The sequence below is a fragment of the Ferrimicrobium sp. genome, assembly GCF_027364955.1.
Lineage (GTDB): Bacteria > Actinomycetota > Acidimicrobiia > Acidimicrobiales > Acidimicrobiaceae > Ferrimicrobium.
This window is the reverse complement of record NZ_DAHXOI010000007.1, coordinates 57,672-115,342: the sequence shown is the minus strand read 5'-3', so window position 1 is coordinate 115,342 and position 57,671 is coordinate 57,672. Positions and strand designations below refer to the sequence as shown.

The following is a 57,671-nucleotide window of genomic DNA, read 5'->3' as shown; positions in this document are numbered from 1 at the left end:
ACCTGCCGTATAGGCATAGACCCCAAGGTTCTCGAGGCTCGCCGCTAAGGCAGCCACATGAAGATCGGTCAGCGTGGAGGCAGATAGCTCAGGAGCGCTCGAAGAGGAGGAGGCCTTCGTCGCCGAGGAACTCGAACCACAGGCCGCAAGCAGCGCGCCTGCGCCGACGGTAGCACCCACTCCGAGGAGGAAGGTACGTCGATTGAGACGAGAACGAGCCTCGACCTGTGATCGCTCTTGGGCGACTTCCTCGGCCCAATCTTTAGCACCCTCCTGGAGCGCTGGCAGGCTCACGTCGTGGTGAATCTCATCAAGTTCAACGATCTTTGCATTGAGTTCAGCCTCACTGATCTCCATGGTGGCTCCTTTTCTGTTCCTTTGATTCTCTCGATTGCGGTGTATCACTTCACTGCTCCTTCCATGAGAGGACGAGCGTTAACGGTTGGGAAGAAGGCGTCGGGGAAGCCAATGGAGCCCGCAGCAGCGGGTAGTGCAGCCGCGTTGGGTGGCAACGCAATCAGCTGTGGAGCATTCCCCTTTAGCAACGCCTGCACGGCAAGCAGGATCGAGGCGTGCTGTGCTTCAACACCCATCACCGATGCCGTCAAAGTGCGCGCACTCGACGACGTGATCACCCCTGTCGCCTTCACGTAGGTCTCTGCCGCGGCTTGCTCAAGCTCCAGTGCTAAGGCGACTACGCCCTCTGGACCGGTGATTTTGGCGACCGCCGCTTTTACAACAGGCACGAGCGCGGGATCCGCGCTGTTTTGTGGTGTTCCACCAAGCGACTTGACGGCTGCGTTGAAGGCACTCAGATGCTGCATGTGCTGGGCCATGGTGGTCTCGGCAAAGGCCTTGATCACGCCGTTGGCACTACTTCCACCGATGTAGGGGAGGGTGAGTGCGGTCTTGTAGGTATTGACGGCCAACACCTCAATCGAGGCGTTGCTCTGCAGAATCTGCACATCAGTCGGAGTCGAGGCAAAAGCTGGTGTCGATTCAAGGCTAAAGAGCGCTGCACCAAAGCCTGCCGCCGCAAGAGCCCCGGCACCAAAGAGTCCCGTACGCAACATACTGCGACGTTCCGCGGCAACAGCCTCGGCCTCATAGGGATCGAGCTCCCCGCGGCTGCGCAGCTCCTGTCCGAGCTCCACGGTCTCTGCGAGACCCTGGTGAGCCTGTGCCATGGTATCCGACTGCAGATCTGATGATTGTTCGATAAGTTCATTCAATGGACGTGGATCAAAGGCTTCTTTGGTCACTATTTTCTCCTTTTATAAGACGATATATAGAACGAATGGAGCTAAAATTGCTGCGTATCTAAGGCACCTCCCTACTTCACAACAACAAGAGTTCCGGTCATAAACTGATGAATCAGACATAGAAATGGATACGTACCTGGCTTGTTATGGATAATGAAATGCACGGTATGCCCCGGTGGGATCACCCCAGTATTGAAGCTACGATTGTCGGCAGTAAAAGTGTGTCCCACTGAATCCTCATTGTGGATGATGATCTCCTCACCTTGGTGGACGACCACTTCATCGGGGATAAATTGGAAATTACTGATCACAATGGTGGCCGACTTCCCCGATGCAGATGGACCAGGATGCAGATTCGATGCACCAACACTCGAACCACTCGACCCACAAGCCGCAAGGACTAACCCTCCCAAAAGTAGGACGATTGCACCGAAGATCATTACTCGAAGTTGTCTCATGCTAGAACTTCGAGACCATCACAATATCTGGATTGCAAGGAGGAGTAATTAATCGCTTAACGCGGTGACCTCAGTGAGCGAACCCCAGGGCGCAAGAGGTCAACCAAGCATGGTGCAAGCAGTGATCTACAAGAAGCAGTGATCTACAAGAAGCAGGACGCTATCAAGAACCAGCGATGATGGCAAGAGCGGTGACGAGTGCACTCCTCCAGAAGACCTGGCGAGCGAGCCGACTCGCCGTATGGAGCGCCCGAACATCAGGAGGGGATCCCCCACCCAATCGAGGGGTACTGACCGCTTGGCCTCGATAGTGATTCATGCCTCCGAGATTGACACCGAGTGCGCCGGCGAAGGCCGCCTCAATCAGCCCCGCGTTCAGCGAGGGGTGTTGGGGGGCCAGCGCGATCAGGTGGCCGATGCGCCGACGTTGTTCGGAACGGGCCCCGAGCCAGCTAACGATGACGCCAAGGATCGCGGCGGGCATCACGGCTAGGTCATCAACTTTTGCCGAGAAGTAGCCAAAGTTCTGGTACCGACGGTTCTGATGACCCACCATCGCATCGAGCGTGTTGCTACTGCGAAAAGCGAGGGCACCGCTTAATCCGCCAACCGCATACCACCACAGTGGACCAAGGACTGCGTCCGTGGTGTTCTCAGCGAGCGACTCGATCGCGGCTCGAACGATCTCCTCTGGGTCAAGCTCAGCGGTGTCGCGGCCGACAAGATTTCCTAGTCGTATGCGCGCACCGGGCAGATCTCCCGCCTCGAGCAACGCCGCAAGCACTTCAGCCTCGCGGACCAACGATCGTCCCCCGAAGGTCAGCCATAGCCCAAGCGTCTCGACAATGCGTCCTCCCGGCCGAAGCAGTGGAGGCAACACCACTGAAGGGACAAGCGCCAAGCTCCACAGCACCACTCCGCTAGCCCTTGAGTCCGCATAGACGCGTCCCTCGAGCCTATCGACACCAATCCCAAACCAGCGGACGGGGTGCCACCGATTTGTGGGGTCACCGAGGAGCTCGTCGAGCACCATCGCGCCGAGAACGACCAGCGCCGAGGGTCGCCGATAGTGGGATCTAGCCATGCACCCGCATCACCGCTGTCGCGAGAAGCATGCCCGATTCGGCGACCAGACCCACTGCACCGACCACATCACCGGTGATTCCTCCAAGGCGTCGAACAGCAAGGGCAAGAACACCGAACCCGCACCCCGCGCCGAACACGATCGCAATCGCCACCAGCGACGTGGCGAGTAGTGCTGTGACAACGATAGCGATGAGCGCCTCAGCGATGAGCGCCCAGATGATCCAACGCCGCCGTTGGCTCGCGAAGACCTGCGCCATAGAACTCTCCTTAGCGAGCGGGAACCACATCATGGCGAGCGCCATCAACGCGCGGCTGAGCACAAAGAATCCGATCACAAAGGCTGGAAAGGTGATCGATGACCAGGCGGCGACCCGCACCAACACCACCACCACGAGCGCTACCACGGCAAAAGCACCTACCGTCGGCTCATCCATAATGGCGAGGCGGCGTTCCCTCGTTACAAAACCGGCGAGGCCATCAGCGGTGTCGGCTACCGCATCGTAGTGCAACCCCCTCGTCAGCGCCGCATCGACGATGAGTGCCACCACTGCACCAACCAACGCTGAGCCCGATCGGTCACCGAGCCAGAACCCCACAAAGGCCACACTACCGACGATCAACCCCGTCAGCGGAATCACCACGAGGCTGACCGCGTTGAGCGAACCTCCGAGAGGCAACAGGGTCATGAAGGCGATAGCCCCCCGTGTTCCTTGGGACACACGACCCATCACAATCGACCTACAGCGAGGGAATTACTCATGCCCACGATACCCATCGAGCGCGAGAGGAATCCCGGCCACCACCAGGAAGACATGCGCCGCCTCGCGAGCGAGTGCCTGATTCAGGGTTCCTAACGCATCGACAAAGCAGCGGCCAGCTGCGGTCATGGGATGGACGGCCAACCCTACCTCCTCGGAGACGATCACCAGCGGCATACGTCGCACCCGCAGAGTGGCAACAAGTTGTTGCGTCAATGTTGCGAGTCCTTGTGCATCACAGACGTCCAGGCGTGATAACCAAGTTCCAATGGAATCGAGCAGCACTGGATGATCATCAAAGGCCAGCAGACGCACCAGATCACGAGGCTCCTCGAGCTCAAGCACAGAGAATCGGGGCCCTCGGCGCCGTTGATGAATCGCGACACGCTCGCTGAACTCGGGGTCCGAAGATGCCGCTAGGGTGGCGATGTAGTGGACCGCTGGCTTATCATCAAGGAGCGACTCGGCAAAGGCTGACTTGCCAGAACGCGTACCCCCGAGCACCAGAGTCGTTGGGCTCATCCTTGCCTCCTTTGGACGGGGACGATAATGGTTGCAAAGTACCCCACGACCTCTGGAGCTTCACTAAGCGCGAGAACCTGTACGCGCTCAGTGCCTAACTCCATCCCTACCATGGTTCCCTCCAGCCGGCCAGCTCGGATAATCATGGCCCGGATCGCCGCGAAGTTGGCGGACAGCTTGTAGAGGACAAGCACAGACTCCCGGTCCTCAAGCAAGCGTGCAACATGATCGAGTCCCCCAGTCGCTGGTACCAAATGGAGACGTTCGTCGTTGTCAACCAGGTTGGTCGTCGTCAGACTCGCCAACTGGCCAAAGGCGGGGATCCCCGGGATCACTTCCACTACGATTGGCACCTGCTCATGGTGAAGCGACGCCACAAAGAGCGAGAACGTCGAGTAGATTAGTGGATCACCAAGCGTAACAAAGGCAACCGTCGTATTCATGAGCCTTGGGCGCAAATCGCGGATCAATGTGCGCGTGGCATCCTCCCGCTGTGTGATGCCGGTGGTGCCACCCGTCATCGGCATTGGCACCGAGACCACCTCTCGGTCGGGCAACAGATCACGGACGATCCTTTCCGCACGGCCTATCGTTCGGGGCTGGCTCGAAGGAGCGAGAATGAGTTGGGCACTGGTGATGGCCCGCAGCGCCGCGAGCGTCACCAATCCAGGGTCACCCGGTCCGAGCCCCACCCCATAGATCTTCGTCATTCGTCCTGCGTCCACCACCGCAGTTTAGAACCTGCCCGAGACTTCACGGAGATGCAGTGTCGCTGACGTGCGAACCCAATCCGCTGCATCCCCACTCCGTCCATCCCTCCAGTCGGCAAGTGCGCGGGTGAGCAGAGCAAAATTCGGTGTTCCAAGCCCCGTCGCCAGGCTGAAGTGGCCACCCGCCAGGAATCGACCTGGGTGTAGATGACGAAAATCGTTACCTCCCCTGTGCACCGGCGTGAAAACCCAACCATGGTTGGAGAGGCGATAGAGCCAAGGGTTAATGAGTCCGAGTCTTGCGGAGGCATGGGCCTCGACCTCGGCGAGGCCAGCTGCGAAGACGGATGCCGCCAGGCTCGTACCCCCCAACAAGGTCCATCCGCCTCTCGGTACATCGATCTCTCCACCAACCGCTATCATCGCGACATCGGGCACAAGCCGACAACCCGCACTGAGATGACAGAGTTGATGGACTCCTCTTACACCAGCGTAGACACCGCGCTGGTAGGGGGGTTCAACAAAGACATGCGAGACTCCGCCACCGCTCGCGCCAGCGTAGGTCTGATCATTCCACACCCAAGGTCGAGCAGCGGGGCCTAGTGGGGTGGTGAACTGCTCGCCACCGACCGCAGTCACCATCGGCTGCGAGGCAGGATCGTCGACCGAGAGCCCATCTCCACCCCTCGTGGCGAGACAATCCGATGACCCATCATCACCGCTAGCCGCCACCACCGTCTGTCCCTGCAGTGTGGCCTGTGCAAAGGCCAGCTCTTCGATCGTGAGCTGTTGGGGAGGGGTATCGCTCTCGCAGGACCCCCACGTGGTCAAAAGAATACTGGCGCGATCCTGACTCACCATGCGCAGATACAACGCATCAGCATCACCAGCACTCGCGGTATAGACCAGCAGATGTGCCCCGGGAGCGTAGGCGATCAGCGTCTCGACGTCGAGTGCCACCTCCTCAAGGTGCGCATAGCTGGTGTTGTCTGAACCACCATCAACTGCAACGGTCGCCAGATGCACTGGTTCCCTCAGGCAACGTGCAAAGCGAATGATACTCTGATCCAACGAGGGTGTCACACTCCCAAACTCGGCGATCCCGACGGTGACCGGGTGTGGAAGACGTGACCGCGACAGGTGATAATACTTTGCAACTACCGCTGGCGAAAAGCCACCGCTCGGCGTGTTCTTTTGACTGAGTCCAGAACAGGTGAGCGATCTGTTCGCTCGCGCACCCTTGGGGGTCACCGGGAAGTAACCATTGGCAAAGAGGCCAGTGACCCCATCGACAAGGTCATCGATCGCTTCGGGCAGCTTGGGGTAGGCGTCGGCGACAACGACACTCCTACCTCCCGAAAGATGTACTTGGTCAAAGGCGACCCCAAGGGCAGCTGATGCATCGGCTACCGTACCCGCGACGGGCATCACCAAACCACCAGCCCAAGGAGCTCCCGTCACCAGGCCGTAGTCCTGGAAGTAGTCACTGACAAGGTCTTGCTTGGCCGGTGTCGGAGCATAGCGCTGACCAAATTGCGCAGGGGTAAGGTAGCTTCCTGGTGGCTGCTGCGAGCGGAGCCAGGCAGCGGCGAAGAGCTGACGTTGATCCCGCGGTTTGAGTACGACGTCGAACTGTACCGTCATCGTCCCAGAAGCTCCCCGTTGGTTGATCAATTCCATCGCAGGATGTGCATGGGGAAGGAGGATGAGGCCGATGCCGAGCAAGGAGGCAAGAAAGAACCGCCCGCAAGCCGTGACCGGTCCGCCCTTGGCCTGTTTCCTCTGCATCATCATCTAACTCGATGCCTTCCTTTGAGCCTCTGGGGCACAGCTCCGTCGGTGCCCGGCCATACACTACAGAGCAAGGAGGTTAGTATGGTCTACCTAGCGGTACTCCTGGCGGCTGTGGTCGGATTGCTTCTTGGCTACCTCATTGGTCGCCGAGGGAAGGGTGAGAGTTCCACCCTAATGGATGAGTGCCGAGATCTACGCGAGCAGATGTCGGTGAAATCCACCGAGCTTGGTGAAGCACAACAGACGATCGCACGGCTCGAAGAACGACTCAGCGCCACGGCCCTCGCGAAAGAAGAGCTTGACCGATCTATCGAGTACGCCCACAGCCTGCTGGCAGCGAGGGTCTCAACGACCATGCAGGGGTACACCGAGGAGCTTGCCACACGAGCAGAGAAGACCTTCTCCGCCACGGCAAAGACCTCTTTTGAGCACCTTGTTCAACCGGTCGATGAGGAACTCAAGCGACTCAATACCGAGCTGCGCGATCTCCAGGACAATCGGCGGGAACAGTTCGGGGCGCTTGGTAAGTCACTCGAGGATCTCATGACGATCCATCTCCCACAACTCAGGGCGCAGACCGACAGTTTGGTCAAGGCGCTACGCCAACCGACAGTACGCGGAGGATGGGGTGAGGTGCAGCTTCGTCGGGTCATCGAACTCGCCGGCATGACTCGATACTGTGACTTCGAAGAACAACCAACCCTCAGCGATGACACCGGACGCAGTCGTCCCGATGTGGTCATCCACCTACCAGGGAACCGGTCCATCGCGGTCGATGCGAAAGTACCCCTTGATGCGTTTCTCCGGATGACGGAGGCCGAAACCGACGAAGAACGTCTCACGCTACGGGCGGCGCATGCCCATCAACTCCAGGTGATGGTGCACGATCTTGCCTCCCGTCGCTACGGTGAGCGACTACATAACAGCCTTGACTTCGTCGTCCTCTTCCTCCCAGGTGAGGCCTTCCTCAGCGAAGCACTTGCCGCACAACCGTCCCTTCTTGAGGAGGCTTTTACGCAATCGGTGATCATCGCATCGCCGACCACCCTGCTGCCACTGCTGAAGGCCGTTGCTTTTGGCTGGCGATCGGAGGCACTCGAAGAAAATGCGGCACAGATCGCTGCGATCGGTCGTGATCTCTATCAACGCTTGGGTACCTTCCGAGATCACCTTGCCAGAATGGGTGGGGGGCTCGCCTCGGCCGTGAAGGCCTACAATGACGGCGTCGGCTCCCTCGATCGTCGGGTTCTACCCTCAGCGAGACGCTTTCTCGACCATGGGGTCGAGGGGAGAGAGGGTGAGCTCGAAGAGCTCGATACTGTTAGCGATTCTCTGCGCCTCGTCGACCCAGCCGTCATCCCTGTCGAGCATCCCAAGTCCTAGGGAATTCCTCATTACCAGGGCACCCAACTCGTGCTCACCGACGTCACAACCCTTCCTTTTCACTTTGAGATGTTCCTGCGACACCGCTAAAGTAGGTCTATGACTGACGAATTTTGGTTGACGTATCTGCGTGCACACTCGCGTCGGTCGACGCGAGTGCTCCACTATTTTGGTTCGGCACTAGCGATCGTCGTCCTCGCGCGGGCGCGGCGGCCACGCGACCTCGTCGCCGTGCCCATCGCCGGTTATGTCCCTGCCTGGTTTGCCCATTTCTTCATCGAACACAATAGACCAGAGACGTTTGCGCACCCTTTTGCGTCACTGCTGGCTGACTACCGGATGCTCGCTCTCGCGATGGCCGGACGCCTCGGTCCTCACCTTGCGCGAGCTCACAATGAGCTCACCCCCGACGAGTGAGCGCGACAAACGCGCCATCCATGGGAGGTGGTCTCCTCAACAGGGATCTCCTGGTCTCTGTCCTTGCGACCAGCATGGCATCGATCCCCGCATTCCTCGTCGGTGCTCTCGCGGTCGAGATCCGTCAGTCTTTTTCGGTGACCACCGCCGAGCTCGGCCTCGCCGTCACGAGTTACTATCTCGGCGCAGCCCTCTGGGCGGTACCCTCTGGTCGAGTAGCCGAACGCATGGGAGGGGTGCGGGTCCTGAAGCTCACCCCTGTCATTGGAGGCGTCCTCCTCGCTGCGATCGCACTCTTGTCCTCCTCCTGGTGGCTACTCGCCCTCCTCCTTTTCCCCTGCGGGATGGTCAGCGCCGCCACCGCCACCGCCTCGAACCTCTTCTTGGCGAGGCGAGGTAAACCCGGCAAGCAGGGTGCCACCTTTGGTATCAAGCAAGCAGCGGTTCCCTTTGCCTCCTTACTCGGTGGTCTCGCTGTTCCGGCACTTGCGCTTACCGTGGGTTGGCGCTGGGCCTTTGGACTCGCCGCCATCCTCTCCATCACCACGGCGATCTTGGTGCCACGGCCCCCGCAGCCACGATCCAAGGTTGCGAGGCATGGCACAAGAGCACTGCCAGCGATCGACAAACTGCCGATCACCTTGCTCGCCATTGGTATCGGACTTGGGGTTTTTAGCGCATCCGGCATGGCTGCCTTTCTGGTCTCTGGTACCGTCCATGCGGGTATCTCCAAAAGTGCCGCCGGCTTTATTGCCGCCCTCGCCGGAGCCACGACCGTAGTGGTGCGCATCACCAGCGGTTTTCTCGCTGATCGTCGCGACTCCTCCCATTTCTCGGTCATCGCCATCATGATGCTCATCGGTGCCGTTGGTTATGCAAGCCTCGCGCTTGGGCAACACCTAGGGCTGGCCGTGCTCCTCGTACCCGGTGCGGTCATTGCTCTTGGTGTCGGCTGGGGATGGAACGGACTCTTTAACTTCGCTGTGATCGACAAACATCGTGCAACCCCAGCCAGAGCGACGGGTATGACCCAGTTGGGAGGTCGACTCGGCGGAATGCTGGGTCCAACCATCATCGGCCTGTGTATCGATCACTTCAGCTACAGTGCGGGGTGGTTGCTTGCAGCGACCACCTGTGGCTTAGCCGCGGTAGCTGTCGTGGCCGGAAGTCACCTGCTGGAACAACGAACGGCCACGTGATAGCGAGTGGCCAAGCACCCCCTACGAGGCTAGGCCATCCAGTCGCGCCAACTGCTCAACTGTGAGCTCGATCTCCGCTGCGGCGATATTCTCCTCGACGTGGGCCACACTGGAGGTTCCAGGTATTGGAAGCATCACCGGTGATTTTGCGAGCAGCCAGGCCAATGCGACCCCCTTCATCGTCGACTTCGTGCTTCGACAGCATATTGAGAGCCCACCGACTACCCCAAGCCGTTCGCGAGACATCACGCCTAAAGCTGAGTGACCGATTTGCTCACTCCGAGCCAGACGGAAGATCACACTGTCGCCGAGGTCGTCGCTCGTTGCGCCATCAATCTTGCAAGGAAGGTGGACGGCGGTCACAAGAAACATCGCCATACTTGTACTCTCACAACTCGTTGCCTATCCCGCGCACACCTGGTTCGTGACATGCGCAAAGAAGTAGCCATGCACCAATCTTCAAGGGCGCTATCATGAGCAGCCAGGGAGGTAAGGGTGTCGGGCCCACCGATCGAGGACATCAACACGGGCCCACTCATACCTTGGCCCTAGAGCCAACCGCTGCTGCGTAGTTCCGGTGCAGAAAAGAGAGAAGCACCTGCGCGACGGGAGTGTCGTGTCGACCAACGACAATCGTACGCAGGCGAGCCGCCGATCTCGACAGCCACTCATCGCCATCACCTTACAAAGCACCGCTAGCGAGTTGGAACGCGTAGTCGATTGTAGTAGCATGTAGGTGTGGTGACAGTTGACTGGCGTAAGCGGGCCGACTACATCCGCTCGCGTCACGGCGTCATCCCTGTGTGGGCCGACGAGGCAGTGAATGAGGATCATGCGGTCTGGTTAACTCCGGATCCAGCGAGCCGGAGTGGTCGCTCGGTGCGGGTAATCGGATACTCAACGAGCGCTCGCAACATCCTCGTCATCATCTTGGTCGCCGCTAGGGCCGATGAGATTGAGCAACCTAGCGGGGAGTGGTGGGGCGCCAACGCCTGGGTTGCAAGCGCACGAGATCGCCATATCTACACAAAGGAGAACTAGTGAATAAAAAGATCGACGACATACTCGCCGAGGAGGGGACAGCGGCGGAGCACTACGATGGCGAAGACACCATGCCTCAGGGGGTCGCGATCACGAGGCCGAACATCGGTCGACCCACCGTGGTGTCGGTTCGACTGTCTGCCAACGAGCACGCACGCCTTCAGCAGGCTGCCGAAGAGGCGAACCTCTCCATCTCAACGCTGATCCGCATCTGGGCACTCGACCGGCTCCATGCTGAGGAAGAAGAGCACGACGGCTTAAGCGTGGTCGAGCGCCTTCGTCGACTCGAGCACGTTGTCTTCCAACAATCCATGTGATGCTACTCCGGTACGGAGATGCCGACGACACCATGTGTCGTCGGCACTGCCTAGTTCGCATCTGGTGCGACAACATCATTGACAAGCCGACGTAACGGCACAGAGCACGTTCCTTGGGTCAGGGTCAACACGGGCGGGGCCATCGGCCCGAGACCGCGCTCTCCTATTACGGGGTCTGATGCCGTTACAACCACAAATCCGCACCACACAAATTCGAACCATAGGAGCCATGGGCTTATCGGCGTCAATTGGGCCACCAAGACACGCGAGTCCGCCTCCTCAACTACCGAGTTGCGACTGGCTACATCAGCTACAAACCGCCTCTCCCAACCTGACCAGCAACGAGGACTCCAACTATTGCCTGTTCAGATCGCCACTGCAATGCCGGATCCTGTTCGATCACGAACACAGGTCCTCACCTACCCACTGCCGACACCAAGGTTGGATCCAAGTGAGCGAGCGACCGCTCTCATCCCCGCCTTACGTTATCGCGAGAAGTATCAGAGAGCCCAGCTCAACCCATATTACCATTCACGCTGCCTCCACCCTCGAGGTCATCGGCTGACCCTTCGGTATCAGGGGGTTCTAGCAACCGTTGCGTGCTGGGAGCCCAGATAATGAACTCATCGGTGCCGTTGGTTATGCAAGCCTCGCGCTTGGACAACACCTAGGGCTGGCCGTGCTCCTCGTACCCGGTGCGGTCATTGCTCTTGGTGTCGGCTGGGGATGGAACGGACTCTTTAACTTCGCTGTGATCGACAAACATCGTGCAACCCCAGCCAGAGCGACGGGTATGACCCAGTTGGGAGGTCGACTCGGCGGAATGCTGGGTCCAACCATCATCGGTCTTTGTATCGATCACTTCAGCTATAGTGCGGGATGGTTGCTTGCAGCAACCACCTGTGGCTTAGCCGCAGTGGCCGGAAGTCACCTACTGGAACAACGAACGGCCACGTGATAGCGAGTGGCCAAGCACCCCTACGAGGCTAGGCCATCCAGTCGCGCCAACTGCTCCACTGTGAGCTCGATCTCCGCTGCGGCGATATTCTCCTCGACGTGGGCCACACTGGAGGTTCCAGGTATTGGAAGCATCACCGGTGATTTTGCGAGCAGCCAGGCCAATGCGACCTGTGCTGGGCTTACACCGAGCTCGCGTGCCACCTCACCGAGCGCACCGTCACCTTGCGCAAGTGCCCCTGTCTGAATCGGGAACCAGGGGATGAACGCGATACCCGATGCTTCACAGTACTGAAGAACCTCCTCAGACTGGCGATTGGCCACGTTATAGAGGTTCTGAACCGAATCAATTGTGGCGTAGGTCCGCGCCTCCTCAATCTGGGATACCGTGACCTCCGATAGGCCAATCCTATCCACCTTGCCCTCTGCTTGAAGTTCCGCCAAGAGCCCGACCTGGTCTGCCAAGGGGACATCGGGGTCAACGCGATGGAGTTGGAAAAGATCCAACCGATCAACACCAAGTCGGCGAAGACTCATCTCCGCCTCCTGTCGAAGGTAGGCTGGACGACCCACCGGCACCCAGACACCCGGTCCAGTACGTACGAGACCCGCCTTCGTTGCGATCGCCAGCCCTGCGGGATACGGATGCAGTGCCTCATGGATGAGCTCTTCGCTGATATAGGGTCCATAAGAATCTGCCGTGTCGATCAGCGTCACCCCGAGTTCGACCGCTCGGCGCAGCACCCGCTTCGCCTCGTCTAGATCTCGAGGAGGTCCCCAGACTCCAGGACCTGTGATCTGCATCGCGCCGTAGCCAAGCCTTCCTACTCGCAATGTTTCACCGATCGCAAACTCTCCACCGATAAAATCTTTCATCAACACCTCTTCGTTTGCTATCATCAGGTTCCCCGCCAAGGACAATTCACTGCCGATGGCCTAGAAAACTATTTGCATCTACAACCATTATCCTAGTCGTGCATTCCCGATCCTCGGATGGGATACCTCCTTCACCTCAGCCCGGCGAAGATGTGCCCTCTCGGCAGCCCTTCCTCGTGGGCTTGATACCCTCGTTCCACACGCCCAGCCATCCAGAGAGGCAACGATCGCCCAACCAACTCCCACTGAATCCGACCAGCATCAAGGGAACCATTCTCACCGTCGGCCCCGTCGTGGAAGTGGCTTGCTACCGTACTGCACTGTGGGGGCTTGCTTGGCACCTCCGCTACCCATTTGTCGATCCGGCGGTAATCAAATACTCAAGCAAGTCCACCACGATCGACCGCCCAGAACGTTGCGGTACTATTAACCAGCGCAGTGACGTCGTTTATCACCCAAAAACATGAAGATCGATAGACCACAACATCTTTTTTGGGAACACGATAACCTCTACGCCATATCAGTGGCTATAATCGTGACGTGCATTCTTTCGCTGACAAACTCGAATCAAAATTCGTCAACATCTCATCCGACTTGCCAAACTTGCCGAAGGAGTTTGTTGCGTGGTTGATCCGCTGGGCTTGGTTGATCGTCGCAATCGTAGGGGTGCTTTACCTCTTCGACGCCCTGGGCTTCTTAACGCTGGCAAACGACTTTGGGTTTGTAGGGTTCTTTGATGGTGTGAGTTTCACCTTTTCGCTCTACCTTGCCGCAGCGCTCACCGCCGTTTATGGCGTGTGCTACCTAGTAGCCGTTCCCGGATTACGTGAGCATCGGCGTCGTGGGTGGCAGTTGTTATTTTATGCATCCATAATCCAAGTCGCGATGGTTATTATCGTCGTGATATTGACTGGCTTAGGTGGCATCTGGTCCCTCTTGGAGGTGCTTGTCATCTGGTATCTCCTCTTTCAGATTAGGCCAGCCTTTGTTACATCCAACGAAGCTGAATAGACAAACCTCCGAGATTCGCCACGGGAATTCCATCATAGATATCGATATCCCACCTGCATCATCACGACATGACGGCACAACCAAGTCTGAACCAGCTACGCTTGATCCTCTGGTAACTCATGTCGGAACGTCTGCAAGTCACCGAGTGGTGCGCGAATCCTTGAGACAAGCATGAGAAGGCAATAGAAGGAGGAGCCTGCGATGGGCGGATGGATGATTACCGATAATCGAGGTATCCGATCGGGAGATGGGAGCATGCAACACCAACTTCATGGGTCTAAGCATCTGGTTGCAGCTGTTAGCTTTTTGGGCATTATGTCTCTGTTGCTGGGTGCCTGCGGCTCCTCTTCTGGGGTCTCGGTATCAACCCCGAACGGTACCGTAAAGGTCAATACCAACTCAAGCGGATCGAAAGTGACATTCAAGACATCCAAGGGTAGCGAGGTGGTCGGGGCCTCCTCTAGCCTTCCCTCCGGCTTTCCTTCCGGAATCCCACTACCACCCCATATCAAGTTGGTTGGGAGCATCGCCACTACCGTCTCGGGGGGTCAACATTACGAGTTAACATACTCCTTTACAGGCAGTTTTCGGTCTGAACTATCGAACTATGCGGCCGAACTCCATGCCGCCAACTACTCTGACAAATCGAGCTACTCCTACAATGGCGGAGCTGTCCAAAATTGGTCTTCAGCAAGCTGGAACATTACGATCCTTGGATCAAGTGGGAGCAGCGGGACCAAGAACTCCTTGATCGTGACGGTTACCAAACCAAGTTAGCAGAGACAACAGCCCTCTCCAAAGGCATACCGGGGAACGAACCTCAACCCTTTACGTACGCGTTCCGGATCACTTTCCTAGAAAGTAATCATGTAAAACCCAACTACTCACCAAGTTCAGACCCATCGAATAGCGAGCACGCAATAGAGCTGCAACCCTTGCTCAAACAACGGGGTTATTTGGCACCACGGTGCCACGTGCACGCGATTATCAAGTCGGGTTAACGACGTGCACTCCGACACCCCAGTCATAATACAGAATCGTCTCATAGACCTGATAGGGGTGGCCCTCTTGAACACAATGCTCAGTGAGTTGAAGTTCCCGCGGGCGATGATCTGGATCCATCCAGAGACTGAAAGCGATCGAATCGATGATCTGTTGAGCCGGGCTAACGAGCGTCGTGGTGGCTTGTTGTTCCATCAATCGCACCCCTTGGCTGTCTAGAGTAGCACTCACCCCTATGGTGGCGTGACCACGGATAAACTTACCCGGCACTCCATGAATGTTGACCAGATAGGGAAGCAGCTTACTGAGCGGAAAGGGATCCCCAGGATGGACAGTACCCTCATGCCACCCACCACCTGGCGGATTAGACTCATCCCAGTAACGACTGCCGATGGCGATGAAGTGTCCCACCACCGTCACCGCGTTCGCACCGCTGAGGCCACTCACCGTTGAATGCGTCGTACCCACAAGCTCCCGGTTCAAAGGATCAGTAGCCATGGTCGTCACCGAGTCGATGTTGCCGAGAGAATCCGTGATGGTCATTTTCATGTGGACGGGCTCTGCTCCCACGACGACTCCAGCACGATCGAGCAAAGAGGTTCCTTGGCCAGTGCTGGTACTAGCACCCTTCGCTTCTGCCGTTTTCACTCCAGAGGTCGCTTTGGGCAGAGCAGCCTGCTTAACAGATGCAGCGTGTTCGACACCACACCCAGCAAGCAAGAAGGGCAGCAACCCAAGCACCAGCCAAACGGAGCGAAATCGCCGACGATGAAACTCCACTATGCCTCAATCAACACACTATGTCCAGAATACACCCAGAGCAGTATAACTTGTCAACAAGTGTTTGTGCTTGCATCGTCGAGACTATATGTTTGAGTCTTCAGATGTTTACACCTCGATGTCGTGACCGCTAACAGTGATCAGCGACAAACGAGCAACGTATCCTTGATCATCCCACGATGAGGAGTCTGGCGAGCACACAACCGCTCAAAATAGATGCGATCAGGCTCGACTCCCGATACGCCACCTGATCACCATACCTATCCGGCTCCATCCCATTTGTCCGATCCGGTGTCCTAACTCTCTCCAGTACAGAACTCTTGCGTCACTCCCCGAGATGGACAACCTCAACCGTCAATAACGATGCCAAACTCTTGAGCGAGATGAGACCGGCCAGATTGAGTCACCTTCACGACTCGGCGCTCGCCACGGACAATCCAGCCAAGATCAAGAAAACGTAGGAGCAGTGCACCTCCCAGTGCGCCGGCGAGGTGTGGACGCTGTTCACTCCAGTCCAGACAGTAGCGGGTTAATGGACGCCTCGAGGAACTAACGAGTTGGACTCCGAGTCCTAGCAGACGTGATCTGCCCTCATCGGTGAGAAGGTAGTCAAAAGATCGTCCCGCTCCGAGGATGGGATCCGACTCCCTGGCTCGCTTGCTCTGGCTAGCCACAAGAACTCCGTCACGAACAAGCGCCTCCAAGAGCGCCACACCCAGGCGCCCGGCGAGGTGGTCGTAGCAGGTTCGAGCCTCACGAATCGCCCTTGCGTGCGTGTCTTGGCGGAGGGATCGGATCGGGCGACAGGGGGCAAGACAGGCAAGTGCCTCAAGCGCCTGTGCGACCTCGCTGCGAGAGAGACGGAAGTAGCGATGACGCCCTGAGGCCTCGACGCTGATCAATCCCCCGTCGACGAGCCGAGCCAGGTGGGCCGATATCGTAGAGGCGCTCACGCCAGCCTCTGCGGCTAGCGTGCTCGCGGCCAAGGCCCTACCGTCGAGCAGCGCCATGAGCACCGCTGCACGAGCGGGTTCTCCCATCAAGGCAGCCACAACCCCTATGTCACTGTCGCCAAGCGCTGGTGTTTTTGTCGTCACCTGTCCACTCTATTCTCACGATACTTCGGGGTGTCGCTGAGGTTCCGATGGTAGTGCTGAGGGTGTGGCCAGAGGTCGACCGGAGCATGGGACCTTGGAGAGCGGCGCCATCCAGGGATTCGCCCTCGACCGTCGGCAGCTACCTGTGTTGGATACTTCATGGTCATCCTTGACACGATGGCGGTCCAGTTCGCGCGCGCACGACTATCGGCATACCTCCAGTCAACCACCAGTGGATCGCTAACTCCTACAACGCGGCCCCGGTGTCGTGCTGCGCTCGGGAGAATGCGAGGAATTCGACATGGTGCGAGCGGGTATGACGATCCTTGTTCTCGGACCTGCCCTTCTCAGACTTGTACCAGCCCTGGGTCTTCTAGTTACCGAGCAATGCATCCAGGGAATCGGTGCTGCCTTTGCTGTGCTATGGTGGCACCTCTTCTCAGGACTGTCCCCCACCACAAGCAGTCGAAGGCGGGCGCATCTTCGCTGTGGTCTCTTACCAGGGTACCGTGCCCCTGCCAGACAACCGAGCAAATGGCAGTGCCATGCTGCGACTGACACCGATAACACGCTACCACTACCTGTCGAGACATAGATGACCAGTAACTTGGCCTATCCCGACCTAGACGGGCAGGACAGGCACATCCCGAGCCTGCGTCGGGTGCAACAGTGACGGCCACCGAGCACACACCGATCAATATCCAGAGATCAATATCCAGAGAGAAGCGCTCTGAGCTCGGCTACTGCGTTTGGACCACCAGGAGCGCTCACGCGGCGTGGGTCGTTGGGCATTCTTCCCCACAGAAGGAGTAACCTTGCTGCCGTGTCGGCCACAATCGTCGGATCGGAGTCGTCGTCCCCAAAGACCAACTGACGGCCATTACTCTCCTGGCTGACCACAACGCTAGGTGCATCTAGTGTTCCAACGATGAGCGAACCCGCCGGTCTTGTCCATCTAGCGGTCTGATCAACGAGTACCGTCCCGAGTACCGTGACCGCATGTGCGGTGAGCTCCGGCTGTGAGAGGAGCGTAAAGCCAATCTCATCATCGCCCCGCAGATCCCATCGATGCAGCGCCAACTCGCTACGCAGATGGGTAACAAAGGTAGCGACTACCATTGATCGACCGTTCCAGGGGACCACTGCGTCGGGATCCTCTACGAGCATGGCATGAAGGACCCGAGAGACGCGTTCCAAAGAGGTGAGCAACTCGTTGCGCAAACGCTGATCTGCCATCTCCCGGTACGGTGCCTCACGCTCCTCAAAGGAACGGGTCACTGGGATCGGCAGGCCATCAAGTGCAGCCTCGAGATTCAATGAGATCTCAATGGCTCCCGCCGTTAAGTGAGCTACGAGTTCATGGGTTCGCCAAAGCTCACAGGCAGTAAGTGCATCCGGCGGTGTGTTCTCTAGAGTCTCCAAAAATGCTTCCTGTTCAGAGGAGAGATAGTGAGTCGTGATAGGGTCGAGGGGGCTGCGAGGGCCAGGAGAGTTTGTCATGCCCACGAGGCTAGCTTCGAGGTGTTTCGGGCTGCGACGAAGTATCAGTGCTTGCGTTGCAGATCCCTCTTGACCGGTCTACCGACGGTGAGGAACAGTGGTAGCGATAATGAACACCCATCCGGCCGTCCAACAAGTCACAATTGACCGTACCTCATCGCAGCGTCATGGTGCATCTTCGGCCGGTCAGGCTCCAAGTGGTGTGCCTCCACAATCCAGAACCGCTGGGCTGATGAACGGACAAATCTCGGCCCAGCTATGGTCGAGTCAAACGCTTAGGCGACGAGTACCGTCGCGGCCATCCCTCCACTGCGACGATGGCATGAGCGACCAAGGACGATGCGAGCATAGACCCGCCACCCACCGAGTCGATGCCCAATTCTTCATCCCCCCGACTGAGGACACACTCCTCAAGCCTTTCGGCAAAAGACCCAACCCCTCTAGCGGATGGACGGTCCAATAAGAAGATCCACGATCTCAGGGGGAGACAAGGCCCCAGTGACCACCTCCATCGGTGGTCCCAACGAATGCACTACAGCCGGAGTCGCAGCTAGTCGCTTGAAGCCAACCAGTCGTCGAGGAGACAAAAACCGCAACAAAGCCCCGGTGGAAGAAGGATGGGATCGGTACGCGCACCACCGAACCCGTCGCACGGCTCACCCGAACAAGAAACGAAAACGAAGGCGTGGCATAGGGACTGAGCGTCGCCCAAACGATCCTAGGTGAGGCGTAATCGATCGCATCGACATCGTTCGCACCAACACTGATATTTGTCCAGCTCCGCCCGCCGTTACCGCTATAGGCAAGATAATCACTCCTACCTGGCGAGCCAGCCCCTGTGCCGAACCCCACCCGCTGCGCTGCGCCAATCCAAAGGCTCTGCGCGGAAAGTGGGTACATGGCCAGCGGAATCGTGGAGTCTAGGTGCAAGTCAATCCCACGCGCACTGGCGGCGATCGACGAGAGATACACGGGACCAAGACCAGCGTTGGAACTCGCCTCCATGGCGAGTCCGCTGCCAGCCGCCACAACCGAGGAGACCGTCCTAGCGATAGTCAGGGGAAACGGGACGCTTCGTTCATCACCTGCTCGGTCGAGGGCAAAGAGTCGCAGAGAGCCGTCGGGCTTTTGCAAGGTAATGAGAAGGGAGCGTTTCGTCGTCATTCCGATCACTTGAGCATCCGGGGACCCCAGTAACGTCTGAAGGGTTGGAGAACTCCACTTCGTCGCACCAACCATCACCACGTGTTGACCCTGCTGGTTCACACCGACCGTACCAAGGCGACCCTGGGCATTGAAGATCGCGCTTGCCATGAGCGCGGGATAGGAGCGTCTCCACCCACTCTTATTGCTGTATTGGTAGATCCCCCGCCCAGAAACTGCGATGACCGTACCATCTGAGAGTCTCCGAAAGTTATTGAACTCGACCCGATGAGTTCCGAACCAAGCCGGCTGTCGTTCGACAAAGTTTGGCGTGGGTTTGGTGGCGAGAAGCGGCGGCGTCGGGCCAAAATTGGCTCCCGAGTTTGACTGGAACCCAACGACCGTACTCTGGCCAACGACTTGAAGGCTACTGGGCTGAAGACTGCCAGCGGGCGACTGAGGAGCAGCCAAGCCTCGATCCTCCCTCTGGAAGGTGGATGTTCCTTCCTTCTGGACAAAGTAGGCTGGCGCTCCTCCCCCGCCACTCTCTACCATGAGATAGGAGTCACCGCCAGCGAAGTCAAAGAGAGCCCGGTCCGGGTAAGAGATGGGGAGCGTCCCGATCGTATGCCAGCTATGTCCACCGTCTATCGTCTGATCGACAACGGTTGCTGTCGGTGTGCCGAGCACCACATAACCATGGGTGGAGGTCACCAAACCCAACCCCACGATGCTACCCTGGCGCGAGAAGTTATGGAGGAGCCGAAAGTGGTCTCCACCGTCGACCGCAGCGTACACACTACCGGTTGACTCGGAGGCCACCAAGCCGTCACGCCGATTGAGAAAATCGATGAGATCGACTGATCCCGGAAGGCGCGCGAGTTGAGAAAACTTGCCCCGTTGGTACCTTAAGAGGACCGGGTTACCTCCCTCACTCGACGCAGAGGAGAGATACACCGACCCCGACGGGGTGATCGAGCTCTGCAATATCTCTAGAGGAAAGGTCGCATTGGTCCCGGCCGCCTTGCTTCGGGTCGCTCCGGCAGTATGAGAATTGACAGACCCACAACCCGCCAAGAGCATCGTGGTCGCGATAAACGTTATTGCTCGTCGCATCAGCCATAGTGGAGCTTGACGGCCCATCAGTTACCTACTTCGCGAAACAGAGCACACGCATCCAACCTAGCTCAGCACCACGTCTCGCATGCTTGCAACCCGCTCGTTCAACACAGCTTCCCCAAGAACCTCCCCCACCTCGCAACAACTTTTGCCTTCACCAGCCAATCTGGCGCAACTCTTCGATCACTTGGCAACGCCTAAGGCAGCCTCCATTCTGAGCGACAATGCCACCATTGCAGCGGTTGGGATATCCACCATGCTCCTCACGAGTGCGCGCCAAGATACGCGACCGCATAATCTGCGCTTGTGATTCCGAACCTCCCACACCTAACACGTATGCGAAGATAACCCGGGTTGGCCCTCCATCGTTCTCACAACCCATCATGGATGTCAGTTCTCGACCGGGCCGGTGGCGCTTTCCTCACCAGGACCGATGACGGGCTGGCAGTGGCAACCCTTCCTCTTGACTTTGCTTGTCTTCCCAATACGAGACAGGGCCTAGCATTCGCACCGGACTATCAAGACCGCCAGCAATAGCTATTCTGCTAAATGTTTCCGATCAACAAACCGAACCCATGGGATGGGTTTGCATGCCGAACTGGGCTTCGTAGACTTTACGTTGGATGCTCGTCGATCGATGGCATCCGTCATCGAAGGGCGTACCGTTGGATTACACGCATAGACAGAGAAGGGTATGGCCGCGGTTCACGAGGATGGGCTGGACGGTGATCGCCGTTGGCGCCTCAGCCTCTGTCGCGACCTTTGCTCTCTCTGGCCAAGGTGCCTTTGCGACTCCGGCAAGTGCGTTTGTGCGTGCGTCCGTCGGTGTCGGTCTCACCAACGGGACGCTGCAGGCGACGAACCTGCTTCCCGGCATACCGACCAACACGATTCCTTTCACGCTGACCAACACCGGCACTACATCAGAGGATTTTGATCTCCAGTTCACCGGCGTCACCGATACGCTTGCCAGCTTCGGCGACCTCGGCCAGCTCGAATTTTTGGTGACCACCTCTAAGGGGACGATCACCTACCATCTCGATCCCTCCGCGCCCAACAGTCTTGATCCGTCCTCGTCGCTCACCTTGTCATCACTGAAAAGTATCACCCTGCCCATTGCGACTAGCGTCGCTCCAAACCAGCGGGTATCCATACCCGTTGCGGTCGAGTTAGCCAACGGAGAGGGTTTTGGCAACGCTTGGAATGGCCAATCGGCGACGATCAGTTATCGGATCGTCGCCAGCCAGAGCGCACCAGCACCTACTCGCCGACCCTCCACTACGCCGCTCGGCGTGATACCCCCCACAACGCTCCCGGTAGTTAGCCATGCCCCGACGACTAGCCACGTCCCGGTCTCTCGCGCCTCATCGACCACTCCCCGGGCCACCGCGCCGGTCTCTACATCTCACAACTCGGCACCAGCGCCAGTACGACTCGTCACCGGTCCACCCCAATCACCACGTAGTAGCAATTGGGAGATGGTGATCGGTGGGGGCCTTCTAGGGCTAGGCATCGCAGGTATCAGCGTCCTCGAGGCCAATCGACGCCGTAGGTCCCTCGCGTCGAACCCATAACTCCGCCCCATCACCACGGAACCTAGCAGCGTCATGGGCTCCGGTATTGACATGAGAGAAGGGCGAATCACTGGGAGCCACTACCCGTCGTGCTTCCCAACCCAACAAGGTAGCCAAAAGCACACCAGCAGCCATGCTCTATAGCGAGCAAGGCAGGTCAGTCGCCCTTGAGCTGGTTGTCTTCTTCCGGGTCCGTGTCAAAGACACGGCTTGCCAGGATATCGGGCGGCTCAATCGTCATGAGATCCACGCGGGTCACCAGGGCGCTACGTCGTTCAAAGAGCCGGTTGGCCTGGCGCAGACGAGTCCGATCGAGGGCATTGCGCACACTTCTTGCGTTGGCAAAGTTGGGCTGGGCCATCCGGAGTTCAAGATATCGCCGAAAGACCCCTTCGGCTTCGTCGGAGAGCCGATACTGCTGAGCAGCAAGCATGAGCTTGCCAATCGCGACCAGCTCATCGAGGGAGTAATCAGGAAAATCGATATGGTGCGCGATCCGTGACGACATCCCAGGGTTCGAGCTAAAGAAGGTATCCATGCGGTCCTTGTACCCCGCCAAGATCACCACAAGATCGTTACGCTGGTTCTCCATCACCTGCAGGAGTATCTCAATCGACTCGGCGCCATAATCTCGCTCGTTCTCGGGCTTAAACAGATAGTACGCCTCATCGATGAAGAGCACACCCCCCATAGCTCGTTTAAGGACCTCCTTGGTCTTTGGAGCAGTGTGTCCAATATATTGGCCAACCAGGTCATCGCGGGTGACCGCCACGAGCTGGCCTTGGCGAACGTAGCCAAGTTTGGCAAGCAGTTCAGCCATGCGCATCGCCACCGTTGTTTTTCCAGTGCCTGGGTTACCGGTGAAACTCATGTGCAGACTGGGATTACCCCCCGCGAGATCAAGCTGCGCTCGCGCACGATCGACAAGGAGCAGCGCAGCAATCTCACGAATACGGGTCTTGACCGGTCGTAGACCGACAAGCTCAGCGTCGAGTTCGTCGAGCGTCTCTTGGATCTTTGTCTCGAGAAACAGAGCTCCAAGATCTACACCATCGGACAAGGTTCCGGCTTCCTCTCGATCAGCCATGATGAGCGGCCAGCTCCGTTGCGTACCTGTTAAAACCGTTGATGCTCAATAGCGTTCCCCGGGTGGCTGTTCCGTGGCATAGCTGTGCGTGGTGTAGGTGATGTGTCGACCCTCGCTCTCCTGGCGAACAAGTCCAAATCCAGGCTCCTCCGCCGGCCGATTCACCAGGTAGGACATCCGGGGCGCCTCCCACCCTCTCGTTGAATCAAAGGCAGTCACCCGAATATAGCGGTTCGGATACGCCCGACGACACTCATTGATCTCATAGAGAATGGCCGCCGGATCGCGCAGGTCAAACATCGGCATGCCCCACATATCCCAGTAGGTATTGCGCGGATGTGGGTCATCGGTGAACTCGATGCCGATCGCCCAATCGTGATCGAGAGCCCAACGAATCTGGGCGGAGATCTGCTCGTCGGTCAGTGGTGGCAGAAATGAAAATTGGCCCTGGGTGAGATGCATGAGAGTCTCCTCTTTCTGGTGTTAGTAGGTTTCGCTGACGGTAGGAACAAAGTCGGGGGTATCCGTAGAGGCATAGTTGAAGGTGATGTCACGCCAGGTATCGAGTGCACCTTGCAGCGCCGGCGACGACTTTGCCGCCTGGTTGAGAATCTCTGGCCCTTTGTTCCAGATATCTTGGCCCTCATTGCGCGCAAGCACCATCGCCTCAAGAGCGACTCTATTCGCCGTGGCGCCTGCCGCGATGCCCATCGGGTGACCGATGGTGCCGCCACCGAACTGCAAGATCACATCATCACCCAGATAGGTGAGGAGTTGATGCATCTGTCCCGCATGGATGCCACCGGAGGCGACGGGCATCACCTTACGAAGACCCGCCCAATCCTGGTCGAAGAAGATCCCCTTGGGAAGATCGACCGGGTTGTGCGACTCGCGAAGGACGTTATAGATACCTTGCACGGTGTTGGGATCTCCCTCGAGTTTACCGACCACGGTACCAGCGTGGATGTGATCGACTCCTGCGAGTCGCATCCACTTTCCAATCACGCGGAAAGAGATCCCGTGATTCTTCTGGCGGGTGTAGGTGCCATGACCGGCGCGGTGGAGGTGCAGAACCATATCGTTCTTACGCGCCCACTTGGACATCGATTGAATCGCGGTATACCCGATCACCAGGTCGATCATCACCACGACCGATCCGAGCTCCTTGGCGAACTCAGCGCGCTCATACATGTCCTCCATCGTCGCTGCGGTGACATTGAGATAATGACCCTTGACCTCACCGCTGGTGCTCTGTGCCTTGTTCACCGCCTCCATGCAGTAGAGGAATCGATCGCGCCAGTGCATAAAGGGTTGAGAGTTGATGTTCTCGTCATCCTTGGTGAAATCGAGACCACCCCGCAACGCCTCGTAGACCACCCTGCCGTAGTTACGGCCCGAGAGCCCCAGCTTGGGTTTGACGGTAGCCCCAAGCAGCGGGCGACCGAACTTATCCAATCGTTCACGCTCGACCACGATCCCAGTCGGAGGACCGTCAAAGGTCTTCACATAGGCGACCGGAATCCGCATGTCCTCAAGGCGAAGCGCCTTCACGGCCTTGAAGCCAAAGACGTTACCGATGATGGAGGCGGTCAGGTTCGCGATCGAGCCAGGCTCAAAGAGATCAAGATGATAGGCGATGTAGGCGAAGAACTGATCCTCCTGGCCGGGTACCGGATCGACGCGATACGCCTTTGCCCGATAGAGGTCCGCCGCAGTCAGACGATCGGTCCAGACCACCGTCCAAGTCGCGGTCGAAGACTCGCCAGCGACAGCAGCGGCCGCCTCCTCCGGGTCAACACCAGGTTGAGGGGTGATGCGAAAGAGTGCGATGATGTCGGTCTCGCTTGGGACATAGTCAGCGTCCCAGTACCCCATCTGCTTGTAGGGAATAACTCCCGCCTTATAGCGGTCCTCTCCGGTTAACTCTGACACCTTTGCAACTCCTCACGATCTGTGGACATGGGATTACAGTAGCGATCTCATCCAAACGATAGTTCATTCAATACCTTGGAATAAACCGCAGATAGTTAATCTCAACATTAACTATTATCATGATGATGACCAACACACAACTCAAAACCCTGCTGGCAGTGGCCGACACCGGATCCGTCATTGGAGCGAGTCGGCGGCTCTTTGTCAGTTCGGCCGCCGTCTCCTCCACCTTGGCAGCCCTATCGCGCGAGGTCGGCACAGACCTGACCCAGCGCGTTGGGCGCGGACTCGCCCTCACCCCGGCAGGCAGAGTCCTCGCCGGATATGCCGCAACCCTTCTCGGCGCCATGGAAGAGGCCTTGGTGCGCAGCCGAGAAGCCAGCCATCCCGATGCGCCCACACTACGAATCGGAGCCGTCGCCACCGTTGGCGAGGAGCTCCTTCCGCGGTGGCTCCAGGGTTACCTCGAGTTGATGCCACACGCGACCATCAACCTCGAGGTCGCCAACAAGACGAGTCTCTTCGAGCTACTCGGTGACCATCGGGTCGACCTGGTCATCTCGGGAAGACCAACCCAGAGTGAATTCGTCCACGTGATCGCAACCCGAGGGCACGAGCTCGCCTTGATCGCCAACAAACGGCGGGCCACCGAGTGGTTCGACGGTTCACTCTCCCCCACCGCCCAACAGGTCGGGGAACACACCTGGCTCGTTCGAGAGCCTGGTTCAGGGACACGCGCCTCAGCCGAAGAACTCCTCGGCGAGCTCGCGATCAGCCCAGCGACTCTCTCGGTTGGTTCGAACCTTGCCATGAAGCGGCTCGTGGAGCTCGGTCTCGGCGTTGCCGTGATCTCTACCGAGTCGGTGTCCAAAGAGTTAGCCGCCGGCGAGCTCGTCTCCCTGACCGTGGAACCCTTTCCTCAGCGCCGAAGCTGGTGCCTTGCTGTCCGCACTGGGGAGACGCTTGCGGGCAGCATCGACCACTTTGCCAACTACTTAGGGTCCTTGGGTGAGGTGGAGTTCACCCTAGAGCCCCACGGTTTGGGTGAGATCGCCAAAGGAACAGAGCGCCTAGGTTAAGGCCAACACACGTGGGGAGGACCAATGTCACAGGAACTGATCGAACACGCTGGGGCCATGGTGGCGCACCCGAAGGGGATCCTCGCCGCCGACGAGAGTAGCCCCACCCTCACCAAACGCTTCGTCGCTCACGGGCTCGAATCAACCGATTCAACTCGCCGTGATTGGCGTGAAACCCTTTTTAGCTCTCCCGGACTCGGAGAGTATGTCTCTGGTGTCATTCTCTACGATGAGACGTTCAACCAGACAACCACCAGCGGTCTCTCCTTTCCCAACTTCCTGGTGCAGCACGGCATGCTTCCAGGGATCAAGGTCGATACCGGAGCAAAGCCACTGGCTGGAAGCGATGGGGAGCTGGTGACCGAAGGGTTGGACAACCTCGGCCCTCGTCTCGTCGATTACTACACGCGAGGGGCGCGCTTTGCCAAATGGCGCGCAGTACTCCAAATCGACCAGGCGAAGCCAAGCGCGATCTGCATCCAGGCCAACGCCCACGCCCTGGCTCGCTACGCCAAACTCTGTCAGGAGTCAGGCATCGTCCCAATCGTCGAACCTGAGATCCTCATGGAAGGTGATCATGACCTCGCAACCACCAGACGGGTCGCCGGAACGGTACTCGCGGCCGTCTTTGACCAACTCCGCTCCTTTGAGGTACTCCTCCCGGGCATGGTGCTCAAACCCTCGATGATCACCCCAGGCACCACTGGGCCAACGGCAACTGCCAGAGAGATCGGGGAGGTCTCCGTCGAATGTTATCGTGACGTCGTGCCGGCCTCAGTCGCCGGGATTGCGCTCCTATCCGGTGGGCAGTCCGATGACATGGCAACAGCAAATCTGGCCGCCATGAACGAGATCGAGGCGCTGCCATGGCCGATCACCTTCTCCTTCGGACGCGCGCTTCAGGATACACCGATGAAGGTCTGGGCGAGTTCTGGGCGGGATCGGCAACGCACCCAGGCAAGTCTGATGGACCGCGTCACCGCCACTGCCTCCGTTCTGCGGCCCCGACACCTGGTGAATGTCTAACGCTGAGCCCAGCAACGCGACCAACGTCGCGTCGGGTGCCGATCAACGCCTTGCATTGGTTCTGCAACCTGATCAGCGTCTCGCGCTGGTGCTGCAAAGCAAACGGCCCATCACTCTTGCTCCGAGGCCGACCGCTACCGCGTGGAACGTCCGAAGCTGACGAGTAAGCTTTGGCCAGCGTCACACAGAGTGGGGAGCACGCCATGGCGATCACAACTGCAATCACCCGTCAGCAAGAGTTCGATCAGGGCTACCTCACCGCCCAGGGCTGCCGTCTCACTAGCGAACGCGAAGTTGATCAGATGCGCACGATGATAAGCGAGCGGCACCAGGCAGGGTTGCACCCACGAGCACGCCTCGCGGGAGGAGCACACCCCTCATGAGAGCCATTCAATTGATGCTGGTCGATGACCATGAGGTAATCATCGACGGAGTTCGTGCCATGCTGCGGACCCACATCGACGAGGTAGAGGTCGTCTCCGCCGTCAAAACGGTCGATGAAGCGATCGAACTACTCACCACCTCCCCGTTGCCCGACATTGTGCTCACCGATGCGCGGCTGAAGACGAGCTCAGGGTTTGAGCTGCTTGAGCAGATCACCACTCAAGGTATCGAGGTATCGGTCGTCTTCTACACCGCCTACGACGACGAGGCCTATCTTTTTCGAGCTCTTCGCGCTGGGGCTCGAGGGTATCTCCTCAAGCAGGCTACGGGAGCTGAGCTGGTTGGACTTCTACGAAGAGTCGTCGACGGTGAGGTCACCATCGACCCTTCCATCGCGGGACGCGTCGCTCTCTTGGCAGCACGCCTCCAACTCGGCGAGTTCTGGCCAGGTGCCCATCTTGGACTCACCCACCGTGAGAGTGAGATTCTCGAACTCATCGTAAAAGGCATGTCAACAAAGTCCATCGCCCAGAGCCTCTTCCTCGGGGAGGAGACGGTCAAGAGTCACCTCTCCTCGATCTATCGTAAATTGAAGGTCAAGTCAAGAGCCGAAGCAGTTGCCGTGGCCTTACGGGACGTGACGTTCCGATGAATCCTGACACAGCCCAGATGCTCTGTGCTACCAACAAGACTTGTGATACCGGGGAATCTTCTGATACCGGGGAATCTCGTGAAACCGATGAATACTGAACCCGAAGAACTCACTCTCTACCGTCAACTCGCCCAGGTGCTCGCGGAGACCCTCGATCTCGATCAGCTAGCGGCCCAAACGGCATCCCTGGTGGTCGATGCGGTCGGTGCAAGCGTCTGCTTTGTCCACCTCGTGGACCCCGAACTCATGCGCCTAGAACTCGTCGGTGCCACCCCACCCTTTGACTCGTATCGCCACCAAGTATGGCTCGGACTCGGAGATGGCATCGCCGGTTGGGTAGCCCAAACTGGCCAAGTCGCGGTTGTCCCCGACAAGTGGGCCGATCACCGCTACCGCTACCTCCCCGAGCTCCAGGGGGAGCTCTTCCGGATACTGATCTCGGTGCCGATGATCCACGCAAGCGGGAATGTCGTCGGAGTTCTGAACGTCCACTGGCAACACGAGGACGTCGATCTTCTCCATCAACAACAGGTACTCACCACCGTGGCCAGTTTTCTCGCCGGCGCATTCGAACATACTCTCCTCGTGGCAAAGCTCGGAGCCCACGAACGTGCCTTGGAGGGCTTCGCTCAGCAGCTCATCGAGGCCCAAGAGGCGGAACGTCGCCGTCTCCAGCTCGAGCTCCACGACGGGGTACTCCAACAGGTTCACGCCGCCTACTACCGGCTTGAAGCGGTCAAGGCTTCACCTGGCCTTGACGAACACGAGGCACGCGATGTCTGTGTCGCCTCTGATCTGCTCAAAGCGAGCACCCAGGCGATGCGTCGGCTGATCCAGGACACGCCACGCCAGGCACTCGACGAATTTGGATTCGCCGAGGCGATCGAGACGCTTGCCAACTCCTATCCCGACTTCGCTGTCGTGATCGAGGATCGAACCGACGACACCGCCCTTGCCCTTGCCCCCGAACGTGCGCTCGCCGTACTGCGCATCATGCAAGAGGCGATCAACAACGCCTGGAAACACTCAGGGGTGACCACCTGTGAGCTCCGGCTCGCCTCAATCGGCGGCGACCTGGTGGTCGTCGTGCGGGATCGCGGGGACGGCTTTGACACGACGACTCATGTCGGAGGCTTTGGCCTCGGTGGCATGCGAGAACGGGCTCGGATCATCGGAGGACGCCTCGAGCTCTTCTCTACGCTTGGTGAGGGAACCCTGGTGCGCCTCTTGGTGCCCGTCGCCGCCAGTGCCGTCCAGTAGGACTATGGCCAATGCCAACACGCTCAATAGAAAAGACATGTACGACCTCCGGACCACCAGCAATCTGAGGCAGTGTTGTTCTCTGGCAGCGCGCAGCTGGAGGTGTACGCAGGAACTTGCCTGATACGGTTAGCGGAGAACGCCACCGGTGGGGTTCCTTTGGCGAGCGGCCTCACCCTCGTTCTCACCCATGTTGGGGAGAAGATCAACCAACGCACCAACTAGGTTGTCATGAACGCTCAGCAACCAAGGGGAGGTGCAGAACGAGATGATACCTCATCACTTGTCCACTCGCCGATGCTCGAGATCTTCCTCAATTTTCCCAACACTACGACGTACCGAGCACCGTGGCAGCGTCAACATCTCCCCATCGGGCATTAGATCAGGCGAAAGGGGTCCTCGCACCGGACATCATGCCCGTGCCATGACAAAAGAGCACACCTCCTCGTCGGCTATGAGCTCGTCGGCTATGAGACGGTGTTCCCCATTTTTTACACTCCGTTCGACAGACCTTGCACCACGTGCGATTCGCCGCCAGCTACGCGGCAGAAGCATTCGTGTGCCCGACCCCAGGACCAGCCACCCGCAATCAGGTTCTCAACAGGCGGTTCTCTCACTCCAGTGCGCATTCCGTTTAGATCAGCGCCGCGTGGCGACAAAGAACTCAGATGAGGAGCGATACGGTCCGACGATGACAGACACCACGCACCTCCACCTCCCAAACCCCATCAAAGGAGTCAGATCATGAACTCAATCGATAAACGCAGCGTCACAACCGTACGCATGCTCTCTGTCGACCAAGTAGAAGCGGCAAACTCCGGCCACCCAGGGCTACCACTGGGTCTCGCACCTGTCGCCTACACGCTCTTTGCGCGACTGATGAACTTTGACCCCGCAGACCCCAGCTGGCCCAATCGGGATCGTTTCATCCTCTCCGCCGGGCATGGCTCGGCGCTTCTCTATTCACTGCTCCATCTCTTCGGGTACGACTTGTCCATCGAAGAGCTGCGTCGCTTTCGCCAAATCGGGTCAAAGACCCCAGGTCATCCCGAATATGGACATACTCCAGGCGTGGAGACCACCACCGGACCGCTGGGACAGGGACTCGCGACAGCGGTGGGCATGGCCATCGGTGAAGCAAAGCTTCGTCACGGGATGGATGACTCTCCCATCGACCACTACACCTTCGTCCTCGCCTCTGATGGAGATCTAATGGAGGGCCTCAGCCATGAGGCCGCATCGCTCGCTGGCATGCTCGGCTTGGGTCATCTCATTGTGGGTTATGACTCCAATGACATCACCATCGATGGCCCGAGGCATCAGTCCTGCACTGACGATCCAATCGCCCGCTTTGAGAGCTACGGCTGGCAAGTCCTCACAATTACCAACCCTGAGGATCTCGATGAGATCGAACAGATCTATCGCCAGGCGATGGCTGAGCAAATGCGCCCAAGCCTGATCATCGCCCCAACCATCATCGGTAGGGGTGCACCAACAAAAGCTGGCACCTCAAAGGCCCATGGTGCACCGCTCGGTGCCGAGGAGCTTGCGGCGACCAAGGCCGCCTACGGCTGGCCTAGCGAACCAACGTTCTGGGTTCCAGAGGATGTGCGCCAACACGTGGCAAGCATCGTCGCCGACAAGCAAGCTCAGGCCTCTGTCTGGCGTCAACGGCACAACGACTGGATGGGCATCGCCAAAGCCAAGGTGCAATCCCACCAGAACCCTCCTCTGCCGACGGCGCCCCTAGCCACCAGGGCGGCTTCGGCGCTGTTTCTGAAGTCAATCGCAAACGGTCCAGACGCGGCGCCTGGGTTGATCGGTGGATCAGCGGACCTTGGGGAGTCAACCGGGCTCAATGTCGGCCTCCAGGCGATCACCCCCGATGACTTCTCGGGCTCAGCGATCCACTTTGGAATCCGCGAGCACGCGATGGCTGCAATCGCCAACGGTCTGGCCCTCTACGGTTTTACCCCCTATGTCTCCACCTTTCTCGTCTTCTCTGACTACCTCCGCCCTTCATTGCGCCTCTGTGCACTGATGGGTCTCGGGGTGATCTATCTCTTCTCCCACGACTCATTTGCGGTGGGAGAGGATGGGCCAACCCATCAGCCGATCGAACAACTCGAGGCACTTCGGATCATTCCCAATACGACAGTGCTGCGCCCGGCGGATGCCTTTGAGACCTTTGCGAGCTGGGAGCTCGCCCTCGCTGAGCGAACTCGCCCAACGATCCTTGCCCTCACCCGACAACCGCTACCCCAAATCCCAACAAATGAGGACACCGACTGGCTCGCCAACACCGGAGCTCGCATCGTCTATGGTGATCCTCGAACCTCCCCAGAGGTCGTCCTCGTCGCCTCTGGCTCAGAGGTAGCGCTTGCGATTACGGCAGCCAAGATCCTCAAAGACGAGGACGACGTCGACGCGCGAGTCGTCTCCGTGCCCTGGCGCGAACGGTTCTTAGCGATCGATCCGCGCGACCGGGACGCCTTTGCACCAACCGGTACCCCCCGACTCGTACTTGAAGCGAGCGTTGGTACCGGATGGCATGAGTTCTTGAGTCCTGGTGATCGGCTCTACAACGTAAGAGCGTTCGGCACCTCGGCTCCGATGGCCGAGGTGGCTGCACACTTCGGATTCACCCCAACCGAAGTCGCCGACGCCGCTCTCGATCTTGTGGTCGACTCCTATCGCTTAGGGCATCCCTCACATCTCGTCTCGGATCTTCTTCGAGCGACCGAGGCTGCCGCCTGTGCGACACTCAACGAGGTCGGCCTTGGGGATAAGAATCGTGCCGACGCAGCTGCCGTCTCTGCCATGCGCGAAGAGCTCGGAAGGCTCCCCGTCTCTGCCACCGTGATCGTCGGTGAGGGCGAGAAGGACGACGCGCCCATGCTCTATGTCGGAGAGCGGCTCGGCACCGGCACCATCGACATCGACCTCGCGATCGACCCGTTGGAGGGAACCAACTTTGCGGCCACCGGTCGAGAGGGTGCGATCTCGGTTATCGCCGCAGCTCCTGGAGGAGGATTTACCCCACTACCCGGCTATTACCTGGAAAAACTCATCGTCGGCGAACGAGCTGCTGGGGTCATCGATATCTCGCGCCCACTGCTTGAAAACGTCAAGAGTGTGGCAAGTCGCCTTGGACTTGGCATCGGCGAAACCACCGTCGTCATCCTGGCTAAACCGCGGCATGAGACGATGATCGCTAACCTGCGGAGTCACGGAGTGCCCGTCATCGAGATACCCGATGGTGACGTGATGGCCAGTCTACGGGTGTTGCGCGGTGATCCAGGGTCGGTGATGTTATGGGGTATTGGGGGCACCCCCGAAGGAGTCATCTCCGCTGCGGCGACCCTCGCCCTCTCGGGGCAGATGCAGAGCCGATTTGCGCCCCAGAGCGAGGCCGAAGCGACCCTCGTCAAAGCTATCTACCCAGAGTATGACACCATGCAATTCGAGGCGAGTGATCTCGCCCATGCGGGATCGATCGTCGTCGCTACCTCGGTAACGGGAGCCCATCCGCTCGCCCCGCCCACGGCGGTTGGGGACCTCACTGAACTCGAGAGTCTCTGGATTCAGGAGGGACGCTACGGCATCGTCCGCCGCCTCGTTCCTTAGACCCAGCCACTGACACCAGGATCATCGAGAGGTCAACGAAGAAAGGAAGGGCATATGCCCCATCGAATCGCAGCCATCCAGAAACTCCTCGCCACCCAACCCCATCCCGAGCGGGTAGCCTTGCTCGCCATCGCAGGAGATTCGGCCTCTGGCAAAACCACGCTGACCAAGGGGCTGGTACAGGCCATCGGCGAGCACCGTATCTCCTCGTTCTGCACCGACGATTACCATCGGTATGATCGGATAGAGCGCAAAAGCCTGCCCTTTACTCCCCTTAATCCAGAGTGTAACTATCTCGACATTATGGAACAGCACCTCCAGCTGCTGACGCTCGGCCAACCGATCCTCAAACCCAAGTATCACCACGCTGACGGTACCCTCGGTCGACCCGAACTCTTCACGCCTCGCGAGATCGTCATCGTCGAGGGGCTATTTCCGCTCTGGTCACGTCTCTCCAGGGCTACCTTCGACGTCACCGCCTATCTTGATCCACCGGAGCCGATACGGCGCGAGTGGAAGATTCAGCGTGATGTATCTAAACGTGGTTACACCGAGGAACAGGTCCTCGCTGACCTTGACAAACGCGAACCCGAGTCAGAGAAGTTCATCCGGCCCCAACGAGCACACGCGGACATCGTGATCTCGTTTGCACCAGTCGAGGGTCGAAAGGAGATCAGTGCCACGATCCTCCTACGGCCGACGGTGCCACATCCCGATCTCCACGACATCCTGACACCAGCTACCCGAGAGGCGGCTCACATCAAACTCATCCGTGATCAAGACGGCAAACCGGTGGACGCGCTCCATGTCCATGGTCACGCCCCAGAGTCAGCTACCCGACTCGTCGAGGAGAAGCTTTGGGAGAAGATCGGGCTCGACGGCGAGATCCCTGAGAGCCTCGGTGTGATCAGTTCCACCGAACGATCGGCACCCCTGGCGGTGGCGCAGTTAATCCTGTTGCATCATATGATCCACACGTGAGATCCTGCATGCAACGACCAGAGGAGGGCGTGAGTAAACCCAAAGCATAAGTTTACAGTGACCACGGCCACTGGCTTGGGTAGTCATGACCACAATTCGCGACTCGGAATCTATCTGCTTAACTTCTCGTCAGAACAGTAGCCTCAACCTAGACGTCCGGCGCCTGGCAAGCCGTAAGTGAGTCTTCTGGACCAACCAACCCGTGGACCAATGAGTCTTCGCAAGATTGGCGAAGTGCATACAGGACCAATTCTCCTTCACCAGCCAGTCACCAAGCAAACTATAATGAGCTACTTGTCCCATCCGTCGACTTGGAGAGCGCTTTGAAGGATGGTCGATTCCTTACGGCGCCAGGAATAGTAAATCTGCTATGGTCGCGGCTATCCCACATTCATAGTGTGACTAGTGGGTAAAGCTATGAATCTCGGGGGTCTGTTGGTCGCTCCACCCCGAGAGGAGCAAGTGGCGAAACCGGTACCCGCAACATAACAAGGAGGAAAAGAAATGGGATATCGGGATCACATAGTCGCTAAACTCAGTGCACTCGCGGTGGCTGGCGGGACGACCGCGATGCTATTTGCCGCAACGCCGGTACACACTCAGTTCAGCGCAACAACCACCGGAAATTTGAATGCGTCTGGCGCTACAGTTTCCCAGACGCTCACTAATGGAAATCTTAAAGCGTCTCTGCTGGTACCGTCTCCGTCAGGTGCCACTCCATCAGGTCTCAATTCTTCAGGTGCCGTGGTAGCGAGTTACACCTGGACCAACTCAGAGACGGTAACGCTCGACAACACTGGCTCTGTCGCCGAGGACTTCACATTGAACATTTCGAATGTGTACGATAAGGACTTTGCTGGCAACCAAGAAGCTCTTGAGCAATTATGGGTAAAGTACACGGCAGGTGGCACTACCTACTATTACCCGATGTTCCGGGGGAGCAATCTACCGGACACTACCACGAACATGACTGAGCCTACCAGTGGATACCCTCTCCCAACACCTGTAGCATTCGTCCTTGGAACCGTTGCGTCGGGAACAACAGCAACCGCGACAGTCGCATTTGCACTGGCTCCCTACGCGTCTGGAGAAGGAGGAGCCAATGCATGGAATGGGGCTACCATCGACATTCCCTACACCATAACGGCAGAGCCATCAGCGCCAACCACTCAGACGGCGGACGGCACCGCACCCACGTTGACGGCGACAAGTGCGCCTTAATCCACCTTTGTGACGACCGTCTAGAGCAGTACCCCAGTCAAGAATATGGCAATTATCGACTGGGGTACCGCTCCGATCTAGAATCATTACCAAGCTAGCATTGGTTAGGCTCGCCTTATTTTAGCAACGCAAGGACAAGAACTCATGAACACAGCGCAACTTCCTGAATCACTCAGTCCCGATGACGACTCTGCCAACTCAAAGCCGATCAAGCAAACTCGACAAACACGATCGAAGCTAGAGCGAATGGCACGGTTAACGCTGGTTCTCGTGGCGACCTTCATCCTCGTAGGGGGCGCGTTTTTCTTGTCAAGGACCAATCACAGCTACGTTTACACTCCTTCAATGTATCCCACCATTCCTCCAGGTTCCATGATCTTCGTCGAACACGAATCCTCCTATCACGTGGGGGAGGTCATCGAGTTTCACGCCAATGGACTGGTATGGGCACACCGTCTGATCGCGATCAAGCCTAACGGCAATCTCGTCACCAAAGGTGACAACCCAGCAAGTAGACCCGACGTTTTTGATCCGCCACTCCGGATGAATGACATCATCGGGAAGGTCGTCTACGCACCAAAGTTTCTCGGCTTTCCTCAGCTCTTCGTCCATCATCCCGCCTATGCGTGGCGGTGGTTCGTCTTCGAACTCGGCGTTGTTGGCAAAGTAATCCTTGGCTTAGCCGTCGGCCTACTCGTCTGGTTCGCCTTCACGCGAAAGCCGAAACAAACTCCACCACCGTCTTCAGCCACTGAAAGTACGCCCACTCAACCAGCAGCCGTCGAGTAATCGACTCGTAATCTTCCTCGTCACTTACCTCGACCGCAATCAGCTTTGATGAATTAGCTCGGTTGCCCAAATAGCAAGCAACAGCAGTTTTGCATGTGACACGTCGGCGCTCTTTCATGTGGCCCAAGCAGCGTGCCTGGTTTTAACTGGAGCGATGCTGGGAGGCCCAAGGATCAGATCGTACCGTCGGCTCATCCTGATACGTTGATCCCTTCGCTTCATTCCTGTTGTCGCTGTGCTCCAGAAAAATATCTGTATGCCTAGTCACCTGATCGGACTCTCTGGTGGAAGGCGGTGTCTATTGCGCCCAAAGGAGAGATCTGCCGGAATTATGACAGGGCGCGTCTATCGCTCTGTCCACTATGGTCCCGAACTTCATAATCTGTGTGCCACATTCCATGCATAAGATGCCACGCTCGACGACACGCCGTATCACGTTTGAGTTCTGTCCCAATGATGTCAGCAACCCGCTCTTTGACACGATCCTGATCAGCTCGCACCGTTGCTACCGAGACAAACAGCATCTCGGCGATTTCACCAGCGCTCAACCCCCGATCAAGGGCTGCCAGAATCTCCACCTGTCGCTCAGTAAGTTCCAGACGGTAGGTTTGTGTCCTCTTTGCCCAGGTATTCCAGATGCCCTGAATCACTCCCGCCTCCTCCCACTGTCGTTGACCTGCGACACCGATACATCCTTGATCGCTCCAGCGCTGGAGATAGGTTCTGGCCGTATCGTCGATCTCTAAACTCTGCGACAGCGGTCGGGCTTCCATGTCAGTTAATAGCCGGCGAGCCAGCCCTCGCGACACACAGCGGGCCCCTTGGCTGGCGAGGTAGAGTTGACGAGCAAGCTCCTTCTGATCAAGAGAATGACGCTCGACGTAACCCAGAGCGCCAGCACCGATTGCATCGCCAATATGGCGAGAACCTACCGAACTCGAATACACAACCACCTGGTGATTCCCATGAGCCAAGGACGAAACCATATCGGCGTTTTGTGGAGTCAATCCGACAATCACCAGCGGCGTTCTCTCCAGACTTGTACGTGACACTTCGCATAGGGCTCGCACCCGTAGCGGATGGCCCCAGCTGAGATCTTCAAGCATCCCAGCCATCCCCCGCGCGATCAAGTCATCCTCTTCGATCAGCAGTACGTTCGCTACCCCCATAGCCTCCTCCTTGAGCATCACATGCCACCTACGCCAATTTGGATATCAGTACGTGGCCACTAGGTCACGCGACCAAACCGACCGCTGCGACCCTGTAATGACACGCACTCTACTTCCAAGGAGACTACACCATCCAAGATGGACATGGGTACAATTCTTGATGAATTAACAATCTATTTGCACAATAAAATTAATCCCTCATGCCAAGTCGTTGTTGTAATATTTGTTACACCTCACACTGTAAGCCATCCCTGTAATCGCGCGACTGTTGCATGACATGGATCGCTGACCAGAGTGGCTACATTCTCTACAGCCACCGCCAGTTGGCGCACTCCATCTCGATGCACGGCAACAACCGCCTGCAGCTCGACAACCTCCTCCAACCCAGGTCACACAACCAACAGACGTCGCAGTGCCAGGTGTGGATACTGCACCCAACCAACTCACGAATGCTTTAGCGTCAGTGACAGTGCACCTCTCGAGGTGCCAAACACGATCACACTTCTCACCAGATACGACTGCACTACGCGCCCAGTAACCCCTACCTCCGGCTACGGAGAAGCCAGTATCATGTTCCACGATGTGCTGAACGCGGTGGATTACTTTCTACAAAGAGACAAATGGCACACCTACAGTGCACACAACTCTCGAATTGTCCCAACGGCCACAACTCCGCAATGCCAATCAACCCCCTTCATGAATCACTGAAACATCGCAGGTTGCGAAGAACTTAGACGACGCAATGTCTAGCTTGTTGGGTCAACAATCGATGAGCCCGTGCGGGTCCAGCTTTCATGGCAATCCCCTCGGCACCACACGTCGCCCCCCCCATTGGACACCACTCCCGCTAGACTGAGGAAAGGAACATTTCACTACCAATACGCAGAAAGTAGCTACCATTATGAGCCAAAAGACAAAAAAGCTGTGTCGTCAACTGGGAAGGGCGATGGTTGCCTCTCCGCTTATCTACGGAGGCCTAGGTGCCGCACGCGAGCCAGGTATGCGCCACAAGGCGCTAGAACGCTCGGGCCTACCTGCGAGCCAGGAGCTCGTACGCTTGAACGGTGGGGTTATGGTAGCAGGCGGAATCGCTCTCGCACTCGGCATCAAACCCAAGCTCGCTGCGCTTGGACTCGCTACCTCCATCACCGCTACAACCATTGTGGGTCATCCCTTCTGGCGTGAAGAGGACGATGCTGCGCGGAAGAATCAAAGCATCCAGTTCTACAAGAACGCGGCCATCCTTGGGGGGCTGCTCCTCGAGATCGTCAGCTAGCCCAATCCATACGATAGGTAGCAACCAACAGCAACGGTCACCCTATGCATGATCGCCATCCATCGCTAACCGCCAGGAGGTGAAGTGAAACCTCAAGAAATTGCAACACCACTGACCGGGGCTGCCATTTTTATGGTTGTCACCGTTCCAGCTGATCACACGAACGCGATCCGATCTGTTCTTGGAGAAGTTGATGGCCTCACCAAGGCGGTGGGGTTTCGCTATCCGGAGGCACGACTCAGCTGTGTGGTCGGCATCGGCTCGCTTCTCTGGGATCAGCTCTCACCTGGACGACCAGCACACCTTCACCCCTTCATCCCCCTCCATGGGGTGGTGCGCGATGCGCCATCCACACCCGGGGATCTCTTCTTTCATATCCGTTCACAGGAACTCGGCCTGTGTTTCGAACTCGCACGTCTTCTCAAGGACCGGCTGCCGACTGGTTCAGTCATCGTTGACGAAGTGCAAGGTTTCAAGTACCTCGATCAACGCGATCTCCTTGGTTTCGTTGATGGGACCGAGAACCCCGACCAAAGCGAGGCAGCCCAAGTGGCGATCATCGGCGAAGAAGAGCCAACCTTTGTTGGCGGTAGCTACGTCATCGTCCAGAAGTATCTGCACGATCTCAGCGCTTGGGAGGCACTTACCACCGAAGATCAAGAGCGAGCCGTCGGTCGTCGCAAACTTGAGAACGTTGAACTCGATGACGTTACCAAGCCCGTCAACTCCCATGTTGCGCTCAACAACATCCGCGATGCCAACGACGAAGAGCTTGCGATCTACCGGCTCAACATGCCCTTTGGAAGTCTTCACGACCACCACTATGGTACCTACTTCATCGGCTATGCCAGGGATGTCCGGATCACCGAACGCATGCTCACCAACATGTTCCTTGGCGACCCTCCTGGCAACTACGACCGGTTGCTCGACTTCTCCACCGCGATCACTGGGACCCTCTTCTTCTGTCCATCGGTGGAGCTTCTGGAACAACTCGGAGACGCCTAGTCATCCATAATCGCGCACTACGCCTCGATGCATGAGAGTAAGGTGCCTGGGAGTGTCTGCATGATTCCATCGGAGGTGATCAACAGCCCGCGAAAGGACCCCACCTGACCGATCCGCTCGAGGACTCGCACCCCTCCGGCGATCACCGCTGTCGCCAGCGCATCGGCAAGATAGAGTGGCGCCCCAACAATCGTGGCGGCGAACGCACCGAGCTCGTCGCCCACGGGGTTGACGACATGACACCCCCGCTCGTAGAGTCCTGAGGTCGCGACCGCGCTATTGGTCTGGACCACCCCACACAGCCGATCGGCGTGGTGAGGGTGGCGAATGCCAACGTTGATCAGGGTGTCACTGTGGATTGCGATATCGCCACCACCATTCACCACCGCCTCAGTTGCCCCTGTGGCAATCACCATTCCAAGGATGCGCTCGGCCGCCCAACCCTTCACCAGTCCCGATGGGTCAAACCCACCAGGGACCGCCCACGGGTTAAAGTAGCCATCTGAGAGCTCCCGAGCAACCTCGCAGAGGGCGATCACCTCATCGAGTTCATCACTGTGAACGCTACGCTCACCCCGACGGAGACGACTGACCTCACTATCACTCCGGTAGGTGCTAAATACAGCGTCGATGCGTCCAAGCTCGGCCCTCGCACGTTCGACCAGCGACTCCCAGCCCACCTCGATCTGCTTCCCATCTTCCTCGTCAATCTGATCAGCTGCCGAAAGGGTAAAGACGGTGCCCATGGTCACAATCTCAGCGAGCATCACTTGCCTCGCAACTTGTTCAAAGCACCCTGTAACGAGTATGCGAATCCCTGACTGGTGTAGGTAGCACCCGAAACGATCGCGATTGGAAGTCCTTGGGCTTTGAGTGCCTCCGCTCTGAGTGACGGAACCGCAGCCTGTTCGATTTCGATCGAGTACGCCTCAAGGGCCTGGAACTTTGCGATGGAGATGTCAACGATCTTGTGCGCCTTCACTTCCACCGTTACCGCAATGTCGCCAAATCCGTAGTTCGTCAGCGGTCCCGTCACCGAGGTTGGTCCAGCTGGGAGCGGCACGTTGGTCGGCGTCGCAGCCTTGCCCTTGCTGGCCTTCGAGCTAGGGTGGTTCTTGTCAACCGAGGCGACGCTCAGCTGAGTTTTAGCCCGCGGGTGCAGGGTAAGGATGCCAATAAGGCCCACGACCGTTGCCCCAAGTACCGTCAATATCCTACGCATACACCCTCCTTCTCACGATTTTTGTCATCGGCCATCCGTCCGCCACCAACCGATTGGCTAAATCGTGTAGGGCTCTGCGTGCAGCTGACGCCGCTTGACACCGAGCTGTACAAAGACATCGCGAACCGCCTCAACGAAACCGGGAGACCCACTGATGAAGATATCCCGACTTCGGTAGTCCTTGATGTTGCCTGCGATGGTACGCAGATCCACCTCCGTGCGATCCCCACTCAAGATGTAGACCCTGCCGTTACGCTCGTTGACCAGTCGCTCGAGTTCGTCAAGTAACACCACATCGGTCTTGGCGGTGACACGCAACACCACCGCGGGACGACTCTCACGGGGTAGATCCTCGAGCAGACCCCGTACGGCGGTCACCCCAATTCCACCAGCGATGAGTAGCGCGCGATCTCTGGCCCGTTGTGCCACCGTAAAGTTGCCATAAGGGCCTTCAAACCAGACGTGGGTACCCACCTTGAGCTCGGCAAGGTTCGTTGAAAAGTCTCCGATCGGCTTCACCATCAGCCGCAGGGTATCCTCCTGGCGATCGACCACCGAGAACGGGTGGGCTTGCCACCATCGACCCCGGGTGAGAAAGCGCCACTCGAAGAACTGGCCTCCCTGAAGCGGGAGGTCTTCTAGATACTGGCCCTCAAGAAGGATCTTAGTCACACCATTGGCTTGAGGTTCCACAGCCGCCACCCGCAACCCATGGCGCATGGAGCGTAGTAGCGGTACGAAAATACGATAGGTGAGGATCGCAACTCCAGCCCCGATCCACGCTAGCCCCCACACCCATTGTGCGATGGGGTGGTTCACAAAGCTCGGACCAAGGGCCAACTCATGGGCGAAGGAGAGCACGAGGGCGACGTAGATCAAGAGATGCAAGAGCCACCAGTTCTCTCGCGAGAGGCGCTGGCGCAACCATGGCAGGGACACCAACCCGATCAACAACATCAACCCCAGAGCGATGAACGCGGTGATCATATCGGGATAGGTGTTGATCAGCACACCAAGCTCATGGGTAAATCCTGTCTTGGCGATCTCGGCATAGGCCATCGTGGTGAGCACCGCGTGGGCGAGGATAAAGGAGATCGCAAGTATGGAGAGATTCTTATGCCAACCCATCACCCCACCTCTGCCCAGGGCTCGCTCAAGCATGGGCAGACGGGAGGCCATGAACACCATCACCAGGGCGAAGTAGGTACCGATCAGTCCCGTCACCGATCCAAGGAACAGCGTCCAACCGCCTGGCGCATGGATCTCATGCACCGTCCCGTCAACCAAGGGTAATCCCAGTATCACACCAAGGCCAATGCCTGCAACTGCCATGGCAACCAACAGACCAGTCTCACCTGAACGTCGGGGTCGCGCCGAATCTGTCCGTGCAGCCGCCGCGCCCGTGGGGGCCGAAACCTTCATACAACTCCTTTAGCCCAACCGGCAGACACCCAATCAAGTAACCGAGGGTGGAGAACTCTGCGGCCCTCCATCTTCCAGCATGCCGTGTGAAGCTTGGCATCGACTGAAGCCGAGCTGAGACAAGAAACTTCTTAACCCCTCTCGTCCAGCCGACGGTGAAGTTCAGTTACCAAGTTCTCGAGTTTCGTGAGCTGGCTACGGTGCTCCCGGTGTGACTTGATGAGGTGAATGGTGCCGCCCGCCGCGATACAAGCGCCCAGGTCACTGGTAACGTTGGTATAGTTGCCGCCAACAAGCTCGGCAAAAGCCGAGACGTGCACCGACACTAACGGCAGCACCACCAGGTAGACCCCGAGCAGTGTCAGCAGGATGATATGCGGCTTTGACGCCAGGATCCTCGGCACATAGGCAAGGATGCGAACGAGTCGCGATTGGTGTGTTCCGCTACCAGCCATCTCATCAACGGTGTCCATTATCGATCTCCTTTTCAGAGCACTAGGCTCAACTCAGTTGATGGACATGCTAGCTACCCGGAGAGAGCCAGAGCTAGCGGTTGCAGTGTGGTTAATGGAAACCACCCGCTCCCACCAAACCGGAGGTGATAGTCGCCCCCCATCCGGCTGGACAAAGTACTGCTCCACCGTGTCACCGGATCGGCTCAACAACTCCTCCAGTTGGCCAGGGCATCTACTGCAGACCCATGAGGGTCCTTACCTATCCCGGGGGGCTGCCCCTACCAGAGTCCTCGGACAGCCCCCAATCTATGGGATCAGCGAACCGGACTCCTGCCTTGAGTTGCGGCTGCAAAGCACCGTACTGGATGCACAACGCCCTCATGCGGTAACCACCGCTTGACTATGGAGCGTCGCTGGCGGCTCCAAATCTCGACTTTGAATCTTTCGCTAGCTGGCCCGCGGTCTCGTCTTGATGGAGACACGCCGGAACCAGAAATGCTCATCCCCAGCCTTCTGACACTGATGCATAAGGCTGGAGGGTCGATCATCGCTAGCCGTCTAAGCCCTCTCTTGGTCCTGAGCTGCGAAACGGCCAAACGTAGATGAGGCGGGTCTTGTCGGACGCAGCTCCGCCAGATTGAACGTTTCGCGAACCTCGCTGAGGCAGCGCGTTACTCGACCATGAGGTCATCTATTAACCTAAACGCAACCGTGCAATCCTTGGTGTGCTGGACATCTGCACTGTCGGATTGAGCGGTCAAAGACATCGTACAGAGAACAGTTAGCGAACAACGACCAGAGCAAGTCCTTACGATGAACTCTCTGGCGTCTCAGCCCAGTTTCCATCCTCGATAACTCCTGCGGCCAACCCTTGCTCGATCAGCCGCAGAACTCCTTTGTCTCCAATGCGCTCATCGAGCAACTTGATCAACCGGACATGCATTGAGCATGGGGGAGCAGTCACTCCAGTCAAGACGATCATCTCGATTCACCCTCTTGATTGCAATCCGGACCAGCAGAGGAGCTGGAGCGTATCGGGTGGAACCGAGGTCGCACTCTGGCAGAAACCAGCCGTAGAGGCCGAGCAAATCCGCCTCGTAGACGGCGCTTGCCATCTCGAAAACGTCTCACTAGACGATGATTCCCTCCAGTACACCGATACTGATGTCGGTCCACCGCGGGGATATGCGTCTTTTGAGGGAACTCTGGGCTTCCCATAGGACCACGGTTGCTCGCTGGATAGCTAGCGTGATCCTATCAATTGGCAATGCCGTCTGTCCTCCTTGGCTGCCATTGCGTAGGGCCACGCTGCCGGACGAAGAGTATTGTTGGCCTTTCAGGCGACTCCCCGTTTGGTCTCCCTTACGGAGGATGCTGACATGAGAGACTGATCCCCATAGAGCCAAAAGACCCCGTTACATTCCCGTGAGGCCCTCCAAAACCTCACCATCAGTTTTGCGGACCACAGACTATCCAAGATACATCGCTCCACAGGGCTCACGTGGCTAAGCACCAGAGCTAGCACGTCAAGCGCTTCCTCCGCATCGACGTAGCGTCAGGTCAGCGTCCTGCGCGAAGAGGATCGGCTCATAGGCGAGAAAACGGGAATGAGGTGTTATTCACTGGTTTCTAGCAGAGATGCCAACTCACACCCGTGCCATCTATCATCTCTGCCATATCGCAGTACTGCCTACTGGCAGAGTTGACAGTATTCGATTTCTGATGTAGGGTTGGCGCGAGTATTTCACTCAAAGGCCGACTGGATAGGGATCTAGTGGCTGCGTAGGTGCTACAGAGGGGGTTGTGATGGCTAGAAAACGGTTGTTCTCAAGAGGAATTCGTGTACTTCGTTTAAGCACGGTATCGGTGTTTTGTGTTGGGATGATCGGTTTGGGTTCGAGTCTCACGATCCCAGCCTCGCAGCTCACCTCATCTTCGAATCCAGTCACGACCCTCTATGCATCGTCAAATGGATCTGGTGGTAGTTGCACCCAGAGCTCCCCCTGTGGTTTACAGACCGCTCTGGACGCTGCTGATAGCAGCACTACCGCCGACGTTACTATCGACCTGGTTACATCTGCCACTCAGACGGGAACAGCTAGCGACTACGTTGGAGGGTTCACGGTGGACACTAGCTCTGCTAGCAAATCCTTCGATATCACCATCCAACCAGCGGGCCCCGATATCTCGCCCGTCCTAGATGGAGACGGCACTTCCAGAGTGCTGATGGTACAAGGCTCGGGCACACTAAATCTCGTTGGTGTAACGGTCAAAAATGGCGTCGCCCCCGTTGGTGACAACGGTGGTGGGATTTTCGCCCGCAGCGATCTGACGATCACGGACTCCACCATCTCGGGCAACAGTGCAGGTGCCGGCGGTGCGGGTGAAGACGGAGGCAGCGGTGGTGGTATTTTCGCCACTCACGATCTGACGATCACGAACTCCACCATCTCGGACAACCGTGCAGGTGCTGGGGGCGCTGGTATCAAGGGTGCCAGCGGCATCAGCGGTAATAACGGCGCCAGCGGCACTGCGGGAGGCGACGGAGGTATCGGCGGTGGCATCCTTGCAATCGGGAAGCTAACGATCACGGACTCCACCATCTCGGGCAACAGTGCAGGTGCCGGCGGTGCGGGCGGCAAAGGTGGCCATGGCGGCGTGGGTGTCTCCGGCACCAACAATGGCATTGGCGACACCGGCGGTGCCGGAGGTGCCGGCGGCTGGGGCGGGAGTGCCGGAGGTATCGGCGGTGGCATGCTGACGATCACGAACTCCACCATCTCGAGCAACCGCGCGGGTGCTGGCGGTGCCGGAGGTGTCGGCGGCCACTGCGGTTTTGGGATTAACGACGCAGACTGCGGCAACGGTGGTGCAGGTGGCAACGGTGGCCATGGCGGAGACGGTGGTGGGATTCTCTCTGATAGTGATCCGGTCATCTCTAACTCGACCATCTCGGACAACAGTGCAGGTGTCGGCGGTGTTGGAGGCGATCCTGGGATCGGTGTCGAAGGTTCGGCTGTGGCTGGCTCCGGTGGTCATGGCGGAAACGGTGGTGGAGTAGCTGCTAGCGATCTGACGACTACGAACTCCACCATCGCGAACAACAGCGCTGGTGCCGGCGGTGCCGGCGTTAGCCTTCTTAACCCCGGAGCTACACCTGCTGACGGTTCCAATGGTGGCGACGGTGGTGGGATATTTGCTACCGGTGACTTGACTATCACAAACTCCACCATCGCCCAAAACAACACCGGTGCGCGTGGAATTGTATATGGGTATGCGACTCAAGGGGAGCCTGGCACTGGCGCCGGGATTGCCAGCGTCTCCACCAAGGCCACAACAGCTCTGACTGCCGACTTGATTGCCGGAGGAGCCAGTGACGCACACGGCAAGGATTGCGCTATCTCCAGCACCATTACAGGCAATGGCTACAACGTTGCCAGCGACTCAAGCTGTGACTTCTCCTCATCCTCGACGAGCGAGGTGAGCCTTACGGTGGACCTGCTTGGCGACCTGGAGGACAACGGCGGCCCTACCAACACCATTCAACCCTCGCCCGGCAACCCAGCCATCAACTACATCCCTGTCTCTAGCGGTGTCTGTCCGGCAACGGATCAGCGAGGCTATGTTCGCCTAGCGAATTCCTCCTACTGCTACGCTGGCGCCTATCAGGGCGGCTACCTCGAGCCTCAGACCATCTCCTTTACCTCCACGCCACCAACGAGCGCGAAGACAGGCAATACCTATACACCAACGGCGACCAGTACTTCGGGCCTTGCGGTGGCACTCACCGTTGCCCCATCGTCAGCTACGGTGTGTTCGATCGCCAGTGATGGTGTGGTCACCTTCAACGCCGCGGGAACGTGTACCATCGATGCGAATCAGGCTGGCAATAGCACCTATGCTCCAGCGAGCCAGGTGACACAGGCGGTCACGGTATCCACTCCCCCTGTGACAAGTCCAGTGACAAGCCCGACGACGACCTCCGTGTCAGCGCCGAGCCCGGTACATACCTCTTCATCGAGCGTGACGGCTCCGTCGACTCCAACGCCAGTGACCCTAAAGACCGGTCCCCCGTTCGCCCCTGCTCAATCAACGCCACTGGTGCCGATTGGACTGGGCCTATCAGCGAGCGGCGTGGTGAGTATCGTTGCCTATGAGTTGAGGCGTCGTCGAGCAAGCTAGTGGCGCCCCGGAGGCGGCTAGCCTCGATATCTGTCTCGGCTGAGATGATCGCATCCCCTACCCGAGAACGAGGCCCGCCTCCGGATTATATGATCCTAAGTGGCCGTCCAATTGGGGACAAAAACGGTGCTCAGAGAGTTGTCAATCTGACCTCAGAGGGAACCGCGCCCAACGAGGTTGGAGGGCATGTGCATCACGCACGAAGTTTTGGAACGAGGGTGGCGGGAAGCGCTTCAACTGGCAGGCTCGACCCACCACCCACTTTCTCACACATCATAGAACGAACACTTCACTAGGATCCGTTCCGTCGGCTCCTAGTGGGGTTGTTGCTTGGAATATGATCGTGCAACCGCTCACTCGGCTCGGGAAGCCTGCTCGCCTTGCTTATTCACCGCGTTGCAGGACACCGGCTTGGCCAAAGAGTTGAAACTCCTCACCCGCTATTACAAAGGCTCGCTCGATTCGCTCGATGAGCTGGTCGGTTTCGGGATGAAGCCGCTCCGGTAACTCCTGAAAGACCTCACGAACCGCAGCACGCAACGTACTGACTCCCAGTTTTGCGGCAACATCGGCACGAAATCTTGCGGACTCCGCATCGACACCTTCATCGACGAGTCGATCCGCCAAGGCCTGAGCAACGCGGAGCTCGAAATTCAAATAGTTCCGTGCGAGCTGACCCGTGAGGTCTACCCCAGAACGATGAGGACGAAAGATTGGTACCTCCAGTACCGCATCCATCCGTTGACGAATACCACTCACGATCGCCTCAAGGAGCGCCCTCAGTGGCTCCTCGGATCGAGGACGTCGTAGCACCTCTACTTCGACGAGATCAAAATAGGAGACGAGATCAAGCAGCAAGAGATCATCCTTGGATTCGAAATACCGAAAGAAGGTGCGCTCTGATACATCCGCCATGTCCGTGATCTGGAGGATGGTGGTTTCAAGAAAGCCCTGCTGGGCGATGAGCTGTCGAGCAACCTCGATGATTCGCTCTCTCGTCGCTGCCTTTTTGATCTCGCGACGTCCAACTGGCTTGTTGATCTCCATACTCAGTAAGCCTACCTGCCGGACTTGGAAGATATCAATTTAGGAAAACTCTTTTGGCAGAACCTGCACTTGGCAATACTGTCACCTATTAGGATACCGTGTCAGACCAGGGCCGATGGAGCCGAGCAAGTGGTCTGAGGGTGTCCGAGCGGCCAGTGCCAGCTGCGGAATCTCCATGGACCTCGTTGATCTGAGGAAAGCACAGAGATGTGTGAAGGGGGAATTGATGAACAAGCAACCACATCGACTTGATAGCGTCGGACGCGCGTGCGCTCGTCACCCGTTCACAACGATCGCTATCTGGGTTGTCGTCTTAGCCGCAGCGCTCATCGGGCACCACGAGATCTCCGGTATCTACCAGAACAACGTGAACCTGCCGGGGACCCAGTCCTCTACCGGACTGGCACTTCTGGCCAAGAACGATCCAAAGGCATCTGGCTATACCGGACTGGTCGTCGTCACTGGCAAGGACCTCACATCCCAAGGAGGCGCACTCACCCAAGCCGAACAGAACCTAGCCCGCCTCAAAGATGTGATCTCAGTCAGCAATCCACTCGCTCCCAGCTCGACAGGACTCTCGAAGTCAAAAACCACCGCGCTGATCACCGTTCATCTCTCGGTGCTCCCCGCATCACTCGGGACTAGCTACGCGAACTCGCTCTATAGCGCCATGGAACCTGTGACACACTCAGGCCTGGCCGTCAACTATGGCGGAGGGTTTGATGCCAATGTCAACCCGCCGACGCGTGACACCACATCGGAGGCTATCGGCTTTGGAGTGGCCATCGTCGTGCTCCTCGTCAGCTTTGGAAGTCTCATCGCCGCTGGACTACCTCTCTTCACCGCCGTCTTTAGTGTCGGCATCGGTGTCTCCATTCTCGGTATGGTCGCCAGCGTGATCACCTTCGCTACCGCTTCGCCAACGTTGGCGCTCATGATAGGCCTTGGAGTCGGGATCGACTATGCCGTCTTCTTGAGCACCCGCTTTCGCCAACGTATCATGGACGGTCATGATCCTATCGACGCCGCTGGTCGCACGGTTGCCACCAGTGGACACGCTGTCCTCGTGGCGGCAACCAGTGTATCCGTGGCACTGTTTGGACTCTACGCCTCTGGCATCACCTTCTTCGGCCAACTCGGCTTTGCCGCCTTCTTTGGCGTTCTCACCGCAGCTGCTGGCGCGATCACCCTGGTGCCCGCCGGCCTCAGTCTCGCTGGGCGCAGTATCGACCGTCTCCATCTTGGATCCCCGAAGGCCGAGGCGGGTGATCGAAATGACATGTGGCACCGCTATGCTCGCAGTCTGCAACGCAGGCCGGTCCTCTTCCTTTTTGCCGGTCTTATCCTTCTCGGCGTCCTCACCATTCCATTCTTCTCGATGCGCCTCGGAAACGTCGGCGACTCCTCGTACCCAACCTCTTTTACCTCCCGTCGCGCCTATGACGAGGTAGCCCAGGCATTTGGTCGAGGTGCCAACGGTCCGCTCGTTGTCGTTCTTGCCATCAACCACTACCAGGGGTCTCCCACCACCCTGGCCAATGACCTCTACCAGCAGATCAGTAAGGTTCCAGACATCGCCTCAGTCACCCCACCGGCACCAACGCCCAACTCAGCCCTGCTTATCTCAACCGTGGTACCAAAGACTGGGCCAGATAATCAGAAGACAACGACGCTCTACTCGACGTTGGTAAACACCACCATCCCCAAGGTCACCGCTGGTACCGGCGCGAAGGGCTACGTCACCGGGGGTACAGCCCTACAGATCCAATTCGATCAAACCCTCGGCTCACATCTGGTACTCACCATCCTGGCTGTGCTTGTGGTCGCCTTCTTCATAATCATGTCCGCCTTCCGCAGCCTGGTACTCGCCATCAAGGCAGTTGTCATGAACCTACTGAGCATCGGGGCAGCCTACGGGGTGCTGGTCGCCACCTTCCAATGGGGTTGGGGGCGGAGTCTGCTCGACGTACCGAACAAGGTCTCGATCGAGGCCTACGTTCCTCTCATCGTCTTCGCCGTCGTCTTCGGCCTCTCGATGGACTATGAAGTCTTTCTCCTCTCGAAGGTACGAGAGGTCTGGATGCGGGCCGATGACAACACTGAGGCCGTCTCTGAGGGTCTCTCCTCCACCGGTCGCGTGATCTCTGCCGCTGCCCTGATCATGGCAAGCGTATTCTTCGCCTTTGCTGGATCACCTGATGTGGTCATCAAAATGTTCTCCGTCGGTTTTGGGGTCAGCGTACTCATCGATGCAACCATCGTGCGGCTTCTCTTGGTCCCCTCGATTATGACACTGCTTGGCACGAAGAGCTGGTGGATACCCAAGTGGCTCGACAAGATTCTGCCCCACATCGAGGCAGAGGGTGTCGAAGAAGACGAGGCGACAGCCATTGCGTTAGCTGCGGTTGACTGACCGCAGCATGAATTAAACCTACTGAAGGAAACGAATCGAGGTTCCCGCCAGGCCCAAGACGAAGAAGGTTCGAAGCCTCAAGCGAATATGGGTTGATTGTAGTCAACTGCACTCTCCTGGGCACCATGTCCTGAGATTTCATGAGTACAGCTACCAGCCCGTTCTTCTGTCTGTGATGCGTAGTGGAAGCGAGCCTAGCCATCGCACCACCTTCGCGGAGTTCACCGCTCGGCTCCTGCAATCCGGGAACTCGGCACTAAAATCACGCTAACCGATCAAGACATAGATATCCTGGCCAAGTGTAGTGGAACGCGCAACCATGCAGCGATGCATCTTCCAGCTGGCAAAATGGAGCAATAACCAGCAGGTATGTCGCTGCTGACCCCGGTTGGGCACCTTCCAAAACCCACAGCTGTCAAAATCTGCCTAGTCCTCAACATTTTGAGCCGCGTGCCTCGTGGGGACCTCATCTAGAGGCCAAAGCTTGGTGGTGATGACATCGTGCACGATGTCCTTGTCCACGCCAAAGTACTCGTGAATGAGAATGTTACGCATACCGCGAATCGCAGACCAATCGATTTCGGGTAGCGCCTTGATCAAAGTCTCTGGCAGGTGATTCGCGCCTCGCCCACGACAACGATATTGCGTTCGATCGCATCCATGGCCATATCTGCCAGGTACCCTTCGCTCGCATCGAGATCATCGGCGTAGTGCAGACAGCGAGGAATGGCGATGTGAATATCTCCGATCCGTTCTTGCGTGGTTCGACTCAAAGCGGTACCGATTCAGCGACAGCCGTGACCGATACCCGGTCCTTGAGTAGTTGGGTGGAGAAGACGTCCACGTCTCGCTGCAGGATGCGACGGAACTCGTCGTTGAGTCCACCAGCACGGAACAGAACGTTCCCCTCCGCTGGGTCGAGGTCTACGAGAATGTCGATGTCGCTTTCCGGTGTCGCGTCGCCGCGAGCGACTGAGCCGAACAGTCGTGGATTGGTTGCCCCGTATCTCTGCATCACAGCATCTAACTCGTCGCGGTGCGCATCGATCAGGGTGCGTGAGGCCTGAGTCGACGGCGTAACGGTGCCCATAGCTAGAGGATAGCTGTCACTAAAGTCAGACATGCCGATCACCTTTGCGTAACGTTTCTCAAGGTTCGGCTCTCGCGAGTCACTCGGTGAGAGAACCTGCATCTCGGACCACCGGCAGCAATCTCACTCGCGTGCTGATAGGGCGACACCAACAAGAGCCGGGATGCGACAGTCGGTCAAAGGTGTGCCCTGCTGTCAAAACAGCGGTGAACGGGATAACCATCTGAACCCATGCTTCCTTGAGGTGGTCGATCGCACCTCCAAAGGCGGAGTGCACAACCCACGCTCTGACTGCGAGTTCCAGTTGAGGTTCAGAACCGATGTTTTCAGAACCGACGCACACTGCCTCAACTACCTGGGAAAGCCACGCATCGAATGATTCCGTTACGCCGGTCGCCTTCCCTTTGGGTCCACCCCAGAACCTGTGCTACGAGAGCTTCCCGGTGTAGAGGGTTTCGTGACCGGAACCATGGCCCTACAGATTCAATTCGATCAAACACGCAATCTACCGTACTTGTGGTCGCCTTTTTCGTTATTATCCCCGCCTTTCGTAGCCTGCTACTCGCTGTCTAGGCGGTTCTCATGAGGCTACTGAACACCAGAATTGCCCTGGGGTGCTTGTCCCCATCCTCTCATGGGGCTGGGAACTGAGCCTGCCCAACATGTCGACGATGTCTCGATTAAGGCCCACGCACCTCATATCATCCTCGCCGTATCATCTTCACCTGCACTTTTGGGTTCAGCGCACCCATCGATGCAACTGTCGCGTGACTTCTCTTGGTCCCCCCCGATTATGCCGCTGCTCAGCACCAAGAGCTGGTGGACAACCAATTAGCTCGATGTGGTTCTGCCCCACATCGAGGCAGAGGGTGTCGGAGAAGACGAAACGTAGCGTTAGCCGCGGTCGACTGAGTAAACACGATGCTTCGCCTGTTGGCTAAGGTGCTCGCCACTACACTAGGCTCCAATGGCTACCGACCAACAACCAGCACCACGGAGCACGACCAGCTCCGATTCTCATGAGGCCCACCAAGATCCACTCTTTGGCGGCATCGGCGTGGCACTCGTAACGCTCTTTGACGACGAGGGAGAGCTGCTGGTCGAGGCGACTGCCGAACACGGAGCACACCTCGTCGAACTCGGGGTAACCGGCGTCTTGGTCGCAGGGACCACTGGTGAGGCTAGTGCCCTCGATGATGATGAGCGTGCCCGCCTCATCCACGAACTACGTTCCACCCTTCCCCCGTCCATACCCATCTTTGCTGGAACCGGGCAACCATCAGCGCGGGCCGCGGTACTCACCTCCAAGCGAGCGGTCGACAGCGGTGCCGATGCACTCCTTGTGCTCTCCCCTCCCAGATCCCTCGATCCACGCCCCTACTACGAAGCGATCCTCGATGCTTGTCCAACGACACCGATCCTGGCCTATCACTTCCCGGCCGCCTCGGCACCGGGTCTTACCGTCGAGACTCTCTGTTCTCTTCCGGTAGTTGGCTCGAAGGACTCAAGTGGCGACGCGTCTAGACTCCTCGATGAGGTCCAACGCTTTCATGGCGCTCTCTATGTCGGCAACCCGGTACTGCTCGCCCTCGCTGGCCTACTCTCCATCCAGGGAGCGATTCTTGCGGTGGCCAACCTCGACCCAGCCCTCTGTCATCTCGCCCTCAACGGAGACGCCCAGGCGCAACTCGCGATCGCTGAACTCCACCGCGCGACCGCCACTGGTTTCCCCAAAGCGATCAAGCATGAGCTCCATCTTCGCTTTGGTACCCCGACAGGAGTGCGCCTCGGGTAACCTCGCGTTCGCCCCACCTTGAATCGTCCTCCCAAAGGACTTGGCCCCACACTACATGGGCGAAGCTAGTGCCCCGCAGCTGGTGTCGGAGTCACCTGCGCCAGATACGTACATGCTGCTGGTAACGAGCAGAGATCGGCATATTTGGCCTCGAGATCGAAGAGGTTGGCCTGGTGAACTTCCTCCGTCCGATCGCCAACCGCCTCACGCACGATGGTCGGGCGAAAGCCAGACTGCAGAGCATCCAGTGCACTTGCACGTACACAGCCTGAGGTGGAGACTCCGGCGATGAGAAGGGTGTCCACGCCCATGACGTGCAGCGTGGTGGCGAGTGAGGTGCCAAAGAAGGCAGAGGCGTACTGTTTCATGATGATGAGATCGGTCGCCTCCGGCTGCAAGCGCTCGTCGAAGTCACGGAGTTCAGATCCCTCCTCAAAGACCTGAAGCGAGGGGACCTTCTGCCAAAAGTAACCTCCGTCTACGCCCCCTTGACGGTAGCTGACGCCAGTAAAGACCACTGGATACCTCCGTTCGCGAGCGGTGGCGACCAGCGCCTTGGTTGCGTCAAGCACCGTCTCGTACCTTGGAGAGAAGAGCGGAGAACCAGGATCGAGGTACGCCCGCACTAGGTCGACGACCAACACCGCTGGTCGCTCTCCAAGGCCCACCGATCCGGAGAATCCCGCCTTCCGGTAGTCCTCATCCACGGAGGGGTCCCCCATGGCTTACCTTGTCTCAAAGACGGGATCACGAGGGGCCGGAATCCCCGTCTCAGCGAGCGACCTCTCCTTGAGATCGGCGATCGGAGCTCCGTAGTCAAAGACGGGGAGCGCACCCCGATGATCGCGCATCTCGGCTCGGAGTGCCTCTGTGGCCGAGGCCAGCACCGTACCGTCATCATCGAGAACAACCCCGTAGCGCTTCGCACCCTCTCGCGTCACGAGACCACGCTCAACCTCGAGCGCCACCAGCTCAGCCGAGCGATCCAGCGGATCACCCCAGCCACCGCCTCCCCAAGTGACATAGTGCAAAATGTCGCCTACTGCGACTTTGACATGGTCACACTTCGATGCAAGCACCTCGGTTGCTCCGTTCGTGCGAACTACATATTTGGTACTTCTCGCCCCAGGCAGGCCACCGTTGACGCCCCATGGGTAGGTCAACCAGCGGTCATCGTGAATGGAGATGGTGCCCGGCTCCAAGAATCGATAGGCGATATCGATCCCGTTACCCCCTCGGAAGAATCCGGGTCCACCCGAGTCGGGTACCGTCTCATACTTCTCAATCACCAGAGGGAAGTACGCCTCGAGAAACTCATTGGGGACATTGGTAAAAGATGGCCACAGCGAATGTCCATCGGGTCCATCCCCAAATGGCCGACCCGGAATTCCTCCAAAGCCAATCTGATAGAGCTGGAACCACTCGCCCGAGGAGTCCGTGCCTGAGTACATGAGATGCGGAGAGGAGGAGAAGCCTGCTGCACAGAGAAACTCGGGCTGGCGTTGACCGAGGAGGCCACCGAGAATATCGAAAATCCGCCCGAGCGCATGGGTTCGACACGAGAGTGCGGCCGGATAGGCGGGTCGAAGCAGGGATCGCTCTGGAATATGGACCTCAACAAGTGGATAGAAACCGTCATTCCAGAGGATCTGGGGGTCAAAGACCATGATCATGTAGATCCCAAAGAACATCTTGAACATGTTGACGTTCAAGAAGAAGTTGATCGGCCCTACCGATTGTGGATCCGTCCCTTCAAAATCGAGATGGACTTTGTTGCCCTCGCGCCACATCGTACAGTGGATCCGATACGGGCCATTGCCAAGACCGTCATCATCGATATAGTCAGTGAAGGAGAGTCGTTCCTCCGAAACTGTCTGAAGGATCAGCTGTTCCATCGCACGATAGTTGCGCTCAAGCAATAACTCCAGCGTCGCGATGTAGACGTCGGTACCGAATCGACCACAGAGCTCCACGACGCGACGCCCGGCGGTGCGACAGGCCGCAACGATTGCGTTCAAGTCACTTCGGTTCCACTGTTTCATCCGCACCTGGTTGAGAATAAGATCGAGAGCTTCCTGGTTCAGTGCTCCGCGTCGGTAGATCTTGGTAGGGGGAATGACCACCCCCTCCTCATAGATGCTCTCGGCGTCGGTCGGCAACGACCCGGGAACCTTGCCGCCGACATCGGTCATGTGTCCGAACATCGCCGACCAACCAACAATACGGCCCTCCAGATAGATCGGCATCAGCACAAGCCAGTCATTGGCATGGCTGATCGCACCGTCACAGCTATACGGGTCAGAGGTCAAGAAGATATCGCCCTCCTCCACCGTTCCCTGGTAGTTGTCCAAGAAGCCACCGATGAAAGAGCCAAACTGTCCGACCACCATGCGACCCTTGTGATCAGCGATGAGGGGGAACTCGTCGTGTTGCTCTCGTATGCCCGGACTCATTGCCGTACGAAAGAGCACCGCATCCATCTCGTAGCGAGCATTTCGCAACGCATTTTCAATAATATCCACTGTCACGAGATCGACATCGACACTCGCAAACTGGGTATTAGATGTCTCGATAATCTGTGCCATTACCACTCCTTCGTTTCAATGTACTGACCAATAGCTAGCATGAAGCCCATCATTGGGTATCGCTGAGGGGGTTGATGATGAGGTTGCCATAGACGTCGACTTGCGCCTCGTGACCTGGCAACACCAGGGTGGTAGAGTCCATCTCGGAGACGATGGCAGGTCCCGCGATCCGGTTATTGGCTTTGAGCTGGGCACGAGCGTAGATCTTGGCGACGACCTCCTCACCCTCGACGTAGATCTCTTTGGTGGCGATCACTGCGCCGGCGGCATCTTCATCCCCAGTTTCGATCTGGAGCGCGGCCACCCTTGGGCGCGCCCCTTGGGCGATGGCACGCAGGTGTACCAGCTCACACTCCTGATCGAGCGCGAAGGTAAAGAGCCGCTCATGCTCAGCCTCAAAGAGGGCACGAATACTCTCCAACAGTTCATCGGTGAGCATGGACGCATCGACATCAACCGTCACCTCGAAACCTTGGCCGTGGTAACGGACATCGACGGAATAACCGATCTCCTGCTCTGCCAGAGCGACCCCCTGCCCCGTAAGCTCAGCTGCTGCCTCCGCTCGTAGTGCCGCAAGCTCGGCGGCCACCGCTGCACTCGAGACCTCGGAGAACCTACGGATATAGGTATGCGAGGACTCTGATCGAAGACGAGTTGTGGCATCACCAAAGGCGCAAAGCACCCCAGGCGAGGGTGGGACAATCACCGGCCACGAACCCATCAACCTTCCTAAGGCATTGGCATGCAACGGACCGGCACCACCAAAGGCCACGAGGGCAAAGTCGCGTGGATCATATCCCTGTTGCACCGAGACCAGACGGAGGGCTCCAAACATGTTCTCATTCACAATGTCGATGACACCGGCGGCCGCTCGCTTGACCTCGATACCCAGCGCTTCGGCAAGTGGCTCAATAGCACGTCTCGCAGCCTCGCCGTCGAGTTGCATCTCCCCATCCAGGAGCCCTGAGGGTAGATAGCCAAGCACCATATTGGCATCGGTGACCGTAGGTTCGGTCCCACCGCGGCCATACGCCGCTGGCCCTGGGTCGGCGCCGGCAGACTGGGGGCCAACGCGTAGCGCCTTGGTCAAGGCTGGCACGTGCGCGATCGATCCTCCACCAGCCCCGACTGTGCGCACGTCGATGGAGGAGGCACGGATCGTCAGATCGCCAACGGATGTCTCCCGCCCCACCTTCGGGACTGCCTGCTGAACGAGGGCGACATCAGTACTCGTGCCTCCCATGTCAAAGGTCAACAGATCGTCGTAGCCCGCCTGACTGGCGATCCAGACTGCACCAGAGACACCGCCGGCCGGTCCGCTCATCAGCATGTTCACCGGGGCGGCGGAGGCGACCTCCATCCCCATTAAACCCCCATCAGAACGGAGAATGTGCAGACGTGCACCTGGAGTCCGTCGCGCCAGTTCGGACGAGAGGTTGCGCAAATACTGCGATGCACGCGGTCGCACGTAGGAGTTAGCCACCGTGGTGAGCGTCCGTTCATACTCCTTGATCTCTGGCAGAATACGCGACGACAAGGAGATGGGGATATCCCCTAAAATCTCTTCGGCTACGCGTGCAACCGCAAGCTCGTGTTCGTCGTTGGTGAATGAATTCATCAACGAGATCGTCAGCGCTTCAATCCCACGAGCACCGAGTCGTTCGAGTTCTTGTCGAAGCGCCGCCTGATCGAGGGGACGGATCACACGACCACGTGCATCGATTCTCCCCTTGACTTCGATAGTGTCCTCAAGCCGAGCCAATGGCTCAGGCTTTGGCCATACGATCCAACCAGCCAGTCCTCCCGGTACAAAGGACCGAGCCACCTGGAGGATCTGGCGATACCCCTCGGTGACGACCAGGCCGACTCTGGCGCCCTTCCCCTCAAGAACCGCGTTCGTCGCCACCGTCGTTCCGTGCATCACCTGACTCACCGCACTTGGATCGACTCCAGCGCGCTCAGTTAG

52 protein-coding genes and 1 pseudogene (2 of these 53 cut by a window edge) are annotated in these 57,671 nt (G+C 58.0%); 23 read left to right on the top strand and 30 right to left on the bottom strand.

Annotated features, from left to right (window positions below; genetic code table 11):
• The 8 genes from M7Q83_RS06860 to M7Q83_RS06825 form a co-directional block, all read right to left on the bottom strand.
• On the bottom strand, window positions 1–357 hold the start of the coding sequence (locus M7Q83_RS06860; RefSeq protein WP_298336728.1) for a ferritin-like domain-containing protein. It extends 432 nt beyond the left edge of the window; only the first 357 of its 789 coding nucleotides appear in the window; its start codon is at window positions 355–357; its stop codon lies off the left edge, out of view.
• A gap of 44 nt (window positions 358–401) precedes the next feature.
• On the bottom strand, window positions 402–1,262 hold the full coding sequence (locus tag M7Q83_RS06855) for a ferritin-like domain-containing protein (protein WP_298336726.1): 861 nt from the start codon (window positions 1,260–1,262) through the stop codon (window positions 402–404).
• A 71-nt stretch (window positions 1,263–1,333) separates the two neighbouring features.
• Window positions 1,334–1,720: a cupredoxin domain-containing protein gene (locus M7Q83_RS06850; protein WP_298336724.1), complete on the bottom strand. Its 387-nt coding sequence runs from the start codon at window positions 1,718–1,720 to the stop codon at window positions 1,334–1,336.
• Window positions 1,721–1,883: 163 nt separating this feature from the next.
• Window positions 1,884–2,804: an adenosylcobinamide-phosphate synthase CbiB gene (gene cbiB, locus M7Q83_RS06845; RefSeq protein ID WP_298336723.1), complete on the bottom strand. Its 921-nt coding sequence runs from the start codon at window positions 2,802–2,804 to the stop codon at window positions 1,884–1,886.
• Window positions 2,797–3,534: an adenosylcobinamide-GDP ribazoletransferase gene (locus M7Q83_RS06840; protein WP_298336721.1), complete on the bottom strand. Its 738-nt coding sequence runs from the start codon at window positions 3,532–3,534 to the stop codon at window positions 2,797–2,799. The genes cbiB and M7Q83_RS06840 overlap by 8 nt, the downstream gene beginning before the upstream one ends.
• Before the next feature lie 24 nt (window positions 3,535–3,558).
• On the bottom strand, window positions 3,559–4,086 hold the full coding sequence (locus M7Q83_RS06835; protein ID WP_298336719.1) for a bifunctional adenosylcobinamide kinase/adenosylcobinamide-phosphate guanylyltransferase: 528 nt from the start codon (window positions 4,084–4,086) through the stop codon (window positions 3,559–3,561).
• The gene (gene cobI / locus M7Q83_RS06830; RefSeq protein ID WP_298336716.1) at window positions 4,083–4,796 is read right to left on the bottom strand and encodes a precorrin-2 C(20)-methyltransferase; all 714 of its coding nucleotides are present in this window, start codon (window positions 4,794–4,796) and stop codon (window positions 4,083–4,085) included. The genes M7Q83_RS06835 and cobI overlap by 4 nt, the downstream gene beginning before the upstream one ends.
• A 24-nt stretch (window positions 4,797–4,820) precedes the next feature.
• On the bottom strand, window positions 4,821–6,587 hold the full coding sequence (locus tag M7Q83_RS06825; RefSeq protein WP_298336714.1) for a S53 family peptidase: 1,767 nt from the start codon (window positions 6,585–6,587) through the stop codon (window positions 4,821–4,823).
• Between the two features lie 84 nt (window positions 6,588–6,671).
• Here M7Q83_RS06825 and rmuC point away from each other — a divergent pair, with 84 nt between their 5' ends.
• The 3 genes from rmuC to M7Q83_RS06810 all read left to right on the top strand — a co-directional run bounded on the left by rmuC (window position 6,672) and on the right by M7Q83_RS06810 (window position 9,589).
• Window positions 6,672–7,973, top strand: a complete 1,302-nt coding sequence (gene rmuC, locus M7Q83_RS06820) for a DNA recombination protein RmuC (RefSeq protein ID WP_298336712.1) — start codon at window positions 6,672–6,674, stop codon at window positions 7,971–7,973.
• A 99-nt stretch (window positions 7,974–8,072) separates the two neighbouring features.
• The gene (locus tag M7Q83_RS06815) at window positions 8,073–8,390 is read left to right on the top strand and encodes a DUF962 domain-containing protein (RefSeq protein ID WP_298336710.1); all 318 of its coding nucleotides are present in this window, start codon (window positions 8,073–8,075) and stop codon (window positions 8,388–8,390) included.
• A gap of 20 nt (window positions 8,391–8,410) precedes the next feature.
• Window positions 8,411–9,589, top strand: a complete 1,179-nt coding sequence (locus tag M7Q83_RS06810) for an MFS transporter (RefSeq protein ID WP_298336708.1) — start codon at window positions 8,411–8,413, stop codon at window positions 9,587–9,589.
• 21 nt (window positions 9,590–9,610) lie between these two features.
• Here M7Q83_RS06810 and M7Q83_RS14235 read toward each other — a convergent pair.
• Window positions 9,611–9,787 (bottom strand): annotated as a pseudogene (locus M7Q83_RS14235) (aldo/keto reductase); the annotation flags it as partial.
• Between the two features lie 540 nt (window positions 9,788–10,327).
• On the opposite strand from M7Q83_RS14235, the gene M7Q83_RS06800 reads away from it, so the two are divergent.
• The 3 genes from M7Q83_RS06800 to M7Q83_RS06790 all read left to right on the top strand — a co-directional run bounded on the left by M7Q83_RS06800 (window position 10,328) and on the right by M7Q83_RS06790 (window position 11,905).
• Entirely contained in the window at window positions 10,328–10,630 is a 303-nt protein-coding gene (locus tag M7Q83_RS06800) for a hypothetical protein (protein ID WP_298336704.1), read from the top strand.
• The gene (locus tag M7Q83_RS06795; RefSeq protein ID WP_298336702.1) at window positions 10,630–10,947 is read left to right on the top strand and encodes a CopG family transcriptional regulator; all 318 of its coding nucleotides are present in this window, start codon (window positions 10,630–10,632) and stop codon (window positions 10,945–10,947) included. The genes M7Q83_RS06800 and M7Q83_RS06795 overlap by 1 nt, the downstream gene beginning before the upstream one ends.
• A 595-nt stretch (window positions 10,948–11,542) precedes the next feature.
• Window positions 11,543–11,905 carry a hypothetical protein gene (locus tag M7Q83_RS06790; RefSeq protein ID WP_298336700.1) on the top strand — a complete coding sequence of 121 codons (363 nt, stop codon included), beginning with the start codon at window positions 11,543–11,545 and terminating at the stop codon, window positions 11,903–11,905.
• A 20-nt stretch (window positions 11,906–11,925) separates the two neighbouring features.
• On the opposite strand, the gene M7Q83_RS06785 is transcribed toward M7Q83_RS06790, so the two are convergent.
• A complete protein-coding gene (locus M7Q83_RS06785) occupies window positions 11,926–12,780 on the bottom strand; it encodes an aldo/keto reductase (RefSeq protein WP_298336698.1) in 855 nt (284 codons plus the stop codon).
• A gap of 540 nt (window positions 12,781–13,320) precedes the next feature.
• On the opposite strand from M7Q83_RS06785, the gene M7Q83_RS06780 reads away from it, so the two are divergent.
• Together M7Q83_RS06780 and M7Q83_RS06775 are read left to right on the top strand one after the other, a co-directional pair.
• Window positions 13,321–13,791 carry a hypothetical protein gene (locus tag M7Q83_RS06780; protein WP_298336696.1) on the top strand — a complete coding sequence of 157 codons (471 nt, stop codon included), beginning with the start codon at window positions 13,321–13,323 and terminating at the stop codon, window positions 13,789–13,791.
• 201 nt (window positions 13,792–13,992) lie between these two features.
• A complete protein-coding gene (locus M7Q83_RS06775) occupies window positions 13,993–14,568 on the top strand; it encodes a hypothetical protein (RefSeq protein ID WP_298336694.1) in 576 nt (191 codons plus the stop codon).
• Between the two features lie 210 nt (window positions 14,569–14,778).
• Here the strand turns inward: M7Q83_RS06775 and M7Q83_RS06770 are convergent, their stop codons facing one another.
• From M7Q83_RS06770 to M7Q83_RS06755, 4 genes are all read right to left on the bottom strand, one after another.
• Entirely contained in the window at window positions 14,779–15,573 is a 795-nt protein-coding gene (locus M7Q83_RS06770; protein WP_298336692.1) for a hypothetical protein, read from the bottom strand.
• A gap of 347 nt (window positions 15,574–15,920) precedes the next feature.
• A complete protein-coding gene (locus M7Q83_RS06765) occupies window positions 15,921–16,670 on the bottom strand; it encodes a winged helix-turn-helix domain-containing protein (protein ID WP_298336690.1) in 750 nt (249 codons plus the stop codon).
• 708 nt (window positions 16,671–17,378) lie between these two features.
• Window positions 17,379–18,170 (bottom strand): maleylpyruvate isomerase N-terminal domain-containing protein, encoded by a 792-nt coding sequence (locus M7Q83_RS06760; protein ID WP_298336688.1) that lies wholly within the window; start codon window positions 18,168–18,170, stop codon window positions 17,379–17,381.
• 477 nt (window positions 18,171–18,647) lie between these two features.
• Entirely contained in the window at window positions 18,648–20,456 is a 1,809-nt protein-coding gene (locus M7Q83_RS06755; RefSeq protein WP_298336686.1) for a hypothetical protein, read from the bottom strand.
• A 701-nt stretch (window positions 20,457–21,157) separates the two neighbouring features.
• On the opposite strand from M7Q83_RS06755, the gene M7Q83_RS06750 reads away from it, so the two are divergent.
• Window positions 21,158–22,006: a hypothetical protein gene (locus M7Q83_RS06750; RefSeq protein ID WP_298336684.1), complete on the top strand. Its 849-nt coding sequence runs from the start codon at window positions 21,158–21,160 to the stop codon at window positions 22,004–22,006.
• 157 nt (window positions 22,007–22,163) lie between these two features.
• Here M7Q83_RS06750 and cbbX read toward each other — a convergent pair whose 3' ends face one another.
• From cbbX to M7Q83_RS06735, 3 genes are read right to left on the bottom strand one after another with little or no spacing between them, the layout of a single operon-like run.
• Window positions 22,164–23,093 (bottom strand): CbbX protein, encoded by a 930-nt coding sequence (cbbX, locus tag M7Q83_RS06745; RefSeq protein WP_298336682.1) that lies wholly within the window; start codon window positions 23,091–23,093, stop codon window positions 22,164–22,166.
• A gap of 45 nt (window positions 23,094–23,138) precedes the next feature.
• Window positions 23,139–23,555, bottom strand: coding sequence for a ribulose bisphosphate carboxylase small subunit (locus M7Q83_RS06740; protein ID WP_298336680.1), 417 nt, complete (start codon window positions 23,553–23,555; stop codon window positions 23,139–23,141).
• A 21-nt stretch (window positions 23,556–23,576) separates the two neighbouring features.
• Entirely contained in the window at window positions 23,577–25,025 is a 1,449-nt protein-coding gene (locus M7Q83_RS06735) for a form I ribulose bisphosphate carboxylase large subunit (RefSeq protein WP_298336678.1), read from the bottom strand.
• Window positions 25,026–25,144: 119 nt separating this feature from the next.
• Here M7Q83_RS06735 and M7Q83_RS06730 point away from each other — a divergent pair, with 119 nt between their 5' ends.
• The 9 genes from M7Q83_RS06730 (at window position 25,145) to M7Q83_RS06690 (ending at window position 36,044) form a co-directional block, all read left to right on the top strand.
• On the top strand, window positions 25,145–26,104 hold the full coding sequence (locus M7Q83_RS06730; protein WP_298336676.1) for a LysR family transcriptional regulator: 960 nt from the start codon (window positions 25,145–25,147) through the stop codon (window positions 26,102–26,104).
• 24 nt (window positions 26,105–26,128) lie between these two features.
• On the top strand, window positions 26,129–27,130 hold the full coding sequence (locus M7Q83_RS06725) for a class I fructose-bisphosphate aldolase (RefSeq protein WP_298336674.1): 1,002 nt from the start codon (window positions 26,129–26,131) through the stop codon (window positions 27,128–27,130).
• Window positions 27,131–27,333: 203 nt separating this feature from the next.
• Entirely contained in the window at window positions 27,334–27,513 is a 180-nt protein-coding gene (locus M7Q83_RS06720) for a hypothetical protein (RefSeq protein ID WP_298336672.1), read from the top strand.
• Window positions 27,510–28,166: a response regulator transcription factor gene (locus tag M7Q83_RS06715; RefSeq protein ID WP_298336670.1), complete on the top strand. Its 657-nt coding sequence runs from the start codon at window positions 27,510–27,512 to the stop codon at window positions 28,164–28,166. Before M7Q83_RS06720 ends, M7Q83_RS06715 begins: the two co-directional genes overlap by 4 nt.
• A gap of 87 nt (window positions 28,167–28,253) precedes the next feature.
• Window positions 28,254–29,426: a GAF domain-containing protein gene (locus M7Q83_RS06710; protein ID WP_298336668.1), complete on the top strand. Its 1,173-nt coding sequence runs from the start codon at window positions 28,254–28,256 to the stop codon at window positions 29,424–29,426.
• A 744-nt stretch (window positions 29,427–30,170) separates the two neighbouring features.
• The gene (gene tkt, locus M7Q83_RS06705; protein WP_298336666.1) at window positions 30,171–33,053 is read left to right on the top strand and encodes a transketolase; all 2,883 of its coding nucleotides are present in this window, start codon (window positions 30,171–30,173) and stop codon (window positions 33,051–33,053) included.
• Window positions 33,054–33,107: 54 nt separating this feature from the next.
• Window positions 33,108–34,034: a phosphoribulokinase gene (locus M7Q83_RS06700; RefSeq protein WP_298336664.1), complete on the top strand. Its 927-nt coding sequence runs from the start codon at window positions 33,108–33,110 to the stop codon at window positions 34,032–34,034.
• 504 nt (window positions 34,035–34,538) lie between these two features.
• Window positions 34,539–35,255, top strand: a complete 717-nt coding sequence (locus M7Q83_RS06695; protein WP_298336662.1) for a hypothetical protein — start codon at window positions 34,539–34,541, stop codon at window positions 35,253–35,255.
• A 144-nt stretch (window positions 35,256–35,399) separates the two neighbouring features.
• On the top strand, window positions 35,400–36,044 hold the full coding sequence (locus tag M7Q83_RS06690; RefSeq protein ID WP_298336660.1) for a S24/S26 family peptidase: 645 nt from the start codon (window positions 35,400–35,402) through the stop codon (window positions 36,042–36,044).
• Between the two features lie 329 nt (window positions 36,045–36,373).
• Here the strand turns inward: M7Q83_RS06690 and M7Q83_RS06685 are convergent, their stop codons facing one another.
• Entirely contained in the window at window positions 36,374–37,213 is an 840-nt protein-coding gene (locus M7Q83_RS06685; protein ID WP_298336658.1) for a LuxR C-terminal-related transcriptional regulator, read from the bottom strand.
• A 901-nt stretch (window positions 37,214–38,114) separates the two neighbouring features.
• On the opposite strand from M7Q83_RS06685, the gene M7Q83_RS06680 reads away from it, so the two are divergent.
• Together M7Q83_RS06680 and M7Q83_RS06675 are read left to right on the top strand one after the other, a co-directional pair.
• Window positions 38,115–38,489: a DoxX family protein gene (locus M7Q83_RS06680; RefSeq protein WP_298336655.1), complete on the top strand. Its 375-nt coding sequence runs from the start codon at window positions 38,115–38,117 to the stop codon at window positions 38,487–38,489.
• Between the two features lie 84 nt (window positions 38,490–38,573).
• Entirely contained in the window at window positions 38,574–39,494 is a 921-nt protein-coding gene (locus tag M7Q83_RS06675; protein WP_298336653.1) for a Dyp-type peroxidase, read from the top strand.
• A gap of 17 nt (window positions 39,495–39,511) precedes the next feature.
• On the opposite strand, the gene M7Q83_RS06670 is transcribed toward M7Q83_RS06675, so the two are convergent.
• The 5 genes from M7Q83_RS06670 to M7Q83_RS06650 all read right to left on the bottom strand — a co-directional run bounded on the left by M7Q83_RS06670 (window position 39,512) and on the right by M7Q83_RS06650 (window position 43,575).
• Window positions 39,512–40,261: an FAD:protein FMN transferase gene (locus tag M7Q83_RS06670; protein ID WP_298336651.1), complete on the bottom strand. Its 750-nt coding sequence runs from the start codon at window positions 40,259–40,261 to the stop codon at window positions 39,512–39,514.
• Complete coding sequence (locus tag M7Q83_RS06665) at window positions 40,261–40,716, bottom strand: FMN-binding protein (protein ID WP_298336649.1); 456 nt, start codon at window positions 40,714–40,716, stop codon at window positions 40,261–40,263. Before M7Q83_RS06665 ends, M7Q83_RS06670 begins: the two co-directional genes overlap by 1 nt.
• Window positions 40,717–40,773: 57 nt before the next feature.
• The gene (locus tag M7Q83_RS06660; RefSeq protein WP_298336647.1) at window positions 40,774–42,138 is read right to left on the bottom strand and encodes a ferric reductase-like transmembrane domain-containing protein; all 1,365 of its coding nucleotides are present in this window, start codon (window positions 42,136–42,138) and stop codon (window positions 40,774–40,776) included.
• A 131-nt stretch (window positions 42,139–42,269) separates the two neighbouring features.
• A complete protein-coding gene (locus M7Q83_RS06655; protein WP_298336645.1) occupies window positions 42,270–42,611 on the bottom strand; it encodes a hypothetical protein in 342 nt (113 codons plus the stop codon).
• Between the two features lie 790 nt (window positions 42,612–43,401).
• On the bottom strand, window positions 43,402–43,575 hold the full coding sequence (locus M7Q83_RS06650; protein ID WP_298336643.1) for a hypothetical protein: 174 nt from the start codon (window positions 43,573–43,575) through the stop codon (window positions 43,402–43,404).
• Window positions 43,576–44,717: 1,142 nt separating this feature from the next.
• Here M7Q83_RS06650 and M7Q83_RS06645 point away from each other — a divergent pair.
• Window positions 44,718–46,775 (top strand): choice-of-anchor Q domain-containing protein, encoded by a 2,058-nt coding sequence (locus M7Q83_RS06645; RefSeq protein WP_298336641.1) that lies wholly within the window; start codon window positions 44,718–44,720, stop codon window positions 46,773–46,775.
• A gap of 384 nt (window positions 46,776–47,159) precedes the next feature.
• On the opposite strand, the gene M7Q83_RS06640 is transcribed toward M7Q83_RS06645, so the two are convergent.
• On the bottom strand, window positions 47,160–47,822 hold the full coding sequence (locus M7Q83_RS06640) for a TetR family transcriptional regulator (protein ID WP_298336639.1): 663 nt from the start codon (window positions 47,820–47,822) through the stop codon (window positions 47,160–47,162).
• Window positions 47,823–48,048: 226 nt separating this feature from the next.
• Between M7Q83_RS06640 and M7Q83_RS06635 the strand changes: the two genes are divergently transcribed.
• Window positions 48,049–50,235 carry an MMPL family transporter gene (locus M7Q83_RS06635; protein WP_298336637.1) on the top strand — a complete coding sequence of 729 codons (2,187 nt, stop codon included), beginning with the start codon at window positions 48,049–48,051 and terminating at the stop codon, window positions 50,233–50,235.
• Window positions 50,236–50,661: 426 nt separating this feature from the next.
• On the opposite strand, the gene M7Q83_RS14230 is transcribed toward M7Q83_RS06635, so the two are convergent.
• Genes M7Q83_RS14230 through M7Q83_RS06625 form a run of 3 tightly spaced genes read right to left on the bottom strand, consistent with a single transcriptional unit; the run spans window position 50,662 to window position 51,358 of the window.
• A complete protein-coding gene (locus tag M7Q83_RS14230) occupies window positions 50,662–50,790 on the bottom strand; it encodes a HepT-like ribonuclease domain-containing protein (protein ID WP_366526381.1) in 129 nt (42 codons plus the stop codon).
• Window positions 50,791–50,831: 41 nt separating this feature from the next.
• Window positions 50,832–51,008, bottom strand: coding sequence for a hypothetical protein (locus M7Q83_RS06630; RefSeq protein ID WP_298336635.1), 177 nt, complete (start codon window positions 51,006–51,008; stop codon window positions 50,832–50,834).
• Window positions 51,005–51,358: a nucleotidyltransferase domain-containing protein gene (locus tag M7Q83_RS06625; protein ID WP_298336633.1), complete on the bottom strand. Its 354-nt coding sequence runs from the start codon at window positions 51,356–51,358 to the stop codon at window positions 51,005–51,007. Before M7Q83_RS06625 ends, M7Q83_RS06630 begins: the two co-directional genes overlap by 4 nt.
• Window positions 51,359–52,292: 934 nt before the next feature.
• On the opposite strand from M7Q83_RS06625, the gene M7Q83_RS06620 reads away from it, so the two are divergent.
• Window positions 52,293–53,120, top strand: a complete 828-nt coding sequence (locus M7Q83_RS06620; protein WP_298336631.1) for a dihydrodipicolinate synthase family protein — start codon at window positions 52,293–52,295, stop codon at window positions 53,118–53,120.
• Window positions 53,121–53,185: 65 nt separating this feature from the next.
• On the opposite strand, the gene M7Q83_RS06615 is transcribed toward M7Q83_RS06620, so the two are convergent.
• The 3 genes in view from M7Q83_RS06615 to M7Q83_RS06605 are tightly spaced (at most 49 nt apart) and all read right to left on the bottom strand, a layout consistent with a single transcriptional unit that may run on beyond the window.
• Window positions 53,186–53,842 (bottom strand): isochorismatase family protein, encoded by a 657-nt coding sequence (locus tag M7Q83_RS06615; protein ID WP_298336628.1) that lies wholly within the window; start codon window positions 53,840–53,842, stop codon window positions 53,186–53,188.
• A gap of 3 nt (window positions 53,843–53,845) precedes the next feature.
• Window positions 53,846–55,705 (bottom strand): hydantoinase B/oxoprolinase family protein, encoded by a 1,860-nt coding sequence (locus tag M7Q83_RS06610; RefSeq protein ID WP_298336626.1) that lies wholly within the window; start codon window positions 55,703–55,705, stop codon window positions 53,846–53,848.
• 49 nt (window positions 55,706–55,754) lie between these two features.
• Window positions 55,755–57,671, bottom strand: the 3' portion of a protein-coding gene (locus tag M7Q83_RS06605; protein WP_298336624.1) for a hydantoinase/oxoprolinase family protein. Its footprint extends 144 nt past the window's final position; only the last 1,917 of its 2,061 coding nucleotides appear in the window; its start codon lies beyond the right edge, outside the window; it ends in the stop codon at window positions 55,755–55,757.

Bases quoted from the DNA above. Each gene is read 5' to 3' on its own strand.
- M7Q83_RS06850 (WP_298336724.1), bottom strand. From the start codon at position 1,720: ATGAGACAACTTCGAGTAATGATCTTCGGTGCAATCGTCCTACTTTTG.
- cbiB (WP_298336723.1), bottom strand. From the start codon at position 2,804: ATGGCTAGATCCCACTATCGGCGACCCTCGGCGCTGGTCGTTCTCGGC.
- M7Q83_RS06840 (WP_298336721.1), bottom strand. From the start codon at position 3,534: ATGGGTCGTGTGTCCCAAGGAACACGGGGGGCTATCGCCTTCATGACC.
- M7Q83_RS06835 (WP_298336719.1), bottom strand. From the start codon at position 4,086: ATGAGCCCAACGACTCTGGTGCTCGGGGGTACGCGTTCTGGCAAGTCA.
- cobI (WP_298336716.1), bottom strand. From the start codon at position 4,796: ATGACGAAGATCTATGGGGTGGGGCTCGGACCGGGTGACCCTGGATTG.
- M7Q83_RS06825 (WP_298336714.1), bottom strand. From the start codon at position 6,587: ATGATGCAGAGGAAACAGGCCAAGGGCGGACCGGTCACGGCTTGCGGG.
- rmuC (WP_298336712.1), top strand. From the start codon at position 6,672: ATGGTCTACCTAGCGGTACTCCTGGCGGCTGTGGTCGGATTGCTTCTT.
- M7Q83_RS06815 (WP_298336710.1), top strand. From the start codon at position 8,073: ATGACTGACGAATTTTGGTTGACGTATCTGCGTGCACACTCGCGTCGG.
- M7Q83_RS06810 (WP_298336708.1), top strand. From the start codon at position 8,411: ATGGGAGGTGGTCTCCTCAACAGGGATCTCCTGGTCTCTGTCCTTGCG.
- M7Q83_RS06785 (WP_298336698.1), bottom strand. From the start codon at position 12,780: ATGAAAGATTTTATCGGTGGAGAGTTTGCGATCGGTGAAACATTGCGA.
- M7Q83_RS06775 (WP_298336694.1), top strand. From the start codon at position 13,993: ATGGGCGGATGGATGATTACCGATAATCGAGGTATCCGATCGGGAGAT.
- M7Q83_RS06760 (WP_298336688.1), bottom strand. From the start codon at position 18,170: ATGACAAACTCTCCTGGCCCTCGCAGCCCCCTCGACCCTATCACGACT.
- M7Q83_RS06755 (WP_298336686.1), bottom strand. From the start codon at position 20,456: ATGGGCCGTCAAGCTCCACTATGGCTGATGCGACGAGCAATAACGTTT.
- cbbX (WP_298336682.1), bottom strand. From the start codon at position 23,093: ATGGCTGATCGAGAGGAAGCCGGAACCTTGTCCGATGGTGTAGATCTT.
- M7Q83_RS06740 (WP_298336680.1), bottom strand. From the start codon at position 23,555: ATGCATCTCACCCAGGGCCAATTTTCATTTCTGCCACCACTGACCGAC.
- M7Q83_RS06730 (WP_298336676.1), top strand. From the start codon at position 25,145: ATGATGATGACCAACACACAACTCAAAACCCTGCTGGCAGTGGCCGAC.
- M7Q83_RS06725 (WP_298336674.1), top strand. From the start codon at position 26,129: ATGTCACAGGAACTGATCGAACACGCTGGGGCCATGGTGGCGCACCCG.
- M7Q83_RS06720 (WP_298336672.1), top strand. From the start codon at position 27,334: ATGGCGATCACAACTGCAATCACCCGTCAGCAAGAGTTCGATCAGGGC.
- M7Q83_RS06715 (WP_298336670.1), top strand. From the start codon at position 27,510: ATGAGAGCCATTCAATTGATGCTGGTCGATGACCATGAGGTAATCATC.
- M7Q83_RS06710 (WP_298336668.1), top strand. From the start codon at position 28,254: ATGAATACTGAACCCGAAGAACTCACTCTCTACCGTCAACTCGCCCAG.
- tkt (WP_298336666.1), top strand. From the start codon at position 30,171: ATGAACTCAATCGATAAACGCAGCGTCACAACCGTACGCATGCTCTCT.
- M7Q83_RS06700 (WP_298336664.1), top strand. From the start codon at position 33,108: ATGCCCCATCGAATCGCAGCCATCCAGAAACTCCTCGCCACCCAACCC.
- M7Q83_RS06695 (WP_298336662.1), top strand. From the start codon at position 34,539: ATGGGATATCGGGATCACATAGTCGCTAAACTCAGTGCACTCGCGGTG.
- M7Q83_RS06690 (WP_298336660.1), top strand. From the start codon at position 35,400: ATGAACACAGCGCAACTTCCTGAATCACTCAGTCCCGATGACGACTCT.
- M7Q83_RS06685 (WP_298336658.1), bottom strand. From the start codon at position 37,213: ATGGGGGTAGCGAACGTACTGCTGATCGAAGAGGATGACTTGATCGCG.
- M7Q83_RS06680 (WP_298336655.1), top strand. From the start codon at position 38,115: ATGAGCCAAAAGACAAAAAAGCTGTGTCGTCAACTGGGAAGGGCGATG.
- M7Q83_RS06670 (WP_298336651.1), bottom strand. From the start codon at position 40,261: ATGCTCGCTGAGATTGTGACCATGGGCACCGTCTTTACCCTTTCGGCA.
- M7Q83_RS06665 (WP_298336649.1), bottom strand. From the start codon at position 40,716: ATGCGTAGGATATTGACGGTACTTGGGGCAACGGTCGTGGGCCTTATT.
- M7Q83_RS06660 (WP_298336647.1), bottom strand. From the start codon at position 42,138: ATGAAGGTTTCGGCCCCCACGGGCGCGGCGGCTGCACGGACAGATTCG.
- M7Q83_RS06655 (WP_298336645.1), bottom strand. From the start codon at position 42,611: ATGGACACCGTTGATGAGATGGCTGGTAGCGGAACACACCAATCGCGA.
- M7Q83_RS06650 (WP_298336643.1), bottom strand. From the start codon at position 43,575: ATGATCGTCTTGACTGGAGTGACTGCTCCCCCATGCTCAATGCATGTC.
- M7Q83_RS06640 (WP_298336639.1), bottom strand. From the start codon at position 47,822: ATGGAGATCAACAAGCCAGTTGGACGTCGCGAGATCAAAAAGGCAGCG.
- M7Q83_RS06635 (WP_298336637.1), top strand. From the start codon at position 48,049: ATGAACAAGCAACCACATCGACTTGATAGCGTCGGACGCGCGTGCGCT.
- M7Q83_RS14230 (WP_366526381.1), bottom strand. From the start codon at position 50,790: ATGCGTAACATTCTCATTCACGAGTACTTTGGCGTGGACAAGGACATC.
- M7Q83_RS06625 (WP_298336633.1), bottom strand. From the start codon at position 51,358: ATGTCTGACTTTAGTGACAGCTATCCTCTAGCTATGGGCACCGTTACG.
- M7Q83_RS06620 (WP_298336631.1), top strand. From the start codon at position 52,293: ATGGCTACCGACCAACAACCAGCACCACGGAGCACGACCAGCTCCGAT.
- M7Q83_RS06615 (WP_298336628.1), bottom strand. From the start codon at position 53,842: ATGGGGGACCCCTCCGTGGATGAGGACTACCGGAAGGCGGGATTCTCC.
- M7Q83_RS06610 (WP_298336626.1), bottom strand. From the start codon at position 55,705: ATGGCACAGATTATCGAGACATCTAATACCCAGTTTGCGAGTGTCGAT.